This is a genomic window from Pseudomonas sp. NPDC086251 (assembly GCF_044746405.1).
In the GTDB taxonomy this organism is placed as follows: Bacteria; Pseudomonadota; Gammaproteobacteria; order Pseudomonadales; family Pseudomonadaceae; genus Aquipseudomonas.
Genome location: NZ_JBIVBY010000002.1, coordinates 187,348 through 245,018, shown reverse-complemented (window position 1 = coordinate 245,018; position 57,671 = coordinate 187,348). Strand labels below are relative to the sequence as shown.

Sequence of the window (57,671 nt, the reverse complement as noted above, 5' to 3'; positions counted from 1 at the left end):
GCGATCCCGTAGAAAATCCCGCACCAGACCGCCGCCGTGTAGCGCTTGTTGCGATCCTCATGGGCATGCGGCCCGGTGCAAATTGCTGCGCTGATGGCCGCCAGGTTGATCCCGTGGGAACCGAACGGCGCCAGCAGCAGCGAGGCGATGCCGGTGGTGGTGATCAGCGGCGAGGCCGGCACCGTGTAGCCGTCGGCGCGCAGCACGGCGATGCCCGGCATGTTCTGCGACGTCATCGCCACCACGAACAGCGGGATGCCAATGCTGATGGTCGCGGCCAGTGAAAAGTGCGGCGTGGTCCAGACCGGCGTCGCCACTTCGAGGTGGAAACCGCTGAAATCCAGCAACCCCATGAACCCGGACAGCGCCGTGCCGATCAACAGCGCAGCCAGCACCGCGTAACGCGGAGACAGGCGCTTGACCACCAGGTAAGTGAAAAACATCCCCAGCACCAGTGCGGTGCGATGCTGCGCGGCGACGAAAATCTCGCTGCCGATCTTGAACAGAATCCCCGCCAGCAACGCGGCGGCCAATGAGGCCGGGATCTTTTTCACCAGGCGTTCGAAGCTGCCAGTCAGCCCACAAATCGTCACCAGCACCGCGCACGTGATGTAGGCGCCGATGGCTTCGCCGTAAGACACGCCGCCCAGGCTGGTGATCAGCAGTGCCGCGCCGGGCGTCGACCAGGCAATCGTGATCGGGGTGCGATAGCGCAGGGACAGGCCGATCGAGCACACCGCCATGCCAATCGAGATCGCCCAGATCCACGACGAAATCTGCCCACTGGTCAGGCCCGCCGCTTGCCCGGCCTGGAACATCAGCACCAGGGAGCTGGTGTAGCCGGTCATCATGGCGATGAACCCGGCGACGATGGCCGAAGGTGACGTGTCGGCCAGAGGGCGGAGCTGCGTGTGCGTGGCGTCGTTCATGACAGCGGTGTTCCTTATTACGTATGAAGATGTCCCGTAGGAGCTGTCGAGTGAAACGAGGCTGCGATCTTTATTCAAGATCAAAAGATCGCAGCCTCGTTTCACTCGACAGCTCCTACGGGATTCTGTGATCAAGCCTAAACTCAAACGTAAGGGATCGTTGCGATACAGCAGAAGCGACAAACAGCCGTACAGTCGTGTTGCCACCGTCCATTGTGTACAATCGCAGTGTTTTTTACGCGATACTTGCCAGCGACCCACTGTGCCGTATTACAGTCACGGTCTATTCGCCGCAGTTCTCCCGACTCGAGTGCCCATGAACGAACAGTTGCAACCCCTAAAAAAACAGCCGCGAGCAGGCAAAGCCGGCCGCAGCGGTACCCAGGACGATATTGTCTACGCGCATATCTTCGAGGCCATCCTCGAACAGCGTCTGGCGCCCGGCACCAAGTTGAGCGAAGAAGCGCTGGGGGAAATTTTCGGGGTCAGCCGCACCATCATTCGCCGCGCGCTGTCTCGCCTGGCCCATGAAGGCGTGGTGTTGCTGCGACCCAACCGTGGCGCCGTCGTCGCCAGCCCGAGTGTCGAAGAGGCCCGCCAGGTGTTCCTCGCGCGGCGTCTGGTGGAGCGGGCGATCACAGAATTGGCGGTGCAGCACGCCACCGCCGAGCAGATTGCCGAGTTGCGGCAGATGGTCAACGACGAACGCGACAGCTTCTCCCGTGGCGATCGCGGTGCCGGTATCCGCCTGTCGGGCGAGTTCCACCTGAAACTGGCCGAAGCGGCGAAGAATGCGCCGCTGATCAGCTTCCAGCGCAGCCTGGTGTCCCAGACTTCGTTGATCATCGCGCAGTACGAAAGCGGCAACCGTTCCCATTGTTCCTATGACGAACACACCCAACTGATCGATGCGATCGAAGCGCGTAACGGTGAGCTGGCGGTGGACCTGATGATGCACCACATGGATCACATCGACAGCAAACTCAACCTCGACGAAGAAAGCGCGTCGGATGATTTGCATGCGGTGTTCTCGCATTTGTTGCAGACCAAAAAGCCAGGGCGCTCGACCGCCAAGCTTTGACGGCAAAAGATCGCAGCCTCGTTGCACTCGACAGCTCCTACAGGATACGAATTCCACTGTAGGAGCTGTGTAGGAGCTGTCGAGTGCAACGAGGCTGCGATCTTTTGATCTTTCTCCAAGGCCCAAAAAAAATCCCCCGAGCCGAAAAGCCACGGGGGATTTTTTATGCCCGAAACCTTACCGCTGATGCACCTGATTCCCCGCCGCATACGTCTGCAGAACAGTCCGGTCATCCCCCAGCGTCATCAACACAAACAGCGTCTCGGCAATGTTCAAGGCCTGCTTCAAGCGATAACCGAGCAGCGGCGTCGCGTTGTAATCCAGCACCAAAAAGTCCGCGTCAGTGCCTGGATGCAAGGTGCCGATCTTGTCCTCCAGTCGCAACGCACGCGCACCCCCCAGCGTGGCCAGGTACAGCGACTTGAACGGGCTCAAACGCGCACCTTGCAGCTGCATGACCTTGTACGCTTCGTTCAACGTTTGCAGGAGCGAGAAACTGGTGCCGCCCCCCACATCGGTGCCGAGGCCGACATTCAGTTTGTGCTTCTCGGCCATCGGCAGATTGAACAAGCCGCTGCCGAGGAAGAAGTTCGAGGTCGGGCAGAAGGCGATCGCCGAACCGGTTTCCGCCAGCCGCGCGCACTCGTCGTCGCACAGGTGCACGCCGTGGGCGAACACCGAGCGTTCGCCCAGCAGTTGGTAATGATCGTAGACGTCGAGGTAACCCTTGCGCTCCGGGAACAGTTCCTTGACCCACTCGACTTCCTTGAGGTTTTCGCTGATGTGGGTCTGCATGTACAGGTCGGGATATTCACTCAACAACTGGCCGGCGAGGGTCAGTTGCTCCGGGGTGCTGGTCGGGGCAAATCGCGGGGTGACCGCGTAGTGCAAGCGGCCCTTGCCGTGCCAGCGCTCGATCAGCGCCTTGCTTTCGACGTAGCTGGATTCGGCGGTGTCGGTCAGGTAATCCGGCGCGTTGCGGTCCATCATCACCTTGCCGGCGATCATCCGCAGGTCGAGCTGCTCGGCGGCTTCGAAGAATGAGTTCACCGATTGCGGATGGACACTGCCGAACACCAGTGCGGTGGTGGTGCCGTTGCGCAGCAGTTCCTTGATGAAGATGTCCGCGACTTCGTCGGCGTGATCCTTGTCGGCAAATTGGCTTTCGCACGGGAAGGTGTAGGTGTTGAGCCAGTCCAGCAGTTGCTCGCCGTAAGCGCCGACCATGCCGGTTTGCGGCAGGTGGATGTGGGTGTCGATGAAGCCTGGAGTGATCAGCGCATTTTGATAATGAGTGATCTCGATGTCGGCCGGCAGGGTCGGCAGCAGTTCGCTGGCGTGGCCGAGGGCGCTGATCTTGCCGTTATCGACCACCAGCAGGCCGTCCTCGAAATACTCGTACGAGGCTTCGATGCCCACTTCGGCGGGGTCGGCGATGCTGTGGAGGATGGCGGCGCGGTAGGCTTTGCGTGTCAGAGGCATGTGAGTTCTCAATGAGTCGCTTGGCTGCGGCGAGAAGCAGGCAGCAGTTTGGCGATCGATGATCCGGCGCTGGCAGTTTGCTGGCCGAAATTCGCGTTATAGGTGGCGATGATTTCGCCGGCGATGGAGATGGCGATTTCCACAGGCAACTTGCCTTTGACTTCGCCGATGCCCATCGGGCAGCGCATGCGTTGCAGCACGGCGCTGTCGAAACCACGATCACGCAGGCGATGTTCGAACTTCACCCGTTTGGTCTTCGAACCGATCAGGCCAAAGTAGGTGAAGTCGTTGCGCTTGAGGATCGCGGCGCTGAGTTCGAGGTCGAGCTGGTGGTTGTGGGTCATGACGATGCAGTAGCTGCCGGCGGGCAGGTCGTCGATTTCGTCCACCGGTTCTTCGCTGACGATCTTGCGCACGCCATGGGGGATCTGTTCCGGGAACTCCGCGTCCCGTGAGTCGATCCAGCGCACCCGGCAGGGCAGGCTGGCGAGCAGCGGCACCAACGCGCGACCGACATGGCCGGCGCCGAACACGGCGATTTGCGCCTGGAGCTGGCCCATCGGTTCGAACAGCAGCACGGTCACGCCACCGCAGCATTGGCCCAGGCTGGCGCCGAGGCTGAAGCGCTCCAGATGGGTGCTCTGTTTGCCGCTGGCGAGCATTTCGCGACCGATCTGCATGGCTTTGTATTCCAGATGCCCGCCACCGATGGTGTCGAAGGTCTGGGTGGCGCTGATGACCATTTTCGAACCGGCGTTGCGCGGCGTCGAGCCGAGCTCTTCGATGATGGTCACCAACACGCAGGGTTCACCCTGGGATTGCAGGTCGGCGAGGGCGTCGATCCAGTTGTACATAATTTCACCTCGACAGCTTTGTTGTCTGTTCGGGCCCCATCGCTAGCAGGCTAGCTCCCACCGTGTTTTGTGGTGTCCACAGAATCCGCATTCAACACAAATCCTGTGGGAGCTAGCCTGCTAGCGATTGGCCGCGCCTCGGTCCTTAAAGCGAAGCCAACTCCGGCTCTGCCTCGACAGCTTTCGCCACCTTCAACTGGCGCATCTGCTCACACCCCCACAACACCCGCTCCGGCGTCGCCGGTGCGTCGATGTTCGGTTGATGCCGGTAGTCGCCCAAACTCGCCACGGCGTCCTTGATCGCACACCACGCCGCAATACCGAGCATGAACGGCGGTTCGCCCACGGCTTTGGAATGGAACACCGTGTCTTCAGGGTTCTTGCGGTTTTCCACCAGCTTTACCCGCAGGTCCAGCGGCATGTCCGCCACCGCCGGGATCTTGTAGCTGGCCGGGCCGTTGGTCATCAGCTTGCCCTTGTTGTTCCACACCAGTTCTTCCATGGTCAGCCAGCCCATGCCCTGGATGAAACCGCCCTCGACCTGACCGATGTCGATGGCCGGGTTCAGCGAGGCGCCGACGTCATGCAGGATGTCGGTACGGAGCATTTTGTACTCGCCGGTCAAGGTGTCGATGATCACCTCGCAGCAGGCCGCACCGAAGGCGTAGTAGTAGAACGGCCGACCCCGCGCCTGGCTGCGGTCGTAGAAGATTTTCGGGGTCTTGTAGAACCCGGTGCTCGACAGCGACACCTGGGCGAAATACGCCTGTTGGATCAGCGTTTCGAAGGTCAGGATGTGGTCACGAACCCGCACGTGGCCGTTGTGGAATTCGACGTCTTCTTCGCTGACTTTGTATTGCCGCGCCGCGAATTCCACCAGGCGTTTCTTGATGATTTCCGCGGCGTTCTGCGCGGCTTTACCATTGAGGTCGGCGCCACTGGACGCGGCCGTCGGCGAGGTGTTCGGGACCTTGTCGGTGTTGGTCGCGGTGATCTGCACGCGGTCCATTTCCACCTGGAACACTTCGGCCACGACCTGCGCGACTTTGGTGTTCAAGCCCTGGCCCATTTCGGTACCGCCGTGGTTCAGGTGGATGCTGCCGTCGGTGTAGACATGCACCAGCGCACCGGCCTGGTTGAGGAAGCTGGCGGTGAAGGAAATACCGAATTTCACCGGCGTCAGCGCCAGGCCTTTTTTCAGGACCGGGCTGTTGGCGTTGTAGCGGCGGATCGCTTCGCGACGCTCGGCGTACTGGCTGCTTTCTTCCAGTTCGGCGGTCATTTCCTCGAGCATGTTGTGCTCGACGGTCTGGTAGTAATGGGTGACGTTGCGCTCGGTCTTGCCGTAGTAGTTGGCCTTGCGCACCGCCAGCGGATCGAGGGCCAGATGGCGGGCGATGGCGTCCATCACTTCTTCGATGGCGACCATCCCTTGCGGGCCGCCGAAGCCACGGTAAGCGGTGTTCGAGGCGGTGTTGGTCTTGCAGCGATGACCGTTAATGGTCGCGTCGCCCAGGTAGTAGGAGTTGTCGGCGTGGAACATCGCACGGTCGACAATCGATGCCGACAAGTCCGGCGAGCAACCGCAGTTACCGGCCAGATCCAGAGCGATGCCGTGCAGGCGGCCAGTGCTGTCGAAGCCGACGTCGTACTCGACGTAGAACGGGTGACGCTTGCCGGTCATCAGCATGTCTTCGACGCGCGGCAGGCGCATTTTGGTCGGTTGGCCGGTGAGGTGCGCGATCACTGCGCACAGGCACGCCGGGCTCGCGGCCTGGGTTTCCTTGCCGCCGAAACCACCGCCCATGCGGCGCATGTCGACGACGATTTTGTTCATCGATACATCCAGAACCTCAGCGACCAATTTCTGCACTTCAGTCGGGTTCTGCGTAGAGCAGTAAACGATCATCCCGCCGTCTTCGGTCGGCATCACCGAAGAGATCTGGGTTTCCAGATAGAAGTGTTCCTGGCCACCGATGTGCAGCGTGCCTTGAATGCGATGTTCAGCGGTGGCCAGAGCACCGGCCGAATCGCCGCGCTGATGCGTATGACTGTCGAGCACAAAGTGGCGTTTGCGCAGGGCTTCAACCACGTCCAGAACCGGTTCGAGATCTTCGTATTCGATGATCGCGGCCATCGCCGCTTTACGCGCGGTTTCCAGGTCTTTTGCGGCGACCGCGAGCACCACTTGACCGACGAATTGCACATCATTGATGGCCAGCAGCGGATCACCCGGCAGCAACGGGCCGATGTCTTTCAGGCCCGGCACGTCTTTGTGCGTGATGGCGATGCGTACGCCTTCGAAAGCGTAGCAAGGCTGGGTGTCGATGCTGATGATTTTCGCGTGGGCGCGGTCTGACAGGCGTGCATAAACATGCAGCTGATTGGGGAATTCCAGCCGATCATCGATGTACTGCGCTTCACCGGACACGTGCTTGGCGGCGCTGTCGTGCTTGACGCTGCGACCGACACCGGTGGTCAGGTCCTTGGCAAACAGTTCAGCCAGTTCGGCCTGGGTCTTCTCTACGGCGTGATGATTAGACATAAGCGGTCACCCGAGTCTCGATGTGCGGTGTTTGCAGTTCGATGAAGTATTTGCGCAGCAGGTTCTGCGCGCTGAGCAGGCGATATTCCTTGCTGGCGCGGAAGTCCGAGAGCGGCGTGAAATCTTCGGCCAGTGCGGCGCAGGCGCGTTCGACGGTGGCGTGGTTGAACGGCGCGCCGAGCAGGGCGGTTTCGCAGTTTTTTGCGCGTTTCGGGATGGCCGCCATGCCGCCGAAGGCGACCCGGGCGTCGGCGATCGCACCGTTGTCGATGCGCAGGTTGAACGCGGCGCAGACCGCGGAAATGTCATCGTCCAGACGCTTGGACACCTTATAGGCGCGGAACAATTGTTCGGCGCTGGCACGCGGTACGATGATCTTCTCGATGAACTCGCTTACCTGGCGCGCGGTGACCCGGTAATCGATGAAGTAATCTTCGAGGGCCAGGGTGCGGCGGGTCTCGCCTTTGCACAGGACAATCTGCGCGCCCAGGGCAATCAGCAGCGGTGGCGAGTCACCAATCGGCGAGGCGTTGCCGATGTTGCCGCCGAGGGTGCCCTGGTTGCGGATCTGCAAGGACGCAAAGCGTTGCAGCAATTCGCCGAAGTCCGGGTATTCGCTTTTCAGTGCTTCGTAGCAATCGGAGAGGGCGGTCGCGGCGCCGATTTCCAAGCGATCGTCGAAACGCTCGATGCGCTTCATCTCAGCGACGTTGCCGACGTAAATCATCACCGGCAGGGTGCGGTGGAACTGCGTGACTTCCAGCGCCAGATCGGTACCGCCGGCCAGCAGCCGCGCCTGTGGATAAGCGTCGTAGAGGTCAGCCAGATCGGCCACGGTCAGCGGCACCAGGCAGCGCTTGTCGCCACTGTTGAGTTCGCCGATATCGGTAGGGGCGATGGCTTTCAGGCGGGCGATGGTGTCGGCTTCACGGGCATCGAACTGGTCCGGTTGCTTGCCGCAGCAGGACTGCTCGGCGGCTTCCAGGATCGGCCGATAGCCGGTGCAACGGCAGAGGTTGCCGGCCAGCGCTTCGTGGGCTTTGTGCGAGTCCGGTTGATCGCTGTTCTTTTGCAGGGCAAACAGCGACATGACGAAGCCCGGTGTGCAGAAGCCGCATTGCGAGCCGTGGCACTCGACCATGGCTTTTTGCACGCTGTGCAGTTGGCCCTGATGCTTGAGGTCTTCGACGCTGATCAATTGTTTGCCGTGCAGCGACGAAACGAACGTCAGGCACGAGTTGAGGCTGCGATAGCGAATGTGTTCGCGGCCATCGTCATCCGTTTGCAGCTCGCCGACCACCACGGTGCAGGCACCACAGTCACCGCTGGCGCAGCCTTCTTTGGTGCCGGGTTTGCCCACATGGTCGCGCAGGTAATTGAGCACGGTCAGGTTTGGGTCCAGGGCGTGCTCGCTACGGAGTTCCTGGTTAAGTAAAAACTGGATCACGGAAGGCCTCGCAGACTCATTATTGTTGTTAACCGACTTGAACCGAATTTATCAGGTCTGACTTTCCGGTCAATGATTTTCTGACTTAAAGGTCAGGAAATAGCATTTTGTCGATCAACGACTCGTTCCTTCATTATTGACCCTCTCGGGATAGCCTGCTTTTTGCTTGAATCGTGCCAAAAACCGCCGAGTGGGCACTCCGCCCTGGCGTATCAATTGCGCTACACTGCGCCGCTTGTGCAGATCGAAGAGTTTGAAGGACAACCATGACGTTCAAGGCGCCGGACAGCCTCGCCGAGCAAATCGCTCACCACCTCGCCGAACGTATCATTCGCGGCGAAATGAAGCCGGGAGAGCGCATCCAGGAACAGAAGGTCACGCTGGCCCTCAATGTCAGCCGCGGTTCGGTCCGCGAGGCCTTGCTGATTCTCGAGCGCCGCCACCTGATCGCTATCCTGCCGCGACGGGGCGCCCACGTGACCGAACTCACCGCGCACAAGGTGCAGAGCCTGTGCACGTTGATGAGCGAGCTCTATATCTTGCTCGGCAACGCCGTGGCCACGGGCTGGCAAGTCCAGGCCGACCTGGCGCCGTTCGTGCAGATTCAGCAGCGCCTCACCGCCAGCTATGAGCGCCAGGACATCCGTACGTTTGTCGACGACAGCTTCAGTGTGATGCGCGCCGCGTACCCGTTCGCCAACAATCCGTACTTGCAGGAAACCGTCGAGAACCTGCAACCGGCCATGAGCCGCGCGTATTTCCTCGCCCTGGAACAGCGCAAGGCCTCGATGAGCGAGTTCCTGGAGTTGTTCGAACGCCTGCTCGCCGCCGTGATCGCCCGTGACTTTCCGCAGATCCGCGAGGTGCTGACGGCGTATGCCCAGCGCAGTAGCGATCTGGTGGTTTCCGCCCTGACGGACGCTTAAGCGTGCGGCTCAAGTGCATCAAGCTCGCGGGGTTCAAATCCTTCGTCGACCCGACCACGGTGAACTTCCCCAGTAACATGGCGGCCGTGGTCGGGCCCAACGGCTGCGGCAAGTCGAACATTATCGACGCCGTACGCTGGGTGATGGGCGAGAGTTCGGCGAAGAACTTGCGTGGCGAGTCGATGACCGACGTCATCTTCAACGGCTCGACCAGTCGTAAACCGGTGAGCCAGGCGAGCATCGAGCTGGTGTTCGATAACTCCGACGGCACGCTGGTCGGCGAATACGCCGCGTATGCGGAAATTTCCATTCGCCGCAAAGTGACCCGCGACAGCCAGAACAGCTACTTCCTCAACGGCACCAAATGCCGCCGTCGAGACATCACCGACATCTTCCTCGGCACAGGCCTCGGCCCGCGCAGCTACTCGATCATCGAGCAGGGGATGATCTCCAAGCTGATCGAAGCCAAGCCCGAAGATTTGCGCAACTTCATCGAAGAAGCGGCCGGCATCTCCAAGTACAAGGAGCGCCGGCGCGAGACCGAAAACCGCATTCGCCGCACCCACGAAAACCTCGCCCGCCTGACCGACCTGCGCGAAGAGCTGGAGCGTCAGCTCGAACGCTTGCACCGCCAGGCCGAAGCCGCGAAAAAGTACCAGGAATACAAGGGCGAAGAGCGCCAGCTCAAGGCTCAACTGTCGGCCCTGCGCTGGCAGGCGTTGAACGAACAGGTCGGCCAGCGCGAAGCGATCATCGGCAACCAGGAAATCACCTTTGAAGCGCTAGTGGCCGAGCAACGCAATGCCGACGCGAGCATCGAACGCTTTCGTGACGGGCACCACGACCTGTCCGAGCGCTTCAATCTGGTGCAGGCGCGCTTCTATTCGGTCGGCGGCGACATCGCCCGGGTCGAGCAGAGCATCCAGCACGGTCAGCAGCGTTTGCGTCAGTTGCAGGATGATTTGAAGGAAGCCGAGCGCGCGCGCCTGGAAACCGAGTCGCACCTGGGCCACGACCGCACGTTGCTGCTGACCCTCGGCGAAGAGCTGGACATGCTCACGCCGGAACAGGAAGTCACCAGCGCCGCCGCCGAAGAAGCGGCCGCCGCGTTGGAAGAATCCGAAACCACCATGCATGCCTGGCAGGAGCAGTGGGACACGTTCAACCTGACCGCCGCCGAGCCGCGTCGCCAATCCGAGGTGCAGCAATCGCGGATACAGCAGCTGGAAACCAGCATGGAACGTTTGGCTGATCGGCAGAAGCGTCTTGGTGAAGAACGCGCGCTGCTGTCGGCGGACCCGGAAGACGCGGCGATCATGGAGCTCAACGAGCAACTGGCCGCGTCCGAGGCCACCCTCGAAGATTTGCAGGCCAGCGAAGAAGCGCAGGTCGAGCGCCTTGAGCAACTGCGTCAGGAATTGCAGCAAGCGCTGCAAAACCAGCAGCAGGCGCAGGGCGATTTGCAGCGGCTCAACGGGCGACTGGCGTCGTTGGAAGCCTTGCAGCAAGCGGCGCTCGATCCCGGCACCGGCACCGCCGAATGGCTGCGTGAGCAAAACCTGGCCGACCGCCCGCGTCTGGCCGAAGGCCTGAAGGTAGAGGCCGGTTGGGAGTTGGCGGTGGAAACCGTGCTCGGCGCCGACCTGCAAGCGGTATTGGTGGACGACTTCGGCGAGTTCGATCTGGCCGGGTTTGCCCAGGGCGATCTGCGCCTGCTCAGCCCGGCCAGCGATGGCGTGCGCATGCCCGGCAGCTTGCTCGACAAGGTCGAGGCGCAGATTGATCTGTCGCCGTGGCTGGGCCAGGTCAAGCCGGTGGAAAGTCTCGAACAGGCCTTGGCGCTACGTGCTCAGTTGAGCGTCGGCCAAAGCCTGATCAGCCGCGACGGTTACTGGGTCGGTCGACACTTTCTGCGCGTGCGCCGGGCCAGCGAAGCGGAAAGCGGTGTGCTCGCCCGGGGTCAGGAAATCCAGCGTCTGGGCCAGGAACGCGAAGAGCGCGAAGCCACCGTCGAAACCCTGGAAACCAAACTTCAAACGCTGAGGGCGCAGCAGCGTCAGCAGGAAAACGGTCGCGAACATTTGCGCCGTCTGCTGCAAGACGAAGCGCGTCAGCAAGGTGAACTGAAAGCCCAGTTGTCCGCCGGCAAAGCCAAGGCTGAGCAACTGACCTTGCGGCGTACCCGGCTGGACGAAGAGCTCGCCGAGTTGGCTGAGCAGCGTGCGCTGGAGCACGAAAACATTGGTGAGGCGCGCCTGCAATTGCAGGAAGCCCTCGACAGCATGGCGCTCGACACCGAGCAGCGCGAGTTGCTGCTGGCCCAGCGCGACAGCCTGCGCGAGCGACTTGATCGCGTGCGTCAGGAAGCTCGTCAGCACAAGGATCACGCTCATCAGTTGGCGGTTCGCCTGGGTTCGCTCAAGGCGCAACATGACTCGACGCGTCAGGCGCTGGAACGTCTGGAGATGCAGTCCGAGCGCCTGACCGAGAAGCGCGAACAGCTCAGCCTCAATCTGGAGGAGGGCGAGGCACCGCTGGAAGAGCTGCGCCTCAAACTTGAAGAATTGCTCGACAAACGCATGAGCGTCGACGAAGAACTCAGGACCGCGCAGATCGCCCTGGAAGACGCTGACCGCGAACTGCGCGAGGCTGAAAAACGTCGCAGCCAGGCCGAGCAGCAATCGCAATTGATTCGTGGCCAGCTCGAAACCCAGCGCATGGAATGGCAAGCCCTCAACGTGCGGCGCAAGACCTTGCAGGATCAGTTGCTCGAGGACGGCTACGACCTCCACGGCGTGCTGGCAACCCTGACCACCGAGGCCAACGAGAAAGAGGCCGAGGAAGAACTCGAACGCATCGCGGCGCGTATCCAGCGTCTCGGTGCGATCAACCTGGCGGCCATCGACGAATACCAGCAACAATCCGAGCGTAAACGTTATCTGGATGCGCAGAACGACGATTTGGTCGAAGCGCTGGACACCCTTGAGAACGTGATTCGCAAGATCGACAAGGAAACCCGAAACCGCTTCAAAGATACCTTTGATCAGATCAATGCCGGAATTCAGGCACTTTTCCCAAAAGTTTTCGGTGGAGGCAGCGCGTATTTGGAACTGACGGGCGAAGATCTACTCGATACAGGGGTAACGATCATGGCGCGACCGCCAGGAAAGAAGAACAGCACCATCCATTTGCTCTCCGGTGGCGAAAAAGCCCTGACCGCATTGGCCTTGGTTTTTGCCATCTTCAAGTTGAATCCGGCGCCGTTCTGCATGCTCGATGAAGTTGATGCACCTTTGGATGACGCTAACGTTGGACGCTACGCACGGCTGGTAAAAGAGATGTCGCAGACGGTGCAGTTCATCTACATCACCCACAACAAGATCGCCATGGAAATGGCCGATCAGCTGATGGGGGTGACGATGCATGAACCGGGTTGCTCGCGACTGGTAGCCGTAGATGTCGAGGAGGCGATGGCGATGGTGGACGCCTGAGTCCTGGCCTTGTAGGACAATGTGCGAGAGGTATTGGTGAGCAGTCAGGCGAATTATCGGCCGCTACTTGCTGGCCAATCGACATAATCGCTCAAGCCATTGTGACAGACGGTGTAAAGTTACCTTTGGTCGTGCTAGTTTAATGTCAATTTTTCGTATACGTGGGCAAAACGCCTGTCAGAACATAGAGTTGGCGCCACGTTTTAAAGCGGTTTGCGAGTTGTAAACCCCTTATTTTTCAGCATTTTTTATAGAGGCACGGGATTACATGGAAATCGGTCTGCGCGAGTGGCTGATCGTCATCGGCATTATTGTCATTGCCGGTATTCTTTTCGATGGCTGGCGTCGCATGCGCGGCGGCAAGGGAAAACTTAAATTCCGTCTTGACCGAAGTTTGTCCAATTTGCCGGACGAGGACACCAGCGCCGAGCTGTTGGGCCCGCCCCGCGTCCTGGACACTCATAAAGAACCGCAACTGGACGAGCACGATCTGCCGTCGGTGAGCATGCCTGCCCGTGAACCCCGTGAGTCGGGTTCCAAGCGCGGCAAGCGTGGCAACAGCGAACCTTCCCAGGGCGACATGAACCTCAGCCTGGACCTGGACGGCGGCCCGAGCTTCAGCAGCCGTGACGACGATTTCCCGGATGACACCAAGGCCGCACCTTCAGTCAGCGACAAGGAACAGCCGCAAGCCGAAGAAGTGCTGGTAATCAGCGTGATCTGTCGCGACGCCGCCGGCTTCAAAGGCCCGGCGCTGTTGCAAAATATTCTGGAAAGCGGTCTGCGCTTTGGCGAGATGGACATCTTCCACCGTCACGAAAGCATGGCCGGCAATGGCGAAGTCCTGTTCTCCATGGCCAATGCGGTCAAGCCGGGCGTCTTCGATCTGGACGACATCGACCACTTCAGCACGCCGGCGGTGAGTTTCTTCCTCGGCCTGCCAGGCCCACGTCATCCGAAGCAAGCCTTCGACGTGATGGTGGCTGCGGCGCGTAAATTGTCCCAGGAACTGAACGGCGAACTGAAAGACGACCAGCGCAGCGTGCTGACCGCCCAGACCATTGAGCATTACCGTCAGCGCATCGTTGAATTCGAACGCCGCGCCCTGACCCAGAAGCGCTAAAGTCAAAAGATCGCAGCCTCGTTTCACTCGACAGCTCCTACAGAAAATCCCGATCCCTGTAGGAGCTGTCGAGTGAAACGAGGCTGCGATCTCTTGATCTTGTCGAGATGAGATAGGAGCAGCCTCGGCTGCTCTTTTGCTTTATGAGAGAACACCCATGACCGCCGCCAAAAATCGCATTCTAGAGCTGCGCGCTGAGCTGGATCAGCACAACTATCGCTACCACGTGCTGGACGAGCCGAGCATTCCGGACGCCGAATACGATCGGTTGTTCCACGAACTCAAGGCCCTTGAAGCGGCCAACCCCGAACTGATCACCAGTGACTCGCCGACCCAGCGCGTCGGCAGCGCGGCGCTGTCGGCGTTCACCCAGGTGCGCCACGAAGTACCGATGCTCAGCCTCGGCAACGCCTTCGAAGAAACCGACATGCGCGAATTCGATCGTCGGGTGACGGAAGGTCTGGACCTGCCGGCTGGCGATCTGTTTGGCGGCGGCGCGGCGGTGGAATACAGCTGTGAACCGAAACTCGATGGCCTGGCGGTCAGCCTGCTGTACCAGGACGGCGTATTGGTCCGCGGCGCGACGCGCGGCGACGGTACTACCGGCGAAGACATCAGCGTCAACGTGCGCACTGTGCGCAACATTCCGCTCAAGCTGCACGGCACCGGTTGGCCGGCGACGCTTGAAGTGCGCGGTGAAGTGTTCATGTCCAAGGCCGGTTTCGAACGGCTGAACGCCACGCAACTGGAAGTCGGCGGCAAGACGTTTGCCAACCCGCGTAACGCGGCGGCGGGCAGCTTGCGCCAGCTCGATTCGAAGATCACTGCCAACCGTCCACTGGAATTCTGCTGCTACGGCATCGGCCAGATTTCGGCGGACATTGCCGACACGCACATCGGCAATCTCAAGCAGTTGCAAGGTTGGGGCATGCCGATCAGCCACGAGCTGAAGCTGGCCCATGGCATTGATGAATGCCTGGATTACTACCGCGACATCGGTGAGCGCCGCAATGCGCTGTCCTATGAAATCGACGGCGTGGTGTTCAAGGTCAACAGCATCGCGTCCCAGCGTGAACTGGGCTTCCGCGCGCGCGAACCGCGCTGGGCCATCGCGCACAAATTCCCGGCCATGGAAGAACTCACCGAATTGCTCGACGTGGAATTCCAGGTCGGTCGCACCGGTGCCGTGACGCCAGTGGCACGCTTGAAACCGGTCAAGGTGGCCGGCGTCACCGTGGCCAACGCGACGTTGCACAACATGGACGAAGTGGCGCGCCTGGGCTTGATGATCGGCGACACCGTGATCATCCGCCGCGCTGGCGACGTGATTCCGCAAGTGGTGCAAGTGGTCACCGAGCGCCGTCCGGATAACGCGCGGCCGGTGCAGATTCCGGAAAAGTGCCCGGTCTGTGGCTCGCATGTCGAGCGCACGCAACTGGTCAAGCGCAGCAAGGGGCGCGAGACCGTCAGCGAAGGCGCGGTGTATCGCTGCGTCGGCCGACTGGCCTGTGGTGCGCAACTCAAGCAGGCGATCATTCACTTCGTCTCGCGCCGCGCCATGGATATCGAAGGGCTGGGCGACAAGAGCGTCGAGCAGCTGGTCGACGAAGGCCTGGTGAGTTCGCCGGCCGATCTGTATGCCCTGAAGTTCGAGGACATTGTCGATCTGGAAGGTTTTGCCGAGCTGTCGAGCAAGAAATTGCTCAGCGCCATTGAAGACAGCAAGAAGCCGAGCCTCGCGCGGTTCATCTACGCCCTCGGGATTCCCGATGTCGGCGAAGAGACGGCCAAGGTGCTGGCACGCTCCCTCGGCTCGCTGGAGCGGGTTCAGCAGGCGTTGCCGCAAGTGCTCACGTACTTGCCGGACGTCGGCCTGGAAGTGGCTCACGAGATTCACAGTTTCTTTGAAGATGCGCATAACCGGCAGGTGATTGCCGATCTGCTCAGGCACGGCCTGCAGATTCAGGATCAAGCTGGATTGGGCGCCGAGTTTGCCGCCAGCACCACACTGGGCGGTTTCCTCGACAAGTTGCACATTCCGTCGGTCGGGCCGGGCGGGGCGCAGAAGCTGGCTGACAAGTTCGGTTCGCTGGAAGGGGTTTTCAGTGCGGACTGGCTGGACATGCGTCAAGCGTTGCCAGAGAAGCAGGCCACCTCGGTTCGCGAGTTTTTTGCGGTCGCCGAGAATCGCCAGATTGCCGAAGCCGCGGAAAAGCAGTTGCGTGATTTCGGCATGCATTGGCAGAGCGAGAAGAAAGTCGTCGAAGGCTTGCCGCTGGCCGGGCAGACCTGGGTGCTGACCGGTTCGCTGGAATTGATGAGTCGCGACGTGGCCAAGGACAAGCTCGAAAGCCTCGGCGCCAAGGTGGCGGGTTCGGTCTCGGCCAAGACCCACTGCGTGGTCGCAGGGCCGGGTGCTGGCTCCAAGTTGACCAAGGCCAATGAGCTGGGACTGAAGGTTCTGGATGAAGAGGCGTTTGTCGGGTTTTTGAGTCAGCACGGTATTACCGTCTGATGCCATTCGCGAGCAAGCCCGCTCCCACATTTGACCGCATTCGTTCATGAGAACTGGATCAAATGTGGGAGCGGGCTTGCTCGCGAAGGCGATAGTCGCCATCACGCAAAAAGCGGGAACGATCACGGCACAGGAATGATCTAGTCTTGGCAAGCCCCAAGGAGAGATCGCCATGTACCGCTTCTTCGAACAGCTCAGCTCGCGCATCGCCGCGCCCTTCATGGGCGAGCGTTCGCGCAACAGCAAGGTCTGGCATTGCCGCTGCGGACAGTCGCTGTTCTTTCGCAACAGCCAGTGCCTGGCCTGTTCGGCGGCGCTGGGCTATCAGCCTGAACAGAGTCGCTTGTCTTCGCTGCAGCCGGGGCCGCAGACGGACACCTGGTTGCTTGACGCCGATCCCGAAGCTGGCGTATTCCGCCGCTGCGCCAACCTCGATTCGCCGGCAGCCTGCAATTGGTTGCTGCCCGCCAATGACCACGATGCGCTGTGCATCGCCTGTAGCCTGAATCGCACCATTCCCGACCTGTCGATAGCGGAAAACCCTGAACGCTGGCGCAAGGTCGAAACCGCCAAGCGGCGCCTGGTTGCACAGTTGGTCAGCCTGGGTTTGCAGGTGATCCCCAAAACCGTGGATGAAGAGACGGGCCTGGCGTTCGATGTCATCGGCGTCGACCTCGAAGGCAAGCCGCCGACCACCGGGCACGCCAACGGCCTGATCACCCTCGACATCAAAGAAGCCGACGATGCCCATCGCGAACAGGTCCGGGTGCAAATGCACGAGCCTTATCGCACGCTGCTCGGACACTTTCGGCACGAAGTCGGGCATTACTATTGGGACCGGCTGATCGCCAACAGCCATTGGCTCGAACCGTTTCGCGGCCTGTTCGGCGACGAGCGCGCCAGCTACGCCGATGCCCTTGAACGGCATTATCAGCAAGGTGCGCCGCTCGACTGGCAGCAGGATTACGTCAGCGCCTACGCGACCATGCACCCGTGGGAGGATTGGGCCGAAACCTGGGCTCATTACCTGCACATGATGGACGCGGTGGACACGGCGTTGGGGTTTGGCATGAGTGCCCGGGACATGGACTTCGACTACCAGCCTTTCCCGTCCAGCACCCTTTACGACCCGCAGCATCCCGGCGGCGCGGCGTTTCTGTCGTTCGTCAATGCGTGGATCGAGTTGGCCGGCATGCTCAATGAACTGTCGCACAGCATGGGCCAACCGGATTTCTACCCGTTCGTCCTGCCGCCCGCGGTGATCGCCAAATTGCACTTCATCCACCTGGTGATCCAGCAAGAGGGCGGCAAGGCCGATGACGTGGTGCAAGACCTGTAGCAGCTGCCGAAGGCTGCGTTCGGCCCTGTAGGAGCGAGCTCGCTCGCGAAAAACCTGAAGCCAACGCGTTAACCCAGACAGCAAGCGTTATCGTTAACGTCCATCGCGAGCGAGCTCGCTCCTACAGGGCGCTCATTTCCAGCGCAATGCATGTCCTTGAAGCAGCTCATGTTTTTTAATCTGCCCGAACGGTTGTAACTTCGTCTCAGATAGGTACAATGGCGCGGCTCGCCGTCAGGTGAGCGTCGTTATGGTGACCCCATCGGTCCCCCCGCAACGATTACCCGTGAACCTGGTCAGATCCGGAAGGAAGCAGCCACAGCGGGAACATTGTGTGCCGGGGTGTGGCTGGTGGGGTTGCCTCCATAACGCACCGCGAGGCACGCTCGCGTTATCTGCCAAATTCACATTCTTGTTGCTCTGCCAAGGGTCTTGCCCAAGGCGGTGTTTTGTCGTTTCCGATTTTTAAAACGGTACGTAAAGCGCAGGCTTCAGATGTTCGGTTGAGACGGATCAACCGAAGCCGTCAACTTTGCGGTAGCATCCGCGCGTTGGATCCAAGTTTTAAATGTTCATCGGTACCACCGCTAGTGACAGCGAGCTTTGACTCATGGATGAGAAATACCGCAGGGCTGTGGATGCCGCAGCGATTTTTTCCGAGACCGACCTGACGGGTCGGATCACCTACGTCAACGATCAATTCTGCGCCGTGTCCGGTTACCACCGTGACGAACTGCTCGGGCAGAACCATCGTCTCCTCAATTCCGGCTGCACTCGGCTGATTTCTTCGCCGACATGTGGCGCTCTATCGCCCTGGGTAACATCTGGAAGGGCGAAATCTGTAATCGCGCCAAGGATGGCAGCCTGTATTGGGTCGACAGCACCATGGTGCCGGTGCTTGATGAGGCCACCGGACAGGTCGACCGTTACCTGTCGATTCGTTTTGATGTCAGCGAAAAACGCCAGTTGCTGCATTCCCTGCAATGGCGGGTTGGGCATGACGTGCTGACCGGCTTGCCGAATCGCGCGTTCCTCTCGGATCTGCTGGATCAGGCCCTGGAGTTTTCCCGGCAGGAAAAAATCCCGATGGCGGTGTGCATGCTCGACCTCGACGGTTTCAAGGCCGTGAACGATGGTTATGGGCATGCCAGCGGTGATCTGTTGCTGGTAGAAGTGGCCAAGCGCTTGCGCGACATATTGCGCGGCGAAGATGTGGTGGCCCGGCTGGCCGGTGATGAGTTCGTGCTGGTCCTGCGTTACGTGCATGACCTGTCGGAATTGCGCGCAGCATTGAACCGGGTGCTCGGCGCAATCTCGGCGCCGTACTCGCTGCACGGCAAGCCCATCAATGTGTTTGCCAGTATCGGCGTGACGTTATTCCCTGATGATAACGAAGATGCCGAAATGCTCTTGCGTCACGCGGATCAGGCCATGTACGTGGCCAAGCAGAACGGGCGCAATCGTTTTCATGTGTTCGACGTGACCCGGGATCAGGAGGTCAAGGCCACTCACCAGACGGTTGAGCGAGTGCGTCAGGCGCTGGTCATGGGCGAACTGCGTTTGCATTTCCAGCCCAAGGTGAACATGCGCAGTGGCGAGGTCGTCGGTTTCGAGGCGTTGTTGCGCTGGGAGCATCCGGAAAACGGCATCGTGTCTGCCCGGGAGTTTTTACCGCCGGTCGAAGAGACCGACTTGATCATCGATATCGGCGAATGGGTGATGGATCAGGTCTTGTCGCAGTTGCTCCGTTGGCAACAAGCGGGGAAGCACTGGCCGGTGAGCATCAACATCGCGGCGCGGCATTTTCAGCGCGCGGATTTCGTCGAACGGCTCAGCCAGGTACTCGCCCGGCATACCCAGGTCGCGCCGCAGATGCTTGATCTGGAAATCGTCGAGTCGGTGGCCGTCGAGAACATTCAGCATGTCAGCGTCTGTTTGCAGGCCTGTCAGGCGCTGGGGGTGCAGTTTTCGCTGGGGGACTTTGGCACCGGTTATTCGTCCCTGAGCCACCTCAAGCGATTGCGAACCGAAACCATCAAAATCGATAAGTCCTTTGTCCGCGACATTCTCAATGATCGCGATGACCTGGCCCTGACCACCGCCGTGATTGGCCTGGCTCATGCGTTTGGTCGACAAGTGATCGCCGAAGGGCTGGAAAGTCTCGAACACGGTCAATTGCTGCTGCGCCTGGGGTGCGACGTTGCCCAAGGCTATTTCATCGCCCGGCCAATGCCACCCGCCGAAGTGCCGGGCTGGGTCGAACGGTTTGTCGCGCCAGCGCAATGGCAGGTGTTCGATCAAACCGGCTGAGCCTCGTTTGTCAGGCATATGAAGAACAAATGTGGGAGCGGGCTTGCTCGCGAATGCGGTGTATCAGTCAACACCACCGTTGCCTGACACACTGCATTCGCGAGCAAGCCCGCTCCCACAGGATTATGGGCTGGCTACCGGTTCACCACCCACATACAGCCGGATAATGTCATCGATCTCGCCGGACATTTTCATTCGCAGCAAGGTGCGCAAGATGCGCTGCACCGGCACCTTGGGATCGTTGCGCACGTAGCAACCGACATTTTGGGTCTGCAACACGGCCACGCCTTGCAGTTGTCGGTCGGGCAACAGACGCTGGTTGAACCACTCCAGGGTCCATTGGTTGCTCACGGCATAGTGATAGCGACCGGCCAGGAGTTTTTCCAGCACCTGCTCCTGATTGCGCGCGTCTTCGCGACGTAGCCGGTCGGCGTCGAACAGCGGTTGCAGCGTCGGGTAGTTGTAGCCAAGCACTGTGCCGATCGATTGTGGCGGCAGGTTGGCCGCAATCACCGCAGTCAACGGGGATTTGCGGCTGATCAATACATCGGGTTGAGTCCACAGGGGAATACTCCAGATGTAGTCGCCAGACTGATTCGGCAGCCAGGATTGTGCGGCATAGCAGCGGATATCGACCTCGCCGTGTTCCATGGCGTTTTGCACCCGTGCCCGGGGCAGTACGTGAAATTCGGCCGGGACGCCGACCTGGGTCGCCAGGCTGACCATTACGTCGTACAGGATGCCCTGGATCGGCTTGCCACGTTCCAGCTGCACCATCGGCATCGCCCAACTGTCAGGCACCACGAAGCGCAACGGCGCTCCAGCGGCCGTGACGTTCAGGCTGATCAACAGCAATGCCCCCAAGGCCAGCCGCATAAATGCTCCGGTACTGATAAACCCCGAGCCGATAAAAGCCCCCCAACGACCATCTTAGCCAGATTAGACGAGCGCACCGGATGCAATTTTGGCGGTGCTCCGATAGCATTAGCCGCTTCTGTTCCTTAGTTGCGACGGTTTTCGATGAGTTATCAGGTTCTTGCACGTAAATGGCGTCCGCGCTCGTTCCGCGAAATGGTCGGCCAGACCCATGTGCTCAAGGCTCTGATCAATGCCTTGGACAGCCAGCGGCTGCACCACGCCTATCTGTTTACCGGCACTCGCGGGGTCGGCAAGACCACCATCGCGCGGATTATCGCCAAATGCCTGAACTGTGAAACAGGTATCACTTCGACGCCATGCGGCGAGTGCTCGGTGTGCCGTGAAATCGATGAAGGCCGCTTCGTCGACCTGATCGAGATCGACGCCGCGAGCCGGACCAAGGTCGAAGACACCCGCGAGCTGCTCGACAACGTGCAGTACGCCCCGAGCCGCGGGCGCTTCAAGGTCTACCTGATCGACGAAGTGCACATGCTCTCCAGCCATTCCTTCAATGCGCTGCTGAAAACCCTCGAAGAGCCGCCGCCCTACGTCAAGTTCATCCTGGCCACGACTGATCCGCAGAAACTTCCTGCGACGATTCTTTCGCGCTGCCTGCAGTTCTCCCTGAAGAACATGACCCCGGAGCGCGTGGTCGAGCATTTGACCCACGTGCTCAGTGTCGAGAACGTACCGTTCGAAGACGACGCCCTGTGGTTGCTGGGCCGCGCCGCCGATGGTTCGATGCGCGACGCCATGAGCCTGACCGACCAGGCGATCGCCTTTGGTGAAGGCAAGGTCATGGCCGCCGACGTACGGGCGATGCTCGGGACGCTGGATCACGGTCAGGTCTACGACGTTCTGCATGCGCTGATCGAAGGCGATGCCAAGGCATTGCTCGAAGCTGTGCGGCATCTGTCGGAGCAAGGCCCGGACTGGAATGGCGTGCTCTCGGAAATTCTCAACGTGCTGCACCGCGTTGCCATCGCCCAGGCCTTGCCTGAAGGCGTCGACAACGGCCATGGCGACCGTGATCGGGTGCTGGCACTGGCCCAGGCCTTGCCGGCCGAAGATGTGCAGTTCTATTACCAGATGGGCCTGATCGGGCGTCGCGACTTGCCGCTGGCACCGGATCCCCGTGGTGGCTTCGAAATGGTTCTGCTGCGCATGCTCGCGTTCAGGCCGGCGGATACGGCGGATGCCCCGAGTCAGCCGCTAAAGACAGTGGGGATCAGCCAGGCCACAGTTGATTCCGCAAACTCCGTGGCTGCCGAGCGCGTTGTCGCGCCGGTAGTCGCTGCGGCAGTGGCACCCGTTGCTCCCGTTGTCGCCGCGCCGGTGGTGGCTCCAGTGCCTGAGCCGGTTGCGGCCGTCGTCGAGCCTGAGCCCGTCGTTGAGCCCGTAGCGGTCGCAGCCGTTGTCGATTTGCCCTGGAATGACCCGGTAGAACCCGACGTCATCCAGCAGCCCGCCGTCGAGCCGGTTTTGGAAACGGCCGGCGAGCAACCCGATTTGCCGTCGATGCCGTTGCCGACACCTGACAGCGTGGTCCCGGACGCACCGGAGTGGGCCGCCGCGCCGATTCCGGAACCCTCCGTGGCCGACGTCGATGCCGCCACGCCGGGCATAGAGCCGGACGACGAGCCGCCGCTGGACGAGGACTATATCGAACCGGACATGGATTCGGCCTACAGTTACCTTGACGAACTGGCGAGCGAGCACACCGCGGAGCCTGCGGCTGAACCCGAGCCTGAACCGGCGGCCATGCCGGCCACCGGTCTGGCCCTGCAATGGCTGGAACTGTTCCCGAAACTGCCGATCTCCGGCATGACCGGCAGCATCGCCGCCAACTGCACGCTGATCGCCGTCGATGGCGACAACTGGCTGTTGCACCTGGACCCGGCGCACAGCGCCTTGTTCAACGCGACCCAGCAACGTCGCCTCAACGATGCGCTGAACCAGTATCACGGGCGTACGTTGAGCCTGAGCATAGAGTTGATCAAGCCCGAGCAGGAAACCCCGGCCCAGGCCGCTTCCCGCCGGCGTGTCGACCGTCAGCGCGAGGCCGAGGAATCGATCCACGGTGATCCGTTCATCCAGCAAATGATGCAGCAGTTCGGTGCGGTGATCCGTAACGATACTATTGAACCTGTCGACGCTCTGGTCAGTCAGGGCTAATAACTGAAGGCGTTCGGCCGACAGGGCCGGGCGCTGTTTTTATCCAAGTACTTTTGAGGTGATTACCATGATGAAAGGTGGCATGGCCGGCCTGATGAAGCAGGCGCAGCAGATGCAGGAAAAAATGGCCAAGATGCAGGAAGAACTGGCCAACGCCGAAGTCACCGGTAAGGCCGGTGGCGATATGGTCACCGTGGTGATGACCGGTCGTCACGACGTCAAGCGCGTGACCATCGACCCAAGCCTGGTAGAAGGCCTGAGCGAAGACGACAAAGAGATGCTGGAAGCGGTCTTCGCCGCCGCCGTCAACGATGCCGTGCGCAAAATCGAAGCCAACAGCCAGGACAAAATGTCCGGCATGACCGCTGGCATGCAATTGCCACCGGGCATGAAACTGCCATTCTGATTCGCTAAAGCGCGTCGGATGGGCTACAAAAAAATGCCAGGCATCGCGCCTGGCATTTTTGTATCCGCCTGTTGGATAGGTGGTGCCTGTCAGGCCGCCTTCGCGAGCAAGCCCGCTCCCACATTGGAACTCGGTCGAATGTGGGAGCGGGCTTGCTCGCGAAGAAGTCGACGCGGTCTCGGACAGAAACATCGAACGCGAAACCTGCACAACGGTCTGCTCCCCTATACCGCCCCATTCATCGATCAAAAGGAGACGCTCACATGCCACAAGCATTGACCCTCAACCAACGTATCGTCCTGGTGTCCCGCCCGGTAGGCGCGCCGACCCCGGAGAATTTTCGCCTGGAGCGGATCGCGCTGCCGGACCTGGCCGACGGTGAGGTGTTGCTCAAGACCCTTTACCTGTCGCTGGATCCCTACATGCGCGGGCGCATGAGTGACGCGCCGTCCTACGCCGCGCCGGTAGCAATCGGCGAGGTCATGACCGGCGGGGCGGTCAGCCGGGTCGAGCGTTCGCTGAATCCGAAATTCCACGAAGGCGATCTGGTGGTCGGTGCCACCGGTTGGCAAAGCCACAGTGTCAGTGACGGTCGCGCGCTCATTCCGATCCCGTCGGGGTTGCCGAGCCCTTCGATGGCGCTCGGCGTGCTGGGTATGCCGGGCATGACCGCCTACATGGGCCTGATGGACATCGGCCAGCCGAAACCCGGCGAAACCCTGGTGGTTGCCGCCGCGTCCGGCGCAGTGGGTTCTGTGGTTGGCCAAGTGGCGAAGATCAAGGGACTGCGCGTGGTCGGTGTCGCCGGTGGCGCCGACAAGTGCCGTTATGTGGTCGAAGAGCTGGGCTTCGATGCCTGTATCGACCACAAAAGCCCTAATTTCGCCGATGAACTGGCGCAGGCGTGCTCCCAGGGCATCGATATCTATTACGAAAACGTCGGCGGCAAGGTCTTTGACGCGGTGCTGCCGTTGCTCAATCCCAAGGCGCGGATTCCGCTCTGTGGCCTGATTGCTTCGTACAATGCCAGCGAAGCACCGACCGGGCCGGATCGCCTGCCGCAATTGCAGCGCACGTTGCTGACCAAACGCGTACGCATCCAGGGTTTCATCGTGTTCGACGATTATGGTGACCGTCAGCCGGAATTCATCAGCGCGATGGCGCCGTGGGTGCGCGATGGCAAGGTGAAATTCCGCGAAGACGTGGTCGATGGCCTGGAAAATGCGCCCGAGGCGTTCATCGGTCTGCTGGAAGGACGCAACTTCGGCAAACTGGTGGTGCGGGTCGCTCAGGACTGAGTAATTAACGCTGCAATTTGACGCTAAACAGAGGCGCGGGTATAAACCGCGTCTCGTTGTTTTGTCGGACTTTTCCCCATGAGCTTCAGCCCTTTGATTCGCCAACTGATCGACGCCCTGCGAATTTTGCCAGGTGTGGGTCAGAAAACTGCTCAACGCATGGCGTTGCAGTTGCTCGAACGTGATCGCAGCGGCGGCTCGCGCCTGGCACTGGCGCTGAGCCAGGCCATGGAAGGGGTCGGCCACTGCCGCTTGTGCCGCACGCTGACCGAAGACGATCTGTGCCCGCAATGCGCCGACACCCGTCGCGACGACACCTTGCTGTGCGTGGTGGAAGGCCCGATGGACGTTTACGCGGTGGAGCAGACCGGTTTCCGTGGTCGCTACTTTGTGCTCAAGGGCCATCTGTCGCCGCTCGACGGCCTCGGGCCGGAAGCTATCGGCATTCCGCAGCTGCTGGCGCGGATCGAAGAGGCGGGCACGTTCACTGAAGTCATCCTGGCTACCAACCCGACCGTGGAAGGTGAGGCGACGGCGCACTACATCGCGCAGTTGCTTAGCAATAAAGGCTTGATCGCCTCGCGTATCGCCCATGGCGTGCCGTTGGGCGGTGAGCTGGAATTGGTGGATGGCGGGACGTTGGCGCATTCGTTTGCCGGGCGTAAACCGATCGCTTTGTAGTGACTGCACCGACGCCTTCGCGGGCAAGCCTCGCTCCTACAGGTTTTGCGGTGTCCCTGTAGGAGCGAGGCTTGCCCGCGAAGGACGCGCCTCGGTTTACCTGATTCACACAATCCTGTTGAAAACCAAGCAAGCGCTCGGTTAACTTCGCTGAACCTTCAGTGGAGTTCGCCGATGCCTGCCTTTCAGGAATACTTCGACCCCAGCCACCAATTGGTCCGCGACAGCGTCAGACGTTTCGTCGAGCGTGAGATCCTCCCGGACATCGACCAGTGGGAAGAAGCCGAAAGCTTCCCCCGTGAGCTCTACCTCAAGGCCGGTGCGGCGGGGATTCTCGGGATCGGCTATCCCGAAGCCCTGGGCGGCAGTCACGAAGGCGACCTGTTCGCCAAAATAGCCGCCAGCGAAGAGCTGATGCGCTGTGGCTCAGGCGGGCTGGTGGCAGGGCTCGGTTCGTTGGATATCGGTTTGCCGCCGATCGTCAAGTGGGCTCGGCCGGAAGTCCGTGATCGCGTAGTGCCGCAGGTCCTGGCCGGCGAGAAGATCAGCGCACTGGCCGTGACTGAACCGAGCGGTGGCTCGGACGTCGCCAACCTGCAAACCCGCGCCGTGCGTGACGGCGATGTCTACCGGGTCAACGGCAGCAAAACTTTTATCACCAGCGGCGTCCGCGCGGATTTCTACACCGTCGCGGTGCGCACCGGTGCGCCGGGTTTTGGCGGCATCAGCCTGCTGCTGATCGAGAAAGGCACCCCCGGTTTCACCGTGGGCCGACAGCTGAAGAAAATGGGCTGGTGGGCGTCGGACACGGCCGAACTGTTCTTCGACGATTGCCAGGTGCCTGTAGGAAACCTGATCGGCGCCGAGAACATGGGCTTCGCCTGCATCATGGGCAATTTCCAAAGCGAACGTCTGGCCCTGGCGCTGATGGCCAACATGACCGCACAGCTTGCGCTGGAGGAGAGCCTGAAATGGGTGCGCCAGCGTGAAGCCTTTGGCAAGCCCATCGGCAAGTTCCAGGTGCTCAAGCATCGCCTCGCCGAGATGGCCACGGCGCTGGAGGTGTCACGGGAATTCACCTATCGCCAGGCGGCGAAAATGGCGGCGGGGCAGAGCGTGATCAAGGAGATTTCCATGGCCAAGAATTTTGCGACCGACACGGCGGACCGGATTACCACGGATGCGGTGCAGATTTTGGGCGGGTTGGGTTACATGCGTGAAAGCCTGGTGGAGCGGCTGTACCGGGATAACCGGATTCTGTCGATCGGCGGGGGAACGCGGGAAGTGATGAACGAGATCATCAGTAAGCAGATGGGGCTTTGAGTTTTTGTGGTGTGGCGGCTGACGCTTTCGCGGGCAAGCCTCGCTCCTACAGGTTTTGCGCTGTCCTTGTAGGAGCGAGGCTTGCCCGCGAAGGCGTCCTTGCAGACGCCGCCTTACTGCTCGCTCAACGCAAACTGCGTCAGGCAAAACGTCGGAATCCCCAGCGCTTCCAGCCGCTGCGACCCACCCAATTCCGGCAGATCAATGATCGCCGCCGCTTCATGAACCCGCGCACCCATCCGACGAATCAGGTTCGCCGCCGCAATCAACGTCCCGCCCGTGGCGATCAGATCATCGAACATCACCACCGAATCGCCCTCGCACAGGCTGTCGGCATGCACTTCGAGGAAGGCTTCGCCGTACTCGGTCGCGTAACCCTCGGCCAACACGTCAGCCGGCAGTTTGCCTTGCTTGCGGAACAGCACCAGCGGCTTGTTCAACTGATAAGCCAGCACCGAACCGATCAGGAATCCCCGAGCGTCCATCGCACCGATGTGCGTGAAGTCGGCCTCGACGTAACGGTGGGCAAAACTGTCCATCACCACGCGCAGGGCCGTAGGCGACTGGAACAGCGGGGTGATGTCGCGAAAGATCACGCCCGACTTGGGGAAGTCGATCACGGGGCGGATCAGGGATTTGATGTCGAAGGATTCGATGAGCATCGTCGAGATGTCCTGGGAGGCTGCAAACGTCGCAGTATACCGGCGGCTGAACCGTTTCGCTCAGCCGCAGGTGCCGCCATCAGCCTTCGAGCGAACCGCCGGCCAGGGCGCAGAGCTGGATCGGGTCGAGGATGTGGATTTCCTTGCCTTCGGCGGCGATCAGTTCGTTTTGCTGGAAGCGCGTGAACACCCGGGACACGGTTTCCACCGCCAGCCCGAGGTAATTGCCGATTTCGTTGCGCGACATGCTCAGGCGGAACTGGTTGGCCGAGAACCCCCGGGCGCGGAAACGGGCCGACAGGTTGACCAGGAACGTGGCGATGCGTTCGTCGGCGGTTTTCTTCGACAGCAGCAGCATCATCTGTTGATCGTCGCGAATCTCGCGGCTCATCACCCGCATCAACTGACGGCGCAGTTGCGGCAGTTGCAGGGCCAGTTCGTCAAGGCGATCGAAAGGAATTTCGCACACCGACGTGGTTTCCAGGGCTTGCGCCGAGACCGGGTGTTTTTCGGTGTCCATGCCCGACAGGCCGACCAGTTCACTCGGCAGGTGAAAACCGGTGAGCTGTTCTTCGCCGCCATCGCTGAGACTAAAGGTCTTCAGGGCACCAGAGCGTACTGCGTAAACGGAATCGAACGTATCGCCCTGACGGAACAGGAACTCGCCTTTTTTCAACGGGCGGCCACGTTTAACGATTTCGTCCAGCGCCTCCATGTCTTCCAGATTCAGAGAAAGTGGCAAGCAGAGGGGGGCCAGGCTGCAATCCTTGCAATGGGCCTGGCTATGAGCGCGCAGTTTTACTGGCTCGGACATTTCTTCAATCCTTGTGGGAAAACACACATAAGCCGTAAGGGTAACCCACGGGAGGACATTCAGGCACGCGGCTATTTTGCCGCAGGGTGGTAAAGCCAGCTTTTCGCCAAGCGGCCAGTGAGGTGATGGCTAGATCACCCGAGAAAACCGCTGGCGATTCTGCTGTTCAAGGTACGCATCGAACACCATGCACACCGAACGCACCAACAAGCGGCCGGCGGGCAGCACGGTGATCCGTTCATTATCGAGCGCGATCAAGCCATCGTCGGCCATGCTCTGCAACGCGGGCCAGAGATCGCCGAAGTAACCCTGAAAGTCGATGTTGAAGGCGTGTTCGATCTGGGCGAATTCCAGGCTGAAATTGCAAATTAGTTGCTGAATGACCGCGCGTCGCAGGCGATCATCGGCGTTGCAGACCAACCCGCGGCTGGTGGCCAATTGGGCCGAGGCCAGGGTGTTTTGATATTGATTCAGATCGCTGTTGTTCTGGCAGTACAAATCACCGATCTGGCTGATGGCCGACACGCCGAGGCCGATCAAGTCGCAATGACCGTGGGTGGTGTAGCCCTGGAAGTTGCGTTGCAGGGTCGATTCTTCCTGGGCAATCGCCAGCTCGTCGTCGGGCAGCGCGAAGTGGTCCATGCCGATGTAGCGGTAACCGGCGGCGGTCAGCTGCTCGATGGTGCCCTGTAGCATGTCCAGTTTTTGCGCCGGCGTCGGCAGTTCTTCGCTGTTGATCCGCCGTTGCGGCATGAAACGTTCCGGCAGGTGCGCGTAGTTGAACACCGACAGCCGGTCCGGTTGCAGGTTGATGACTTCATCGATGGTGCGGGCGAAGTTCTCCGGTGTCTGCCTCGGCAAGCCGTAGATCAGATCGATGTTGATCGAGCGAAATTGCAGGGTCCGCGCGGCCTCGATCACCGCACGGGTTTCTTCCAGGCTTTGCAGGCGATTGACCGCCCGTTGCACTGCCGGGTCGAGGTCTTGCAGGCCGATGCTGACCCGGTTGAAGCCCAGTTCGCGGAGCAGGCCCATGGTCGACCAGTCGGCTTCGCGAGGGTCGATTTCGATGCCGTAGTCGCCGGAATCGTCGTCGAGCAAATTGAAGTGTTTGCGCAGGGTCGCCATCAACTGGCGCAGTTCATCGTGGCTGAGAAAGGTCGGCGTGCCGCCACCGAAGTGCAGCTGCTCGACTTTCTGCGCCGGGTCGAGGTGGCAGGCGATCAGCTGGATTTCCTGCTCCAGACGCTGCAAGTAGGGCAGGGCCCGGCCGCGGTCCTTGGTGATGACTTTGTTGCAGGCGCAGTAGTAGCAAATGTTCGCGCAGAACGGCACGTGCACATACAGCGACAACGGACGCAGGGCCTTGCGGCTTTCGCGCAGCGCATGGAACAGGTCGAAGGTGCCGACATGCCCGTCGAATTGCACGGCGGTCGGATACGAGGTGTAGCGCGGGCCCGCCAGATCGTAACGGCGGATCAGATCGGTGTCCCAACGAATGGCGTCGAGCATCATGCGGGCATTCCCCCGGATAGGCTGGCAGTGTCAGCGAGTCTAGGGGGAGTGGGATTGCGGCATCTTGATTTGCATCAACGGTCGATCTGGGTTGGCAGTGATGGCCTCATCGCGAGCAGGCTCGCTCCCACAGGGGTATGCATTCCAATGTGGGAGTGAGCCTGCTCGCGATGCGAGCGCCGCCGATTTAGTGCCCCATCAACCAATGCTGATGCGGACCCGGCAAAGTCCAGAGGCCGAAGAGCATCACCAGCAAGCCACCGGTCATGCGCACGCTGCGTTTGCGCAACAACGCCGTGACCCGTTCAGCGGCCAGGCCCGTGGCGAGCAATACCGGCCAGGTGCCCAGCCCGAACGCGAGCATCAGCAACGCGCTGTCCAGCGCATTGCCCTGACTGGCCGACCACAGCAGCGTGCTGTAAACCAACCCGCACGGCAGCCAGCCCCAGAGCCCGCCCAACAGCAACGCGCGTGGGACGCTCGACACCGGCAGCAGTTTGTTGGCGACCGGCTGGATATGCCGCCACAGACCGCGACCGAGGCTTTCGATGCGAGTCAGGCCGCTCCACCATCCCGCCAGGTACAGGCCCATGGCGATCAGCAGCAGTCCGGCGAGGATGCGCATGAACATCGCCGCCGGGCTGTTGGCCACCGCCCAGCCCGCCAGGCCGATCAGCAGGCCGGCCGTCGCATAGCTGAGAATTCGCCCCAGGTTGTAAGCCAGCAACAGGCGAAAGCGTCGGCTGCGTTGTTCCTTGGGAATCGCCAGGGTCAGCGCGCCCATCAAGCCGCCACACATGCCCAGGCAATGACCGCCACCGAGCAGGCCGAGGATCACCGCAGACACCAACAGGGGCGCCAGTTCAAGCATGGGGTGGGGCCTTGTCGTCCGGTTTGGCCGGATGGCCGCTGGCCTCGTCGACCGCTGCCGTGTGGTTCGGGTCCTGATCGTCGAAGAGGATGCTGTGGGCCGGGCCGTCGAGGTCGTCGTACTGACCGCTGTCGACCGCCCAGAAGAAAATGTAGATAGCGATGGCCACGATCAGCAGCGCGGCCGGGATCATCACGTAGAGAGCTGGCATCTGGACTCCATGCCCGCGCGGCTCAGGCCGGCAGCGGGCGGGTTTCTGGCGTGGCATTGACGACAGGCGCGCTCGGCATCCGAGTCAGGCGCAGGGCGTTCAGCACCACGGTCAACGAACTGATGGACATGCCGACCGCGGCCCATACCGGCGTGATCCAGCCAAGGGCGGCGAACGGCAACATGAGGCCATTGTACAACCCGGCCCACAGCAGGTTCTCGATGATTACCCGACGGGTGCGCCGCGCCAGACTGAAGGCCTGCACCAGCGCATCGAGACGGTTCGACAGCAACACCGCGTCGGCACTGGTTTTCGCCAGGTCGGTGGCCGAGCCCATGGCGACGCTGATGTCGGCCGCGGCCAGCACCGGCACATCGTTGACCCCGTCACCCAGCATCAACACCTTGCGGCCTTCCTTGTGCAGCTGTTGCAGGACCTGCAATTTATCGTCCGGACGCAAACCGCCATGGGCTTCGTCGATGCCCAGTTCGGCGGCTACGCTGGCGACCATCGGCGAGGTGTCGCCGGACAGCAGCAGTGTGCGCCAGCCGCGAGCCTTGCACGCCGCCAGCAGGGCAGGCGCATCAGCGCGCAAACGGTCATCGAGGACAAACCATGCCAAGGGACCCACATTGTCGCCGAGCAGCAGCCATTGGCCGGCTTCGTCCGGCATCAACGGCACGACAGCGCCGCTGAGCGCGCAGACAAAACCCGGTTGGCCGATGCGCAAACGTTGCGCGCCGACCACGCCTTCAAGCCCAAGCCCCGGCGTGCTGTGGACGTCTTCGGCGGCCAGCGGCGCACGGCCGAAGGCGCGGGCGATCGGGTGTTCGGAACGGTTTTCCAGCGCGGCGGCGAGGCTCAGGCATTGATCGCTGTCGAGGGTGCCGAGCGGACGGATCGAGCGCAGCGCCAGCCGACCTTCGGTGAGGGTGCCGGTCTTGTCGAAAATCACCGTGTCGATCTGGTTCAGGCCTTCCAGCACATGGCCGCGAGTCAACAAAAGACCCAGCTTGTGCAGTGTGCCAGTCGCGGCGGTGAGAGCGGTCGGCGTGGCCAGTGACAAGGCGCACGGGCAGGTCGCAACGAGCATCGCCAGCATGATCCAAAAGGCCCGCGACGAATCCAGTTCCCACCAGATCAGGCCGATGACGGCGGCGGCGATCAGCGACAGCAGCAGGAACCATTGCGCGGCTCGGTCGGCGATTTCCGCCAGGCGCGGTTTTTCCGCTTGGGCGCGGTCCAGCAGGCGGACGATGGCAGACAGCCGGGTGTCCTGGCCGAGGGCGAGGACTTCCACGGTCAATGCGCCTTCGACGTTCAGGGTGCCGGCGGTGACGGCATCGCCGAGGGTTCGTGGCTGCGGCAGGTATTCGCCGGTCAGCAGCGATTCGTCGATGCTCGACTGGCCGTCGAGGATCTTGCCGTCGGCCGGCAGGATCGCGCCGGGATGCACCAATACCTGATCGCCGATGCGCAGTTCGCTGAGCAGGATTCGCTCGCTCTGGCCGTCGGCGCTGAGTCGCAAACACGAGGCAGGCAGCAGATTGACGAGTTGTGCGGTGGCGGCGGCGGTGCGCTCCCGGGCACGACGTTCCAGATAACGCCCGGCCAGCAGGAACAGCGCGAACATGCCGACCGCATCGAAATACAATTCACCGACACCAGTGATCGAAGTCCAAATGCCGGCGACGTAAGCACTGCCGATGGCCAGCGATACCGACACGTCCATGGTCAGATGGCGGGTCCGCAGGTCGCGCATTGCACCTTTGAAGAACGGTGCGCAGCTGTAGAACACGATCGGTGTGGTGAGGAACAGCGCAACCCAGCGCAGGATGGTGTGCAGCTCGGGGCTGAGGTCGATGTTGAATTCCGGCCAGGTGGCCATGGTCGCCATCATCGCCTGGAACCACAGCAACCCGGCCACGCCAAGTTGGCGCAAGGCCAGGCGGTTTTCGCTGGCCAGTTGTTCGCTGGCGCGGTCGGCTTGATAAGGGTGGGCGGCGTAACCGATGTGGCGCAATTCGCTGAGCACTTGGCTCAACGGCAATTGCGCGTCGGCCCAGCGCACGTGCAAGCGATGGTTGGACAGGTTCAGTCGTGCTTCGGCCACTGCCGGCAAGCCGCGCAGGTGTTTCTCTATCAGCCAGCCGCAGGCGGCGCAACTGATGCCTTCCATCAACAGGGTGGTTTCGGCGAGGTCGCCTTCGTGGCGAACGAACGGCGCCTGCACGTCGGCGCGATCGTACAACGCCAGTTCATCCACCAACTGCACTGGCAAGGCTTCGGGGTTGGCCGATGACTCGCTGCGATGCTGGTAATAGCTTTCCAGCCCACCGGCGACAATCGCCTCGGCGACGGCCTGACAACCCGGGCAGCAGAACTCGCGGGTTTCCCCGAGGACGGCAGCGGTGAAGCGGCTGCCGGCCGGGACGGGCAGGGCGCAGTGGTAGCAGGAAAGTTGAGTGGTCATGAGTAGAATCTATATCGTCCGAGAGGGCCTTATCGCTGTAAAACCTGTAATGCCCGTATAACCCGTACACCCCGTAGGAGCTGTCGAGTGCAACGAGGCTGCGATCTTTTGATTCTGTTTTTTAAAAAGCAAGATCAAAAGATCGCAGCCTCGTTGCACTCGACAGCTCCTACAGGTCCTACAGGGCCTACGGGTCCTACAGGGCTACGGCTTTTTCAGGTCTTCCGCGCCTTGCAGCGGTTCATCACCGAGCAGCAAATCCTTGTCGTGGTTGACCGTTTCCTCTTCGAACATGCGCCAGGTCTTGTCGTCCTGCACGCCCAGCAATTCGACAAAACGACGACCGTCGACCTTGTCGCTCAATTGGCCAATGTAACGGCCTTCTTCGGTTTCGCTGCGGGCCAGGGTGATCTTGCGATCCTTCTCCGGCTGCGTTGGCGAGATCAGGTTCAGCTCCAGGGTTTTAGGCTGGCTGTTGCCGCTCAGGCGCAGGTCGACTTCGCCGGTCACGTCATCCAGATGCACGCTGGCGCGCAGCAGCAGGGTTTGCGCCAGCAGTTCACGGTCGAGGGAGCGGTTGATGCCTTTGCCGGCCTCGTAATAATTGTCGTTGACCAGGTTGTCCGGGTTGTTCACCGCGATGGTCACCATGGACAGGGTCAAGGTCACCGAGCAGGCCAGGATGGCAATGATGATCCACGGCCAAAGGTGCTTGTACCAGGGACTTGCGGCGTTTGCTGCGGGCATGATCACTTCTCTCAACGAATTTGTGGGCCGATGAATCGGCTCTTGGCTTCAACGTGGATGCTGGCGTCATCGGCATCCTTGAGGATGAATTTCACCTCGTTGGTGCTCGATGGCAGTTGTTCCGGTGCACTGGACAACTCGACCGGCTGGCTGAAAATCTCCCCGGCGGCGACTTTGATTTCGCGCTTGCCTTGCAGCTTGAGGTCCGGCAGGCCAGTGGCTTCCAGCACATAGGTGTGGTCGCGCTGATCCTTGTTCATGATCTTCAGGCTGTAGACGTTTTCGATCCGGCCTTCGGCGTTTTCGCGGTACAGCACGCGGTCCTTGCTGACGTCGAAACCGACCAGCGAACGCATGAAGAACGCGGTCACCAGCAACGCGATCATCGCCAGCAGCACCGTGGCATAGCCAATCAGGCGCGGGCGCAGTTTATTGGTTTTTTGCCCGGACAGGTTGTGCTCGGTGGTGTAGCTGATCAGGCCGCGCGGATAGTCCATCTTGTCCATGATGCTGTCGCAGGCATCGATGCACGCGGCGCAACCGATGCACTCGACTTGCAGGCCGTCACGGATATCGATACCGGTCGGGCACACCTGGACGCACATGGTGCAGTCGATGCAATCGCCCAGGCCCAGAGCCTTGTAGTCGACGCCTTTTTTACGCGGCCCGCGGGACTCGCCACGACGCGGGTCGTAGGAAACGATCAGGGTGTCTTTGTCGAACATCACGCTCTGGAACCGCGCGTACGGGCACATGTAAATGCACACTTGCTCACGCAACCAGCCGGCATTGCCGTAGGTGGCAAGGGTGAAGAAACCGACCCAGAAATACGACCAGCCATCCGCTTCGCCGGTGAAGAAATCGAGGGTCAATTCGCGGATCGGCGAGAAGTAACCGACGAAGGTCATGCCGGTGACGAAGCCGATCAACAGCCACATCGCATGCTTGCTGAACTTGCGCAGGAATTTGTTGGCGCTCATCGGCGCCTTGTCGAGCTTGATGCGCTGGTTGCGGTCGCCTTCGGTGACCTTCTCGCACCACATGAAAATCCAGGTCCAGACACTTTGCGGGCAGGTATAGCCGCACCAGACCCGACCGGCGTACACCGTAATGAAGAACAGGCCGAAGGCGCTGACGATCAGGATGCCCGACAGCAGGATGAAGTCCTGAGGCCAGAAGGTCGCGCCAAAGATAAAGAATTTACGCTCCGGCAGGTTCCACCAGACGGCCTGGTGACCGCCCCAGTTCAGCCACACCGTACCGAAATACAGCAGGAACAGCCCGGCGCCGCCCATCATCCGCAGGTTGCGGAACAGGCCGGTGAAGGCACGGGTGTAGATCTTTTCTCGAGAGGCGTAGAGGTCGACGCTGTTGTTCGCGTTCTTGGCGGGCGGGGTAACGTCGTGTACCGGAATCTGATTGCTCATCATTGCATCCCACGGCAGTGGAAAAATGCCTCGGTCAGTACATGCCGACCGCGGTCAAAAAGAGGTGTTGCAGTGGCCCAATGATACGCCTGTAGCTCTAGCTCAAGGGTGCGACCTTTGGTCACGTTGGTGGAAATCAACTGACGGTGTAATGACTTGAATCAATTGACTTGTGAATTATGGATGGTTTTGCGGGGGGGGGCGAACTCACTCGTCCCATGGATTGATCAAGGCAACACCACTGGATTGAAAATCGCTGACGTTACGGGTGACCACTGTGAGCCCATGAACCAGCGCGGTCGCAGCGATCAGTGCGTCACCTTCATTGGCACGGTCCGGAACATGCAAACTGGCACAGCGTAGGGCCACGGCGGCATCTATCGGCAGGATTCTGCCATCGAAGGCCGGCATGACATGTCGCTTCAGCCAGGTACGCAAGACCTTTCCTTGTGCGGGGTCACGACGTTCCATGCGCAGAACATTCATTTCCAGTTCCTGCAAGGTAATGGCAGAAATAAACATGCGAGGCGCGATGATGCCTTTTGCCCAGGCGACGACGTTCGCGTCAGCCTGAGGTTTGCGCAGTTCAGAAATCACGTTGGTATCGAGTAGAAACATTCAGGACAGATCCACGGGGCGATGAATAATGACGGCGCGCTCGGTTTCAAACTCGATGTCTGCCGCTTCTGGCATTACCAAAAGTTCGACGATGTCGGCATTGATACCGGTCAGTTTTTGGTAGTCCTCTATGCTTAGCAGCACATGGGCCGGCTTGCCTCGGTCGGTGATGAAAACCGGCCCTTGACGCGTGGCTTTTTTGGCACCACTTGTGTCCTGATTGAATTCTCGACTGGAAATGGTGGTGATGGCCATCATCGTCGGCCCTCCTGTATCAACAATGTAGAAACGTTACTACCAGGTTGTGCGTCTCGCAACCTCCAGGTGCAAGAGTTCGACCACCGGTCGTTGTTGGTATTCGGTAACGTTGTGGAAACAACAACTATCAATATAGAACTTCCAAGCCTTTGTTTTGTTTTGCCGATGGCATAAGTTGGAAGCGCACTTGTTTTGTGTGGAATATTTTTGAACTTCAATAGAAAAGGATTTCTATGTTTCTTGATAAAAAGATCAAGATGCTTTCAGGCGTCTTGTTGTGTATTGCAATGGGTAATGCTTATTCGGCACAAGATGATTACCTTCCACGGCATTTGATATTTACTTCGGACCCACAATACCCATGGACTGAAAGTTCCGATCACGGCTGGAATGAGTCAACGTCGGAAAAAGAAAAGCGTTCGCAATGGCTGATTGAAACCCAGTATTCCGATGTGGCGAATTTCAGGAATAACGTCAGCGTTGATCCTGCAAGGGTTCCGGTCATGATCAATGGCGATATGACCGCCTTCGGGCATGGCGGCCAGCGCTCGATGGTCAATAACTTGCTGAAAAACGCATTGGGTGACCACTACGATTACGGACTGGGCAATCATGACTACGAAAACAATGTGGATGATTGCAGCTTTCCAGAAAACAACTGCGCCGCCGACAGCATTATGGCGTTGAAGGATAAGTATTGGGGCAACGTTGACAGTATGGATCTGGCTGCGCGAAGCGAGGAGGGAGCCAAGGTTTATTATGGCAGCCTTGCCTACTCCAAGGCGGTGGGCGATGTTCATCTGATTCAACTAAACAATGAACCCACTTACACCGTTAACTTTTCTTCGGGGTTCCCGTTGAACAGGGTCATGTTCGAGATTTCAGCTGCACTGGATTGGTTGGAACGCGATCTGCAACGTGCGCGCAGTCAAGACAAGATCATTATTCTCAACCTGCACAAGCCGGATCAATGGAAGGGCAGCAGCGAGCAGGTTGCCCGTTTCAAAACCATGATCGAACGGTACAAGGTGAGCGCCGTGTTCGCTGGGCATCTGCACACGGAGCCAGGCCTCTACACCGGCTGGAACCGCCGAGACTACTTCGGTGAAGTGCCGGTGTTTCTCAGCGGCGGTGCGACCAACCAGACCTACCTGATCGCCGATATTGCCGCGGATCGCCAGACGCTGAAGGTGCACCAGGTCAATGGCAACAACTGGCCGAGTCGTCAGCTGATCGCCACCTTGGCCGTTCGATAACCGCCGTTTCCCGATCAAAAAAAAGCCCCGTCAGATGACAGGGCATTTTTTATTGCAGCAAGCGTTTGCCTTACTGGGCGTCTTCCGCCGGAGCCTTCTCACCGTGAGACAGGCTGTAGACGTAAGCGGCCAGCAGGTGAACCTTGTCGTTGCCTTGCAGCTGTTCTTGCGCAGGCATCTGGCCCTGACGGCCGTAACGGATGGTCTGCTGCAGTTGAGCGAAGCTCGAACCGTAGATGAACGCTGCCGGGTGGGTCAGGTTAGGTGCGCCCATGGCTGGCGTCCCTTTGCCTTCCGGACCGTGGCACACCGCGCAGTTGGCGGCGAACAGTTTCTGGCCGGCAACCGGGTCAGCCTTGGTGCCTTCCGGCAGCTTGCGGCCATCGAGGTTGGTCAGCACGAACGAGGCCACATCAGCAACGCCTTGCTCGCCGATCACTTCAGCCCAGGCCGGCATCACAGCGTGACGACCGCCCATGATGGTGGTCTTGATGGTTTCTGCCTCACCGCCCCAGCGCCAGTCGGCGTCGGTCAGGTTCGGGAAGCCATAAGCGCCCTTGGCGTCGGAACCGTGGCAAACCGAGCAGTTGGAGGCGAACAGGCGGCCACCCATTTTCAGGGCTTGCGGGTCCTTGGCCACTTCTTCGATGGGCATGGAGGCGAATTTGGCGAAGATCGGGCCGAACTTGGCGTCCGACTTGGCCATTTCCTTTTCCCACTCGTGAACGCCGGTCCAGCCGCTCTGGCCGTTGGCGAACGCGGTCTGCTTCTCGTTATCCAGGTAGTTGTAACCTGGCAGCAGGCCTTTCCAGTTGCCCAGGCCCGGGTACAACACCAGGTAGCCCAGGGCGAAGATGATGGTGCCCACGAACAGCATGAACCACCATTTCGGCAGTGGGTTGTCGTACTCCTCGATCCCGTCGAAGGAGTGGCCAACCGTCTCTTCGGTGGCTTCGCTGCGCTGGCCCTTGCGGGTGGACAGCAGCAGCCAGGTCAGGGCGAAGATGGTGCCGAGACTGAGGACTGTGACGTACAGACTCCAGAACGTAGTCATTCTTTGTTACTCCTAGAAGCTTGCTCGACGTGCTTGATGGCTTCGGGATCATCCGCGAAAGGCAGCAAGGTCGCGTCTTCAAACTCCGACTTGCGCTTGGGGCTGAATACCCACAACGCCAGACCGATGAAGGCCACCATCACAACAACGGTGCCCAGGCCACGAATCATCCCGATATCCATCTAAATCACCGTTTGCTTTTGATGATGGTGCCCAGGCCTTGCAGATAGGCCACCAGCGCGTCCATTTCGGTTTTGCCCTTCACTGCATCCTTGGCGCCGGCGATGTCTTCGTCGGTGTAAGGGACGCCGAGCGTGCGCAAGACTTCCATTTTCTTGGCGGTGTCTTTGCCGTCGAGCTTGTTTTCCACGAGGAACGGGTAGGCCGGCATTTTCGACTCAGGCACCACGTTGCGCGGGTTGTACAAGTGCGCACGCTGCCAGTCATCGGAGTAACGACCGCCGACACGGGCCAGGTCCGGACCGGTACGCTTGGAACCCCACAGGAACGGGTGGTCCCAGACGCTTTCACCGGCGACCGAGTAGTGGCCGTAGCGTTCGGTTTCAGCACGGAACGGGCGGATCATCTGCGAGTGGCAGCTGACGCAACCGTTGGCGATGAAAATGTCACGGCCTTCAAGTTCCAGCGCCGGGCGCGGCTTCATGCCCTCGACCGGCTTGTTGGTGACGTCCTGGAAAAACAGCGGAACGATCTGGGTCAGGCCGCCGACGCTGACGGCGATAACCATGAAGAAGGCCAGCAGGCCAATGTTCTTCTCGACTGCTTCATGCTTCATCAGTGAGCTCCAACTACAGCAATCTGAGCGGCGGCTTCGGCTTCAGCCGGGTTCGAGGCACGTACGGTACGCCATACGTTGTAGGCCATGAACAGCATGCCGCTGGCAAAGAACGCACCGCCCAGGGCGCGAACGATGAAACCAGGGTGGCTGGCTTGCAGCGCTTCGACGAACGAGTAGGTGAGGGTGCCGTCGTCGTTGATTGCACGCCACATCAGGCCCTGGGTGATGCCGTTGACCCACATCGAAGCGATGTACAGAACGGTACCGATGGTCGCGAGCCAGAAGTGCGCGTTGATCAGGCCGATGCTGTGCATCTGCGCACGACCGAACAGTTTCGGAATCATGTGGTAGATCGCGCCGATCGAGATCATCGCCACCCAGCCCAAGGCACCGGCGTGTACGTGGCCAATGGTCCAGTCGGTGTAGTGCGACAGCGAGTTGACGGTCTTGATGGCCATCATCGGGCCTTCGAAGGTCGACATGCCGTAGAACGCCAAAGACACGACCAGGAAACGCAGGATCGGGTCGGTGCGCAGCTTATGCCAGGCGCCCGACAGGGTCATCATGCCGTTGATCATGCCGCCCCAGCTTGGCGCGAGCAGGATGATCGACATCGCCATGCCCAACGACTGAGCCCAGTCCGGCAAAGCGGTGTAGTGCAAGTGGTGCGGACCGGCCCAGATGTACAGGGTGATCAGCGCCCAGAAGTGCACGATCGACAGGCGATAGGAGTAGATCGGACGCTCGGCCTGCTTCGGCACGAAGTAGTACATCATTCCCAGGAAGCCGGTGGTCAGGAAGAAACCCACCGCGTTGTGGCCGTACCACCACTGGATCATCGCGTCAGTCGCACCGGCGTACGCCGAATAGGACTTGAAGAAACTGACCGGCAGCGAGGCGTGGTTGACGATGTGCAGCATCGCCGTCACGACGATGAAGGCACCGTAGAACCAGTTACCCACATAGATGTGTTTGGTCTTGCGCTTGGTGATGGTGCCGAAGAACACCAGACCGTAGGTCACCCAGACGATGGCCAGCAGAATAGCCAGGGGCCATTCCAGTTCCGCGTATTCCTTGGTCGTGGTGTAACCCAACGGCAAGGTAATGATCGCGCCGACGATCACCGCTTGCCATCCCCAGAAGGTGAAGGCAGCGAGGCTGTCGGAAATCAGTCGCGTTTGGCAGGTTCGCTGCACGACGTAATAAGAAGTGGCAAACAGTGCACAACCACCGAAGGCGAAAATCACCAGGTTGGTGTGCAACGGGCGTAAGCGTCCAAAAGTCGTCCACGGCAGACCGAAGTTCAATTCCGGCCATACGAGCTGTGAGGCGATGAAGACACCAAGCCCCATGCCAAGGATCCCCCAGACCACCGTCATGATGGCGAACTGGCGGACTACCTTATAGTTATAAGCAGTCGGACTGATTGCTGTGCTCATTCTAAGGTTCCACGGTTTGGGTGTTTTATTAGGAGTAAAAATCGGCCGCAAGTATGGAGAAAGCGGGGGGTCATTGCAACGCGCCATGACCTGGGTCAATGCTTTCAAAAGCTGATTCTGCGGCCTTTCCATGCGCTGCGTAAGGTCAAAATTGCCCATGGGCAAAATGTCGCAGTGGACGAAAAAGGTGAGGGGGTCAGGTCAGTTGTAACGGGGTATGTTCAAACGCAACGATCGGCTGACCGATGGCAATTGGCACGACAGCCGGTATCTACCAGCCTTTGCGGCCTGTCATCGAGCAGATTCGTTGAACACATCGCGTCGGGTTGACCTGGAACCGGCTCATGCCAGTCCGCATCGGAGCAAGCTTAGACCCGAATCCGGGGAACCGAAAGGCGGACTAACGGAGGGTGCGACAATGGGTCGCAAAGGGGCAGGGAACTGCCGCATTCCGCAGAATGCGGCAGCAGAGCGGTCGAGATTTATTTACTTTTTGCCTTCCGCCTGCAAACGCTCTGTATTCAGGCCAAGTGACAGGCTGTACACATAAGCGGCCAGCAATTGCACTTTATCGTTGCCGAGCAATTCGTTTTGCGCCGGCATATGGCCCTGGCGGCCATGTCGAATCGTCTGTTGCAGTTGCGCCAGGCTTGTCCCGTAAATGAAACCGGCCGGGTGCGTCAGGTTCGGCGCGCCCATGACTTCAGTGCCCTGGCCGTTTGCCCCATGACAGGCTACGCAGGTGGTGCTGAACAGTTGCTGTCCGGCTTTCAGGTCGGCGCTGTTGTCGTCCGGCAGCGGCAGGCCGGCGAGGTCATGACGCACATACGCGGCGACGTTTTTCACGCCCGCGTCGCCGAGGATTTCACCCCAGGCCGGCATCGCGGCCATCCGACCGCCCATGATCGTGGTCTTGATCATCTCGGCATCACCGCCCCAGCGCCAGTCAGCGTCGGCAAGATTGGGGAAGCCAAAAGCGCCCTTGGCGTCAGAGCCGTGGCAGACCGAGCAGTTGGACGCAAACAGGCGACCGCCCATTTTCAGCGCTTGCGGGTCCTTGGCCACTTCTTCCAGGGGCATGGCGGCGAATTTGGCGAAGATCGGTCCGAACCTGGCGTCTGCCTTGTTCATCTCCTTTTCCCACTCGTGCACGCCGGTCCAGCCGTCCTCATAGCCCGGCAACACACCTTTCCAGTTACCCAGGCCGGGGTAAAGCACCAGATAACCCACGGCAAACACCAGCGTGCCGGCGAACAGCATGAACCACCACTGCGGCAGCGGGTTGTCGTACTCCTCGATGCCGTCGAAGCTGTGGCCCATGGTCTGGTCGACGCTGCCCTTGGTTTCGCCCTTGCGGGTGCCGATCAGCAGCCAGGTCAGGCCGATCAGGCTGCCGATGGTCAGTACGCAGATCCACGTACTCCAGAAGGTGGTCATGGCCGGGTACTCCTTGTTGTTGCTGGTTCTTGGGTGATGGCGTTGTCGGGTTGCGGCTCATCGGCGAACGGCAGCAAGCGCGCTTCGGCGAATGCCGGGCTGCGCTTGCTGCTGAACACCCACAGCGCGAGGCCGACGAAGGCCACGAACACCACGACCGTGCCCAGGCCGCGGATCATTCCACTGCTCATTTCAACGACCATGGCTCACCTCTTGCTCTTGATGGCAGTGCCGAGCACTTGCAGGTAGGCGACCAGTGCGTCCATTTCGGTCTTGCCCTTGAGCGAGGCGACTGCGCCGGTGATGTCGTCGTCGGTGTACGGCACGCCGAGGGTGCGCATGGCCTTGATCTTGGTTTCGGTGTGGCTGCTGTCGAGCTGGTTGGCCACCAGCCATGGGTAGCCGGGCATTTTCGACTCCGGCACCACGTTGCGCGGGTTGTACAAGTGCGCGCGGTGCCAGTCTTCGGAGTAGCGACCACCAACCCGGGCCAGGTCCGGGCCGGTGCGTTTCGAGCCCCACAGGAACGGGTGATCCCAGACGCTTTCACCGGCCACCGAGTAGTGGCCGTAGCGTTCGGTCTCGGCGCGGAACGGCCGGATCATCTGCGAGTGGCAGCCGACACAGCCTTCGCGGATGTAAATGTCGCGACCTTCCAGTTGCAGCGCGGTGTAGGGCTTCATGCCTTCCACCGGTTTGTTGGTCACGTCCTGGAAGAACAGCGGGACGATCTGAGTCAGGCCGCCGATGCTCACGGCCAGGACCATCAACAGCATCAACAGGCCGACGTTTTTCTCGATTGTTTCGTGTTTCATGGCGGCCTCCTCAGGCGATCTGCGCAGCAGCGGCGACTTCGGCAGGCTGCGAGGCCCGCACGGTGCGCCAGGTGTTGTAGGCCATCAGCAACATGCCGCTGAAGAAGATCGCACCGCCGACCAACCGCACGACGAAGCCTGGGTGGCTGGCCACCAGGGTTTCGACAAAGGAGTAGGTCAGCGTGCCGTCGTCGTTGATCGCGCGCCACATGAGGCCCTGGGCGATGCCGTTGACCCACATCGACGCGATGTAGAGCACGGTGCCGATGGTCGCGAGCCAGAAGTGCGCGTTGATCAGGCCGAGGCTGTGCATCTGCGTGCGGCCGAAGATTTTCGGGATCATGTGGTACAGCGCGCCGATGGAGATCATCGCCACCCAACCGAGGGCGCCGGCGTGCACGTGGCCGATGGTCCAGTCGGTGTAGTGGGAGAGGGCGTTGACCGTCTTGATCGCCATCATCGGTCCTTCGAAGGTCGACATGCCGTAGAACGCCAGCGAGACCACGAGGAAGCGCAGGATCGGGTCGCTGCGCAACTTATGCCAGGCACCCGAGAGCGTCATCATCCCGTTGATCATCCCGCCCCAGCTCGGCGCCAGCAGGATCAGCGACATCACCATGCCCAGCGACTGTGCCCAGTCCGGCAGTGCGGTGTAGTGCAAGTGGTGCGGACCGGCCCAGATGTACAGGGTGATCAGCGCCCAGAAGTGCACGATCGACAGGCGATAGGAATACACCGGGCGTTCGGCCTGTTTCGGCACGAAGTAATACATCATCCCGAGGAAGCCGGCGGTGAGGAAAAAGCCGACGGCGTTATGGCCGTACCACCACTGGACCATGGCATCGGTCGCACCGGCGTACACCGAGTAGGACTTGGTGAAACTCACCGGCAACTCAAGGTTGTTGACGATGTGCAGGATCGCCACGGTGATGATGAACGCACCGAAGAACCAGTTGCCGACGTAGATGTGCTTGGTCTTGCGCTGCATGATCGTGCCGAAGAACACGACGGCGTAGGCGACCCAGACGATGGTGATCAGGATGTCGATCGGCCATTCCAGCTCGGCGTATTCCTTGGAACTGGTGTAGCCCAGCGGCAGGCTGATGGCCGCCAGCAGGATCACCACTTGCCAGCCCCAGAAGCAGAACGCGGCGATTTTTGGCGCGAACAGTTGGGTCTGGCAGGTGCGTTGCACCGAATAGAACGAACTGGCGAACAGGGCGCAACCGCCGAAGGCGAAGATCACCGCGTTGGTGTGCAGCGGGCGCAACCGGCCGAAACTGGTCCACGGCAAATCGAAGTTGAGTTCAGGCCAGACCAATTGGGCCGCGAGAAAAACCCCGAGCCCCATGCCAACGATGCCCCACACCACCGTCATAATGGCGAATTGGCGGACCACCTTGTAGTTGTAGGCGGTACTGATAGAAGTGTTCATGGTTCCCCATCCACGGTTCAGCCGAAGTGAAGGCCTGTCTTTGCGAGTAAGCCGCAAGGCAATGACGCTTCCTTCGCCTGGAGTTATAGGCAGACTAAAAGCGAGGCAAGCATGGACAAAGAGCACAAGGCCAGTATTGACGGGGATCAATGGGCGCGGTGTGTGCAGGAACAGGGATGGTTGTGGAATGCCGCCTCTGGGCCGGCATCGGCAACGCTGATTCTCGCTCACGGTGCCGGTGCGCCGATGGACAGCGCCTGGATGACCGACATGGCTGAACGCCTCGCCGCACAGGGCATCAACGTGCTGCGCTTCGAATTTCCCTACATGGCACAACGGCGCATCGATGGGGGCAAACGTCCACCGAACCCGGCGCCGAAACTGCTGGAATGCTGGCGTGAGGTGTATGCCGTGGTGCGACGCCATGTCGCTGGGCGCCTGGCGATTGGTGGCAAGTCCATGGGCGGGCGGATGGCCAGTCTTTTGGCCGATGAACTGCAAGCCGATGCGTTGGTGTGCCTCGGGTATCCGTTTTATGCCGTGGGGAAACCGGAGAAGCCTCGGGTCGAGCATTTGGCCGGGTTGAAGACGCGGACGTTGATTGTGCAGGGCGAGCGGGATGCGCTGGGCAATCGTGAGGCCGTTGAAGGCTATGCCTTGTCACCGAGCATCGAGGTGTTCTGGCTCGTGGCGGGGGATCATGATTTGAAGCCGTTGAAGGCTTCCGGGTTTACGCATGAGCAGCATTTGGCTTCGGCGGCGAGCAAGGTTGCTGCATTTCTTCAGTGAGATTTACAGTGCCGATCAGGGCCTCTTCGCGGGCAAGCCTCGCTCCTACAGGTTATCGGCGTGCGCATAACCTGTAGGAGCGAGGCTTGCCCGCGAAGGCGGTCTGCCAGGCAATAAAAAACCCGGAAGCTTTCACTGTCCGGGTTTTCACTTTGACCAACGGGTATCAGCGGTTAAACCGCTCCACCAACGAATACTGAGTATTCGCCGTCTTGGTCAGTTCTTCACTCAACAGCGCCGAGTGTTGTGCCTGTTCCGAGGTCTGGTCAGCCAGTTGCGAAATATTGCTGATGTTGCGGCTGATTTCTTCGGCCACGGCGCTTTGCTCTTCGGTCGCCGCAGCGATCTGGGTGGTCATGTCGGTGATGTTGGCCACCGCTTCGCTGATCCCCACCAGTGCCTGGTCCGCTTCCAGTACCCGCGCCACACCTTCTTCGGCCTGGCGATGCCCGGCTTCCATGGTTTGCACCGCGGTGCTGGCGGTTTGCTGGAGCTTGGCGATCAGCGCGTGAATCTGCCCGGTGGATTCGCTGGTGCGTTGCGCCAGTTGCCGGACTTCGTCAGCCACCACTGCAAAGCCACGACCCATTTCACCGGCACGAGCCGCTTCGATGGCCGCGTTCAACGCCAGCAGGTTGGTCTGGTCGGCGATGCCTTTGATCACATCGACCACGCCGCCGATTTCGTCGCTGTCCTTGGCCAGTTGCGTCACAGTCAGACCGGTTTCACCGACCACCACCGACAAGCGCTGGATGGCTTCGCGGGTTTCCCCGGCAATGTCGCGGCCGCGACCGGTCAGGCGATTGGCTTCCTGAGTGGCGTCGGCGGTGCGCTGCACGTGGCTGGCGACTTCCTGGGTGGTGGCGGCCATTTGATTGACGGCGGTGGCCACTTGTTCAGTCTCGACGCGCTGACGTTCCAGGCCGCTGGAGCTCTTGTGGGTCAGGGTGTCGGATTGTTTCGCCTGGTCGCTCAGGTGCTCGGCAGTGTCTTGCAGCCGGGTCAGGCAGGTTTTCAGGCGCGCTTCCTGGCTGAGAATCGACATCTCCAGGCGCGCCTGAGCGCCACGGCTGTCGGTGTACATCTGCGCGATCAGCGGGTCGGAGGTGGTTTGCCCAGCCAGCACCAGCAAGCGCTTGAGGCCGCGCTGTTGCCAGCTCAAACCCATCAGGCCCAACGGCACCGAGAGCCCGGCCGCCAAAGCGAAGCCCCATTGGGATGTCAGCGTGGCACCGATCATGAAGCTCAGTTGGCTGACCAGAATGAACGGCAGCCAATCCTGCAGCACCGGCAGCCATTTGTCTGATGAAGGAATCGCCGACTTGCCCTGATTGATGCGTTGGTAAAGCGCTTCGGCACGGCGGATCTGCTCGGCAGTGGGTTTGACCCGCACCGATTCGTAGCCGATGACCTGATTGCCATCGAAAACCGGCGTGACGTAGGCGTTGACCCAATAGTGGTCACCGCTCTTGCAGCGATTCTTGACGATACCCATCCACGGCAAGCCTTGCTTCAGCGTGCCCCACATGTGCGCGAACACAGCCGCCGGGACGTCAGGGTGACGGACCAGGTTATGCGGCGCACGGATCAGTTCCTCTCGCGAGTAGCCACTGATTTCGACGAACGCGTCGTTGCAGTAGGTGATCACGCCCTTGGCATCGGTGGTGGAAATCAACCGTTGCTGAGCCGGGAAGGTCCGTTCGCGTTGTGTGATGGGCTGGTTATTACGCATGGCTTGTTCATTCCGCAAGGCTTTGACTGGTTGTCGGCGGTGTCAGCCATTTATTGAGATTATTTTTTCGAAAATCAGCGGCGCGTCGCAAAACGACCCTTGCGTCAGCTCGCGAGCATCGGATAAGTGAACAGGCCGAAGTGCAGCAGGTTCAAGCCTAAATGCGTGGCGATGGCCGCGCTGATGAAAAACCAGAGCGAATACCAGCCAAATTTAAGGCTGCAGGGTTCCCCTGCAACATAGAATCTCCCACAGTTGATTGGTGGTGTTCAGGGAATTGCTGTCCGACACATAACCTGTGGGAGCGGGCTTGCTCGCGAAGGGGCAATCACATCCAACATTGATGCTGAATGTGCCGACGTCTTCGCGGGCAAGCCTCGCTCCTACAGTGGCTTTGTGGTGTGCAGGGTGTTTTTGTTCGTTGCAGGGCACAAACAAAAACACCGCCCGAAGGCGGTGTCTGTGTCAGCCAGCGATTTATGAAGCAATCAACTGTCGCAACACGTAGTGCAAAATCCCTCCCGACTTGAAGTACTCGACCTCATTGAGCGTATCGATCCGGCACAGCACCTCGACTTTCTCGCGGCTGCCATCGGCGCGGGTGATGACCAGTGTCAGGTTCATCCGCGGCGTCAGTTCGACGCCGGTCAGGCCGAGGATGTCGAGGGTTTCCTTGCCGGTCAGGTTCAGGCTCTTGCGGTTCTGATCCAGTTTGAACTGCAACGGCAACACGCCCATGCCCACCAGATTGGAGCGGTGAATGCGCTCGAAGCTTTCGGCGATGACGGCTTTGACGCCGAGCAGATTGGTGCCTTTGGCCGCCCAGTCGCGGCTCGATCCGGTGCCGTATTCTTGCCCGGCAATCACCACCAATGGCGTGCCCGACGCTTGATAACGCATCGCCGCGTCATAGATCGGCAGCTTCTCGCCGGTCGGGATGTAGATCGTATTGCCACCTTCTTCGCCGCCGAGCATCTCGTTGCGAATGCGGATGTTGGCGAACGTGCCGCGCATCATCACTTCGTGGTTGCCGCGACGCGAGCCATAAGAGTTGAAGTCGCGCGGCTCCACGCCTTTCTCGCGCAGGTAATGACCGGCCGGGCTGTCAGCCTTGATGTTGCCGGCCGGGGAGATGTGGTCGGTGGTCACCGAGTCGCCCAGCAGCGCGAGGACTCGGGCGCCCGCGACATCCTTGACCACCGGTGGCGGCCCGCCAATGTCGTCGAAGAACGGCGGATGCTGGATGTAAGTCGAATCGTCCTGCCAGACATACGTCGCCGCTTGCGGCACTTCAATCGCCTGCCATTGCTCGTCGCCGGCAAACACCTCGGCGTATTCCTTGTGGAACATCGCGGTGTTGACCTGGTTGACCGCATCGGCAATTTCCTTGGTGCTCGGCCAGATGTCCCGCAGATACACCAGGTTGCCCTCCTTGTCGGTGCCCAACGGCTCGCTGCTGATGTCGATGCGCACCGTGCCGGCCAACGCGTAAGCGACGACCAGCGGCGGGGACGCCAGCCAGTTGGTTTTCACCAGCGGGTGCACGCGACCTTCGAAGTTGCGGTTGCCCGACAGCACCGAGGCGACGGTCAGGTCGGCCGCGACAATGGCTTTTTCGATGGGCTCCGGCAGTGGCCCGGAGTTGCCGATGCACGTGGTGCAGCCGTAGCCGACCAGGGCAAAACCCAGCTGATCGAGGTACTGGGTCAGGCCCGCAGCCTTGTAGTAGTCGGTGACCACCTTGGAACCTGGGGCCAGCGAACTCTTGACCCACGGCTTGCGCTTGAGGCCTTTCTCCACGGCTTTCTTCGCCACCAGACCCGCCGCCATCATCACGCTCGGGTTGGAGGTGTTGGTGCAGGAAGTGATCGCGGCAATCACCACCGCGCCGTTTTTCAGCCGATAGGTCTCGCCTTCGTATTCGTAGTCGGCTTCGCCGGCCAGATCGGCATTGCCCACCGCGACGCCACCGCCGCCTTCACTTTCGAGGCGACCTTCTTCCTTACTGGTGGGTTTGAATTGCAGGTCGATGAAGTCGCTGAACGCTTGCGCGACATTCGGCAGTGAAACCCGGTCCTGCGGGCGTTTCGGCCCGGCAAGGCTGGCCTCGACGCTGCCCATGTCCAGCGCCAGGCTGTCGGTGAATACCGGTTCCTGACCGGGCAGGCGCCACAGGCCCTGGACTTTGCTGTACGCCTCGACCAGTTTCACGGTGGCGCTGGTGCGACCGGATAAACGCAGGTATTCCAGGGTGATGTCGTCCACCGGGAAGAAGCCGCAGGTCGCGCCGTATTCCGGCGCCATGTTGGCGATGGTCGCACGGTCGGCCAGCGGCAGGTCGGCAAGGCCATCGCCGTAGAACTCGACGAATTTGCCGACCACGCCTTTCTTGCGCAGCATCTGCGTGACGGTCAGCACCAGGTCGGTGGCGGTGATGCCTTCCTTGAGCTTGCCGGTGAGTTTGAAGCCGATCACTTCCGGAATCAGCATCGACACCGGTTGCCCAAGCATCGCCGCTTCCGCTTCGATACCGCCGACGCCCCAGCCGAGCACGCCGAGGCCGTTGATCATGGTGGTGTGGGAGTCGGTGCCGACCAGCGTATCCGGGAAGGCGTAGGTGCGGCCGTCCTCGTCCTTGGTCCAGACGGTGCGACCGAGGTATTCCAGATTCACCTGGTGACAGATGCCGGTGCCGGGCGGGACCACGCTGAAGTTGTCGAAGGCGCTCTGGCCCCAGCGCAGGAACGCGTAACGCTCACCGTTGCGCTGCATTTCAATGTCGACGTTCTGTTCAAAGGCGCTGCTGCTGGCGAACTTGTCGACCATCACCGAGTGGTCGATCACCAGGTCCACCGGAGACAGTGGGTTGATGCGCTGCGGGTCGCCGCCGGCCTTGGCCATGGCGGCGCGCATCGCGGCCAGGTCGACCACGGCGGGAACGCCGGTAAAATCCTGCATCAGTACGCGCGCCGGGCGGTACTGGATTTCACGGTCGGAGCGACGCTCCTTGAGCCAGGCGGCGATCGCCTTGAGGTCGGCGCCGGTGACAGTTTTTTCATCTTCCCAGCGCAGCAGGTTTTCCAGCAGCACTTTCAACGACATCGGCAGCTTGTCCAGGTCGCCCAGGCTTTTGGCGGCATCCGGCAAGCTGAAATAGTGATAGGTCTTGTCGTCGACTTGTAATGTTTTGAGGGTTTTCAGGCTATCGAGGGACGGCATTGAAATGACTCCTTTGGGTCCGCACGGCTACGGACTGAGGGAACGAACAGAGGTTTAAACCTAGTCCTGTTTGGTGTTTAAGGCTAATAACTGGACTCTATGGCCAAGTCCAAGGTTCCGAACTCGGCTATCATGCGCCGGTTTTCGTGACAGGCTTTGCTTCAACGCAAGTCTGGGCATCGCGCAGTGGTTGAATTTCTCGCCATCTGCCCAGGAGTAAGAATGAACACCCTCTTTATGCATTGCCGGCCGGGCTTCGAAGGCGAAGTCTGTTCCGAGATTTCCGAACACGCCGCACGGCTGAACGTGGCCGGTTATGCCAAGGCCAAGACCGCCAGCGCCTGCGCCGAATTTATCTGCACCGAAGAAGACGGCGCCGAGCGCCTGATGCGTGGCCAGCGTTTTGCCGAGCTGATCTTCCCGCGCCAATGGGCTCGCGGGATTTTCATCGACCTGCCGGAAACCGACCGCATCAGTGTGATCCTCGCCCACATGGCGGAATTCCCGCTGTGCGGCAGCCTGTGGCTGGAAATGGTCGACACCAACGACGGCAAAGAGCTGTCAAACTTCTGCAAGAAATTCGAAGGCCACTTGCGCAAGGCGCTGATGGCCGCCGGCAAGCTGGTGGAAGATGCGCACAAGCCGCGCCTGCTGCTGACCTTCAAAAGTGGTCGTGAAGTGTTCATGGGCCTGGCCGAATCCAACAACTCGGCGATGTGGCCAATGGGCATTCCGCGCCTGAAGTTTCCGCGTGAGGCGCCCAGCCGTTCAACGCTGAAGCTGGAAGAGGCCTGGCACCATTTCATCCCGCGCGACCAGTGGGACGAGCGTCTGCACAGCGACATGACCGGCGTCGACCTCGGCGCCGCACCGGGTGGCTGGACCTGGCAATTGGTCAATCGCGGCATGCTGGTGACCGCCATCGACAACGGCCCGATGGCCGAAAGCCTGATGGACACCGGTCTGGTGCAGCACCTGATGGCCGACGGTTTCACCTTCAAGCCCAAGCAGCCGGTGGACTGGATGGTCTGCGACATCGTCGAGAAACCGGCGCGCAACGCGGCGATGCTGGAAGAATGGATTGGCGAGGGGCATTGCCGTGAAGCTGTGGTCAACCTCAAGCTGCCGATGAAACAGCGTTACGCCGAAGTGAAGCGCTTGCTGGAACGCATTGCCGACGGGTTCAAGGAACGCGGGATTCGGGTCGAGATCGGCTGCAAGCAGCTGTACCACGACCGCGAAGAAGTGACGTGCCACCTGCGCCGCCTTGACGTGAAAAAACCGAAATCCCGCTGAGTCACCCACACCCCCAGTAGGAGCGAGGCTTGCCCGCGAAGGCCACACCTCGGTCCTGCAGATACACCGCAGCGCGGCTTTCGCGGGCAAGCCTCGCTCCTACAGGATCCAGGCGATAGACGACAGATGACCGAACACCCGGCAATGCGCGACAATGCCGGCACGTTTCAGGAGTGAATCATGAGTGAAATGATTGATACGCCGGTAGACGGCACCCTCGACGCCACCGGCCTCAATTGCCCGGAGCCGGTGATGATGCTGCATCAGCACATCCGTGACCTGGTGCCCGGCGGCCTGTTGAAGGTGATCGCCACCGACCCGTCGACCCGTCGCGACATTCCCAAGTTCTGCGTGTTTCTCGACCACGAACTGATCGGGCAGCACGAAGAGGCCGGCACCTACCTCTACTGGATTCGCAAAAAGTCCGATTAACGAACTGACCCCCTGTAGGAGCGAGCTCGCTCGCGATGGACGTTAACGATAACGCGGGTTTGCTGGATAAACACGGCGCCTTCAAGTCCATCGCGAGCGAGCTCGCTCCTACAGGTACAGGTCTGGATCAGCCCAGCGACTTGCTGATGCGAATCCGCTTGCGTGCACTGCGCGTCAGGCGGATCGACAGCATCAGCGCCGCGCAACTCAGGCCCACGATCAAACCCTGCCACAGCCCGCTAGGGCCGCTCGGCGCGCCGAACCAATCGGTCAGTCCCAACGCGTAACCCACCGGCAAACCAATCCCCCAATACGCGAACAGCGTCAGGATCATCGTCACCCGCGTGTCTTGATACCCGCGCAACGCACCGGCCGCCGTGACCTGGATCGCGTCGGAAAACTGGAACAGCGCCGAATACACAATCAGCATCGCCGCGACATGAATCACCGTCGGATCAGCCGTGTAAATGGTCGCAATGTGCTCGCGCAACAACAGCATCATGCTCGCGGAAATACACGCATAGGCCAACGCCGTGCCCATGCCGACACCGGCGGCGAAGCGTGCTTCACGCGGCTCTTGACGACCGAGTGCCTGGCCGACCCGCACGGTCACGGCCATGCCGAGGGAGTAGGGAATCATGAACACCAGTGAGCTGAAATTCAGCGCGATCTGATGCCCGGCCACGACCGTGGCGCCGAGGCTGCCGATCAACAGCGCAATCACCGCGAAGATGCTCGACTCGGCGAACACCGCGATGCCGATGGGCAGGCCGATGCCCAGCAGGCGCTTGATCACCGACCATTGCGGCCAGTCGAAACGGCTGAACAACTGGCTCGACTGATAGGCCGGCGCCCAGCGCTCCCAGCCGGCCATGCCCAGCGCCATCACCCACATCACAATCGCCGTGGCCCAGCCGCAACCGACGCCGCCCATGGCCGGCACACCGAAGTGGCCATAGATGAAGACGTAGTTCAGCGGAATGTTCAGCGCCAGCCCGCACAACCCCAGCACCATCGCCGGACGCGTCCGGCCCAGGCCGTCACTGAAACAACGGAGTACGTGGTAGAGAGCGACGGCAGGCAAGCCGCTGGCAATGCCGTGCAGGTATTGCATGCACGGGCCGATCAGCTCGGGATCGACCTTCATGAGGTGCAGGATCGGTTCGGCGCTGAACAGCATTCCGGTCGCCATCAGGCCCACCACCAACGCCAGCCACAACGCCTGGCGCACGATCGGGCCGATTTCACTGTGGGTGCCGGCGCCGAAGCGCTGGGCGACTTTCGGTGTGGTGGCCAGCAGGGTGCCGGTCATCAACAGAAACACCGGGACCCAGATCGAGTTGCCCAGCGCCACCGCCGCCAGGTCCCGCGGCCCGACGCGGCCAGCCATCACCGCGTCGACGAAGCCCATGGCCGTGGTCGCCAGCTGCGCGATCATGATCGGCAGCGCCAGGCTGAGCAGGTTTTTCAGCTCCAGGCGAACCCGGGCCGGGCGGGTGAGGGAAATAGCGGCGGGGCGGTCAGTCACGGAATTCAAGGGCGAAACGTCCAAAAGAGTTTGATGCGCGAGGCGGGGCATTCTACGCGTTGACACAGTGGTCAGGAAAAGTCCTGTGTTACCGATTTGTAATCGCAAGCTCAAGTCCACGATCTCCTTTGTAGCAGCTGGCGAAGCCTGCGTTCGGCTGCGCAGCAGTCGTAAAACCTCAACACGCGGTCTTCCTGTTACACCCCTTCAGCCGATCTCACGACTGCTGCGCAGCCGAACGCAGGCTTCGCCAGCTGCTACAGACGGCGCAATGGCCGCTGGCCCAGTACGGCCATCTCCGCCTACACTGCCGATCCGCCAAAGGAGCCTGCCATGCTGATTGTTGCCGACGAAAATATCCCGCTACTCGATGAATTCTTCCAAGGTTTCGGTGAAATCCGCCGGGTCCCGGGGCGTTCCATCGACCGTGCCACCGTCGAACAGGCCGACGTCTTGCTGGTGCGCTCGGTGACCAACGTCAACCGCGCACTGCTGGAAGGCAGCAAGGTACGCTTTGTCGGCACCTGCACCATCGGCACCGATCACCTGGACCTGGATTACTTCAAACAGGCTGACATTGCCTGGTCGAGCGCGCCTGGCTGCAATGCCCGTGGCGTGGTCGACTACGTACTCGGCAGCCTGCTGACCCTGGCCGAAATCGAAGGCGCCGACCTGACTCGACGCACTTACGGCGTAGTCGGTGCCGGTGAAGTGGGCGGACGCCTGGTCAAGGTTCTGCAAGGCCTGGGCTGGAACGTACTGGTCTGCGATCCGCCACGGCAAGCCGTTGAAGGTGGCGATTTCGTCAGCCTCGAACAGATCATTGAACAGTGCGATGTCATCAGTCTGCACACGCCGTTGAAGAAGCACGGCGCTCAGACCACCTGGCACCTGTTCGATAAAAACCGCTTGAACCAACTCAAACAGGGCACCTGGCTGATCAACGCCAGTCGTGGCCCGGTGGTGGACAACGCCGCCCTGCGCCAAGTCTTGCTGCAGCGTGAAGACCTGCAAGCGGTGCTGGACGTCTGGGAAGGTGAACCGGAGGTCGATGTCGCCCTGGCCGAACTCTGTGTGCTGGCGACGCCGCACATTGCCGGCTACAGCCTCGATGGCAAACAGCGGGGGACGGCGCAGATCTATCAGGCGTATTGCCAGTTCCTCGGGCAACCGGAGCAGGTCAGCTTGAATGATCTGCTGCCGGCGCCGTGGTTGTCGCACGTGACCTTGAACGCTGACAGCGATCCGGCCTGGGCGCTGGCGATGGTGTGCCGCGGCGTGTACGACCCGCGCCGCGACGATGCAGATTTCCGCCGCAGCCTTGTCGGCAGTGTCAACGAACAGCGTGCGGCGTTTGACGCGTTGCGCAAGCATTATCCGTTGCGGCGGGAGATTGATGGCTTGAAGGTGCGGATCGAAGGGGATTCGCCGGCCTTGCAGAAAATCGTGGCGGCGTTGGGTTCAACGGCAGTCTAGGGACCGAGTTGGCCCCTTCGCGGGCAAGCCTCGCTCCTACAGGTTTTGAATCGCTCGCTGTCCTGTAGGAGCGAGGCTTGCCCGCGAAGGCCACACCACAATTGCCAGATCAGCCCCCATAAAAAACCCGGCCATCAGGGCCGGGTCAAAGAAGACGGTGGCTATATCAATCTTGTTTGGCAGGCTTGACCAATCGCTGTTCCAGTTCACGGCAGGCGTCCTGGATCATGTCTTCAGTGATCGGTACTTCGCGCCCATCCTTATCGATAATTGAGCAACCCAGAGACTGATCTGGCTGTGTGCGGATCACTTGAATCTTGTCATCGCTGCTGTTTTGCAAGGACATGGCCTGTCTCCTCATCAGGTTGTGTGCTTACTGTAGAACCGCCAGGTGACCGGGCTATGACAACTCCCTGCGATCTTTCCAGGGCGGCAACTCCAGTCCACCAGAAATACCGCGACCTTGCCACCCGGACTTTAGACCAATAGCGTCTAGAGCCTAGTCTTTGCGGACATAATTAAAGTGACTCATTGTGATTTGCATCGTTCACCTTATTGAGCGTGTAGGCTGGTCAAACCCACTGTTTTGTAGCGTAACTGGATGATCCCGATGCTCTCTGCCCGTCACCGCCGTGCGATTCGCCTGACCAGTCGTTTTCTCGCGCCGTATCGCTGGCCGGCGTTCGGTGCCTTGCTCGCGTTGATCGCCACCGCGGGCATTACCTTGTCCATGGGGCAGGGCATTCGCCTGCTGGTGGATCAGGGTTTCATGACCCAGTCGCCGCATTTGCTCAACCAGTCCATTGGCGTGTTCATGTTGTTGGTGGTCGGGCTGGCGATCGGCACGTTTGCGCGATTTTACCTGGTGTCGTGGATCGGCGAGCGGGTTGTCGCGGACATCCGCAGCCAGGTGTTCAACCATTTGATCTACCTGCATCCGGGGTTCTACGAAGACAACCGCAGCTCCGAAATCCAGTCGCGGCTGACCGCAGACACCACGTTGCTGCAATCGGTGATCGGCTCTTCGCTGTCGCTGTTTTTGCGCAATCTGCTGATGGTGATCGGTGGGATCGTGTTGCTGTTTATCACCAACCCCAAGCTCACCAGTATTGTGGTGGTCGCCTTGCCCTTGGTGATCGCGCCGATCCTGATTTTCGGTCGCCGGGTACGTAACTTGTCGCGCCTGAGTCAGGACCGGATTGCCGACATCGGCAGCTATGTTTCCGAAACCCTGGGCCAGATCAAAACCGTGCAGGCCTATAACCATCAGGTTCAGGACGAGCAGCGTTTTGCTGTCACCGTAGAAGAGGCCTTTAACACCGCCCGTAAACGCATCTTCCAGCGCGCCTGGCTGATTACCCTGGTGATCGTGCTGGTGTTGGGCGCGGTCGGTGTGATGCTTTGGGTGGGCGGCATGGACGTGATCGCCGGGCGAATTTCGGCAGGCGAACTGGCGGCGTTCGTGTTTTACAGCCTGATCGTCGGCAGCGCCTTTGGCACGCTGAGCGAAGTCATCGGCGAACTGCAGCGCGCAGCGGGCGCAGCCGAGCGGATTGCCGAGTTACTCCGTTCGGAAAACATCATCCAGCCACCGACCACGGGCCTGGTGACCTTGCCTGAGCGGGTAAAAGGCGATCTTCAGTTGCAGGACGTGCGTTTTTCCTACCCCTCGCGTCCCGAAAACTATGCCGTCGATGGCTTGAGCCTGACCATCAATGCTGGCGAAACCCTCGCGCTTGTAGGGCCGTCCGGTGCCGGCAAGTCGACGGTGTATGACTTGTTGCTGCGTTTTTACGATCCCGCCGAAGGACGCATCCTGCTCGACGGCGTACCGCTGACTCAACTCGATCCACTGGACCTGCGCCGCTGTTTCGCCCTGGTCTCACAAAACCCGGCGCTGTTTTTCGGCAGCATCGAAGAGAACCTCCGCTACGGCAACCCGACGGCAACCCTGGCCCAGGTTCAGGAAGCGGCCAAAATCGCTTATGCCCATGACTTCATCGAGGCCATGCCCAACGGCTACCAGACGCACCTCGGCGACGGCGGTCTCGGATTGTCCGGCGGCCAGCGCCAACGCCTGGCCATCGCCCGCGCATTGCTGGTGGACGCGCCTATCCTGCTGCTCGACGAAGCCACCAGCGCCCTCGATGCCCAGAGCGAACACCTGATCCAGCAAGCCCTGCCCAGCCTGATGAAAAACCGCACCACACTGGTCATCGCCCATCGGCTGGCCACGGTGAAAAACGCCGACCGGATCGCCGTGATGGATCAAGGGAAAGTGGTAGCGGTGGGGACACATCAAGCGTTGATCGCGAGCAATGCGCTGTATGCGCGGTTGGCGGCGTTGCAGTTCAGTGATGGCAAAGCCGAGCTCGATCTTCACCTGTAGACGCTGTCTAGGAGCTGTGTAGGCGCTGTGTAGGAGCTGTGTAGGAGCTGTGGGGGGGGGGGGGGGGGGGGGGGGTTTTTTTTTTTTTTTTTTTTTTGGGGGAAAGTTAGTAAGAATGCTAGGAGGGGTGGGATCG

Annotated in this window: 46 protein-coding genes, 1 other RNA gene and 1 pseudogene (1 of these 48 running past the window's edge); 19 read left to right on the top strand and 29 right to left on the bottom strand. The window is 60.5% G+C overall.

Translation table 11 applies throughout. The annotated features are described in order from the left end of the window. On the bottom strand, positions 1 to 929 hold the 5' portion of the coding sequence (locus tag ACIPL2_RS05540; protein WP_401353745.1) for a benzoate/H(+) symporter BenE family transporter. 262 nt of this gene lie to the left of the window's left edge; 929 of the gene's 1,191 nt are visible here — the first part of the coding sequence; it begins with the start codon at positions 927 to 929; the stop codon falls past the left edge of the window. A 316-nt stretch (positions 930 to 1,245) separates the two neighbouring features. Between ACIPL2_RS05540 and ACIPL2_RS05535 the strand changes: the two genes are divergently transcribed. Continuing rightward, positions 1,246 to 2,010 (top strand): GntR family transcriptional regulator, encoded by a 765-nt coding sequence (locus tag ACIPL2_RS05535; protein WP_054054029.1) that lies wholly within the window; start codon positions 1,246 to 1,248, stop codon positions 2,008 to 2,010. 177 nt (positions 2,011 to 2,187) lie between these two features. Here the strand turns inward: ACIPL2_RS05535 and guaD are convergent, their stop codons facing one another. The 4 genes from guaD to xdhA all read right to left on the bottom strand — a co-directional run bounded on the left by guaD (position 2,188) and on the right by xdhA (position 8,338). Continuing rightward, positions 2,188 to 3,492 (bottom strand): guanine deaminase, encoded by a 1,305-nt coding sequence (gene guaD / locus ACIPL2_RS05530; RefSeq protein ID WP_401353743.1) that lies wholly within the window; start codon positions 3,490 to 3,492, stop codon positions 2,188 to 2,190. Between the two features lie 8 nt (positions 3,493 to 3,500). After that, on the bottom strand, positions 3,501 to 4,346 hold the full coding sequence (gene xdhC, locus ACIPL2_RS05525; RefSeq protein WP_401353741.1) for a xanthine dehydrogenase accessory protein XdhC: 846 nt from the start codon (positions 4,344 to 4,346) through the stop codon (positions 3,501 to 3,503). Positions 4,347 to 4,491: 145 nt separating this feature from the next. After that, positions 4,492 to 6,891 carry a xanthine dehydrogenase molybdopterin binding subunit gene (gene xdhB / locus ACIPL2_RS05520; protein WP_401353739.1) on the bottom strand — a complete coding sequence of 800 codons (2,400 nt, stop codon included), beginning with the start codon at positions 6,889 to 6,891 and terminating at the stop codon, positions 4,492 to 4,494. Then, on the bottom strand, positions 6,884 to 8,338 hold the full coding sequence (gene xdhA, locus ACIPL2_RS05515; protein WP_401353737.1) for a xanthine dehydrogenase small subunit: 1,455 nt from the start codon (positions 8,336 to 8,338) through the stop codon (positions 6,884 to 6,886). The genes xdhB and xdhA overlap by 8 nt, the downstream gene beginning before the upstream one ends. A 266-nt stretch (positions 8,339 to 8,604) precedes the next feature. Here xdhA and ACIPL2_RS05510 point away from each other — a divergent pair, with 266 nt between their 5' ends. The 6 genes from ACIPL2_RS05510 to ffs all read left to right on the top strand — a co-directional run bounded on the left by ACIPL2_RS05510 (position 8,605) and on the right by ffs (position 18,089). Then, positions 8,605 to 9,264, top strand: coding sequence for a GntR family transcriptional regulator (locus tag ACIPL2_RS05510; protein ID WP_401353735.1), 660 nt, complete (start codon positions 8,605 to 8,607; stop codon positions 9,262 to 9,264). Positions 9,265 to 9,266: 2 nt separating this feature from the next. After that, entirely contained in the window at positions 9,267 to 12,755 is a 3,489-nt protein-coding gene (gene smc, locus ACIPL2_RS05505; protein ID WP_401353733.1) for a chromosome segregation protein SMC, read from the top strand. A 268-nt stretch (positions 12,756 to 13,023) separates the two neighbouring features. Further along, positions 13,024 to 13,878, top strand: coding sequence for a cell division protein ZipA (gene zipA / locus ACIPL2_RS05500; protein WP_401353731.1), 855 nt, complete (start codon positions 13,024 to 13,026; stop codon positions 13,876 to 13,878). A 157-nt stretch (positions 13,879 to 14,035) separates the two neighbouring features. Further along, a complete protein-coding gene (gene ligA, locus ACIPL2_RS05495) occupies positions 14,036 to 16,393 on the top strand; it encodes an NAD-dependent DNA ligase LigA (RefSeq protein ID WP_401353729.1) in 2,358 nt (785 codons plus the stop codon). A 172-nt stretch (positions 16,394 to 16,565) separates the two neighbouring features. After that, the gene (locus ACIPL2_RS05490) at positions 16,566 to 17,732 is read left to right on the top strand and encodes a putative zinc-binding metallopeptidase (protein WP_401353727.1); all 1,167 of its coding nucleotides are present in this window, start codon (positions 16,566 to 16,568) and stop codon (positions 17,730 to 17,732) included. A gap of 260 nt (positions 17,733 to 17,992) precedes the next feature. Further along, positions 17,993 to 18,089, top strand: an RNA gene (gene ffs / locus ACIPL2_RS05485) — signal recognition particle sRNA small type. Between the two features lie 169 nt (positions 18,090 to 18,258). Here the strand turns inward: ffs and ACIPL2_RS05480 are convergent. Continuing rightward, entirely contained in the window at positions 18,259 to 18,483 is a 225-nt protein-coding gene (locus tag ACIPL2_RS05480) for a hypothetical protein (RefSeq protein WP_401353828.1), read from the bottom strand. Here ACIPL2_RS05480 and ACIPL2_RS05475 point away from each other — a divergent pair. After that, positions 18,382 to 20,042, top strand: a pseudogene (locus ACIPL2_RS05475) (putative bifunctional diguanylate cyclase/phosphodiesterase). The gene ACIPL2_RS05480 and the pseudogene ACIPL2_RS05475 overlap by 102 nt on opposite strands. Before the next feature lie 123 nt (positions 20,043 to 20,165). Here the strand turns inward: ACIPL2_RS05475 and ACIPL2_RS05470 are convergent. Next, the gene (locus tag ACIPL2_RS05470) at positions 20,166 to 20,918 is read right to left on the bottom strand and encodes a substrate-binding periplasmic protein (RefSeq protein WP_401353725.1); all 753 of its coding nucleotides are present in this window, start codon (positions 20,916 to 20,918) and stop codon (positions 20,166 to 20,168) included. Between the two features lie 144 nt (positions 20,919 to 21,062). Here ACIPL2_RS05470 and dnaX point away from each other — a divergent pair, with 144 nt between their 5' ends. From dnaX to ACIPL2_RS05445, 5 genes are all read left to right on the top strand, one after another. After that, positions 21,063 to 23,135: a DNA polymerase III subunit gamma/tau gene (dnaX, locus tag ACIPL2_RS05465; RefSeq protein ID WP_401353723.1), complete on the top strand. Its 2,073-nt coding sequence runs from the start codon at positions 21,063 to 21,065 to the stop codon at positions 23,133 to 23,135. A gap of 67 nt (positions 23,136 to 23,202) precedes the next feature. Next, on the top strand, positions 23,203 to 23,541 hold the full coding sequence (locus tag ACIPL2_RS05460) for a YbaB/EbfC family nucleoid-associated protein (RefSeq protein ID WP_008028561.1): 339 nt from the start codon (positions 23,203 to 23,205) through the stop codon (positions 23,539 to 23,541). 263 nt (positions 23,542 to 23,804) lie between these two features. Continuing rightward, complete coding sequence (locus tag ACIPL2_RS05455; RefSeq protein WP_401353721.1) at positions 23,805 to 24,839, top strand: NADP-dependent oxidoreductase; 1,035 nt, start codon at positions 23,805 to 23,807, stop codon at positions 24,837 to 24,839. Between the two features lie 78 nt (positions 24,840 to 24,917). Continuing rightward, positions 24,918 to 25,520, top strand: coding sequence for a recombination mediator RecR (gene recR / locus ACIPL2_RS05450; RefSeq protein WP_033055661.1), 603 nt, complete (start codon positions 24,918 to 24,920; stop codon positions 25,518 to 25,520). Between the two features lie 174 nt (positions 25,521 to 25,694). Beyond that, positions 25,695 to 26,843 carry an acyl-CoA dehydrogenase family protein gene (locus ACIPL2_RS05445; RefSeq protein ID WP_401353719.1) on the top strand — a complete coding sequence of 383 codons (1,149 nt, stop codon included), beginning with the start codon at positions 25,695 to 25,697 and terminating at the stop codon, positions 26,841 to 26,843. A gap of 113 nt (positions 26,844 to 26,956) precedes the next feature. On the opposite strand, the gene ACIPL2_RS05440 is transcribed toward ACIPL2_RS05445, so the two are convergent. From ACIPL2_RS05440 to ACIPL2_RS05395, 10 genes are all read right to left on the bottom strand, one after another. After that, entirely contained in the window at positions 26,957 to 27,505 is a 549-nt protein-coding gene (locus ACIPL2_RS05440) for an adenine phosphoribosyltransferase (RefSeq protein ID WP_401353717.1), read from the bottom strand. 79 nt (positions 27,506 to 27,584) lie between these two features. Beyond that, entirely contained in the window at positions 27,585 to 28,319 is a 735-nt protein-coding gene (gene fnr / locus ACIPL2_RS05435) for a fumarate/nitrate reduction transcriptional regulator Fnr (RefSeq protein WP_401353715.1), read from the bottom strand. Between the two features lie 129 nt (positions 28,320 to 28,448). Beyond that, complete coding sequence (gene hemN / locus ACIPL2_RS05430) at positions 28,449 to 29,831, bottom strand: oxygen-independent coproporphyrinogen III oxidase (protein ID WP_401353826.1); 1,383 nt, start codon at positions 29,829 to 29,831, stop codon at positions 28,449 to 28,451. A 190-nt stretch (positions 29,832 to 30,021) separates the two neighbouring features. Further along, positions 30,022 to 30,705, bottom strand: a complete 684-nt coding sequence (locus ACIPL2_RS05425) for a sulfite exporter TauE/SafE family protein (RefSeq protein ID WP_401353713.1) — start codon at positions 30,703 to 30,705, stop codon at positions 30,022 to 30,024. Then, a complete protein-coding gene (ccoS, locus tag ACIPL2_RS05420; RefSeq protein WP_059404569.1) occupies positions 30,698 to 30,916 on the bottom strand; it encodes a cbb3-type cytochrome oxidase assembly protein CcoS in 219 nt (72 codons plus the stop codon). Before ccoS ends, ACIPL2_RS05425 begins: the two co-directional genes overlap by 8 nt. 22 nt (positions 30,917 to 30,938) lie before the next feature. After that, positions 30,939 to 33,389: a heavy metal translocating P-type ATPase gene (locus ACIPL2_RS05415; RefSeq protein ID WP_401353711.1), complete on the bottom strand. Its 2,451-nt coding sequence runs from the start codon at positions 33,387 to 33,389 to the stop codon at positions 30,939 to 30,941. Between the two features lie 204 nt (positions 33,390 to 33,593). Next, on the bottom strand, positions 33,594 to 34,136 hold the full coding sequence (locus tag ACIPL2_RS05410) for a FixH family protein (RefSeq protein WP_401353709.1): 543 nt from the start codon (positions 34,134 to 34,136) through the stop codon (positions 33,594 to 33,596). Between the two features lie 11 nt (positions 34,137 to 34,147). Next, a complete protein-coding gene (gene ccoG, locus ACIPL2_RS05405; protein WP_401353707.1) occupies positions 34,148 to 35,563 on the bottom strand; it encodes a cytochrome c oxidase accessory protein CcoG in 1,416 nt (471 codons plus the stop codon). Positions 35,564 to 35,770: 207 nt separating this feature from the next. Then, complete coding sequence (locus ACIPL2_RS05400; RefSeq protein WP_401353705.1) at positions 35,771 to 36,181, bottom strand: type II toxin-antitoxin system VapC family toxin; 411 nt, start codon at positions 36,179 to 36,181, stop codon at positions 35,771 to 35,773. Beyond that, positions 36,182 to 36,436 (bottom strand): type II toxin-antitoxin system Phd/YefM family antitoxin, encoded by a 255-nt coding sequence (locus tag ACIPL2_RS05395; RefSeq protein ID WP_401353824.1) that lies wholly within the window; start codon positions 36,434 to 36,436, stop codon positions 36,182 to 36,184. It abuts the gene before it with no gap. Between the two features lie 236 nt (positions 36,437 to 36,672). Between ACIPL2_RS05395 and ACIPL2_RS05390 the strand changes: the two genes are divergently transcribed. Continuing rightward, entirely contained in the window at positions 36,673 to 37,695 is a 1,023-nt protein-coding gene (locus tag ACIPL2_RS05390; RefSeq protein WP_401353703.1) for a metallophosphoesterase family protein, read from the top strand. Positions 37,696 to 37,765: 70 nt separating this feature from the next. Here ACIPL2_RS05390 and ccoP (ACIPL2_RS05385) read toward each other — a convergent pair whose 3' ends face one another. The 8 genes from ccoP (ACIPL2_RS05385) to ccoN (ACIPL2_RS05350) form a co-directional block, all read right to left on the bottom strand. After that, complete coding sequence (ccoP, locus tag ACIPL2_RS05385; protein ID WP_401353701.1) at positions 37,766 to 38,749, bottom strand: cytochrome-c oxidase, cbb3-type subunit III; 984 nt, start codon at positions 38,747 to 38,749, stop codon at positions 37,766 to 37,768. Then, positions 38,746 to 38,931, bottom strand: coding sequence for a CcoQ/FixQ family Cbb3-type cytochrome c oxidase assembly chaperone (locus ACIPL2_RS05380; protein WP_003175465.1), 186 nt, complete (start codon positions 38,929 to 38,931; stop codon positions 38,746 to 38,748). Before ACIPL2_RS05380 ends, ccoP (ACIPL2_RS05385) begins: the two co-directional genes overlap by 4 nt. A 5-nt stretch (positions 38,932 to 38,936) precedes the next feature. Next, on the bottom strand, positions 38,937 to 39,545 hold the full coding sequence (gene ccoO, locus ACIPL2_RS05375) for a cytochrome-c oxidase, cbb3-type subunit II (protein ID WP_401353699.1): 609 nt from the start codon (positions 39,543 to 39,545) through the stop codon (positions 38,937 to 38,939). Beyond that, positions 39,545 to 40,987 (bottom strand): cytochrome-c oxidase, cbb3-type subunit I, encoded by a 1,443-nt coding sequence (ccoN, locus tag ACIPL2_RS05370; protein WP_401353697.1) that lies wholly within the window; start codon positions 40,985 to 40,987, stop codon positions 39,545 to 39,547. Before ccoN (ACIPL2_RS05370) ends, ccoO (ACIPL2_RS05375) begins: the two co-directional genes overlap by 1 nt. A 486-nt stretch (positions 40,988 to 41,473) precedes the next feature. Further along, the gene (gene ccoP, locus ACIPL2_RS05365; RefSeq protein WP_401353695.1) at positions 41,474 to 42,424 is read right to left on the bottom strand and encodes a cytochrome-c oxidase, cbb3-type subunit III; all 951 of its coding nucleotides are present in this window, start codon (positions 42,422 to 42,424) and stop codon (positions 41,474 to 41,476) included. Next, complete coding sequence (locus tag ACIPL2_RS05360; protein WP_401353693.1) at positions 42,421 to 42,627, bottom strand: cbb3-type cytochrome oxidase subunit 3; 207 nt, start codon at positions 42,625 to 42,627, stop codon at positions 42,421 to 42,423. The genes ccoP (ACIPL2_RS05365) and ACIPL2_RS05360 overlap by 4 nt, the downstream gene beginning before the upstream one ends. A gap of 3 nt (positions 42,628 to 42,630) precedes the next feature. Next, a complete protein-coding gene (gene ccoO / locus ACIPL2_RS05355) occupies positions 42,631 to 43,239 on the bottom strand; it encodes a cytochrome-c oxidase, cbb3-type subunit II (RefSeq protein WP_059404558.1) in 609 nt (202 codons plus the stop codon). Between the two features lie 10 nt (positions 43,240 to 43,249). After that, positions 43,250 to 44,674, bottom strand: coding sequence for a cytochrome-c oxidase, cbb3-type subunit I (gene ccoN / locus ACIPL2_RS05350; RefSeq protein WP_401353690.1), 1,425 nt, complete (start codon positions 44,672 to 44,674; stop codon positions 43,250 to 43,252). 111 nt (positions 44,675 to 44,785) lie between these two features. On the opposite strand from ccoN (ACIPL2_RS05350), the gene ACIPL2_RS05345 reads away from it, so the two are divergent. Next, positions 44,786 to 45,463 (top strand): alpha/beta family hydrolase, encoded by a 678-nt coding sequence (locus ACIPL2_RS05345; RefSeq protein WP_401353688.1) that lies wholly within the window; start codon positions 44,786 to 44,788, stop codon positions 45,461 to 45,463. A 166-nt stretch (positions 45,464 to 45,629) separates the two neighbouring features. Here the strand turns inward: ACIPL2_RS05345 and ACIPL2_RS05340 are convergent, their stop codons facing one another. Beyond that, the gene (locus ACIPL2_RS05340) at positions 45,630 to 47,195 is read right to left on the bottom strand and encodes a methyl-accepting chemotaxis protein (RefSeq protein ID WP_401353686.1); all 1,566 of its coding nucleotides are present in this window, start codon (positions 47,193 to 47,195) and stop codon (positions 45,630 to 45,632) included. A 477-nt stretch (positions 47,196 to 47,672) separates the two neighbouring features. Then, entirely contained in the window at positions 47,673 to 50,414 is a 2,742-nt protein-coding gene (gene acnA, locus ACIPL2_RS05335) for an aconitate hydratase AcnA (RefSeq protein ID WP_401353684.1), read from the bottom strand. A 222-nt stretch (positions 50,415 to 50,636) separates the two neighbouring features. Here acnA and rlmM point away from each other — a divergent pair, with 222 nt between their 5' ends. Further along, complete coding sequence (gene rlmM / locus ACIPL2_RS05330) at positions 50,637 to 51,710, top strand: 23S rRNA (cytidine(2498)-2'-O)-methyltransferase RlmM (RefSeq protein WP_401353682.1); 1,074 nt, start codon at positions 50,637 to 50,639, stop codon at positions 51,708 to 51,710. Positions 51,711 to 51,890: 180 nt separating this feature from the next. Further along, a complete protein-coding gene (tusA, locus tag ACIPL2_RS05325; protein ID WP_401353680.1) occupies positions 51,891 to 52,142 on the top strand; it encodes a sulfurtransferase TusA in 252 nt (83 codons plus the stop codon). 127 nt (positions 52,143 to 52,269) lie between these two features. Here the strand turns inward: tusA and ACIPL2_RS05320 are convergent, their stop codons facing one another. Then, positions 52,270 to 53,679: an MATE family efflux transporter gene (locus ACIPL2_RS05320; protein WP_401353678.1), complete on the bottom strand. Its 1,410-nt coding sequence runs from the start codon at positions 53,677 to 53,679 to the stop codon at positions 52,270 to 52,272. A gap of 324 nt (positions 53,680 to 54,003) precedes the next feature. On the opposite strand from ACIPL2_RS05320, the gene pdxB reads away from it, so the two are divergent. Next, positions 54,004 to 55,146 (top strand): 4-phosphoerythronate dehydrogenase PdxB, encoded by a 1,143-nt coding sequence (gene pdxB, locus ACIPL2_RS05315; protein ID WP_401353676.1) that lies wholly within the window; start codon positions 54,004 to 54,006, stop codon positions 55,144 to 55,146. Between the two features lie 166 nt (positions 55,147 to 55,312). Here pdxB and ACIPL2_RS05310 read toward each other — a convergent pair whose 3' ends face one another. Further along, positions 55,313 to 55,492, bottom strand: coding sequence for a PA1571 family protein (locus ACIPL2_RS05310; protein ID WP_401353674.1), 180 nt, complete (start codon positions 55,490 to 55,492; stop codon positions 55,313 to 55,315). 255 nt (positions 55,493 to 55,747) lie between these two features. Between ACIPL2_RS05310 and ACIPL2_RS05305 the strand changes: the two genes are divergently transcribed. Beyond that, positions 55,748 to 57,535: an ABC transporter transmembrane domain-containing protein gene (locus ACIPL2_RS05305; protein WP_401353673.1), complete on the top strand. Its 1,788-nt coding sequence runs from the start codon at positions 55,748 to 55,750 to the stop codon at positions 57,533 to 57,535. The last annotated feature ends 136 nt before the right edge of the window (positions 57,536 to 57,671 follow it).

Coding starts and splice junctions, on each gene's coding strand:
- ACIPL2_RS05535 (WP_054054029.1), top strand. CDS start 1,246: ATGAACGAACAGTTGCAACCCCTAAAAAAACAGCCGCGAGCAGGCAAA.
- guaD (WP_401353743.1), bottom strand. CDS start 3,492: ATGCCTCTGACACGCAAAGCCTACCGCGCCGCCATCCTCCACAGCATC.
- xdhC (WP_401353741.1), bottom strand. CDS start 4,346: ATGTACAACTGGATCGACGCCCTCGCCGACCTGCAATCCCAGGGTGAA.
- xdhB (WP_401353739.1), bottom strand. CDS start 6,891: ATGTCTAATCATCACGCCGTAGAGAAGACCCAGGCCGAACTGGCTGAA.
- ACIPL2_RS05510 (WP_401353735.1), top strand. CDS start 8,605: ATGACGTTCAAGGCGCCGGACAGCCTCGCCGAGCAAATCGCTCACCAC.
- zipA (WP_401353731.1), top strand. CDS start 13,024: ATGGAAATCGGTCTGCGCGAGTGGCTGATCGTCATCGGCATTATTGTC.
- ligA (WP_401353729.1), top strand. CDS start 14,036: ATGACCGCCGCCAAAAATCGCATTCTAGAGCTGCGCGCTGAGCTGGAT.
- ACIPL2_RS05490 (WP_401353727.1), top strand. CDS start 16,566: ATGTACCGCTTCTTCGAACAGCTCAGCTCGCGCATCGCCGCGCCCTTC.
- ACIPL2_RS05480 (WP_401353828.1), bottom strand. CDS start 18,483: ATGGTTCTGCCCGAGCAGTTCGTCACGGTGGTAACCGGACACGGCGCA.
- ACIPL2_RS05470 (WP_401353725.1), bottom strand. CDS start 20,918: ATGCGGCTGGCCTTGGGGGCATTGCTGTTGATCAGCCTGAACGTCACG.
- dnaX (WP_401353723.1), top strand. CDS start 21,063: ATGAGTTATCAGGTTCTTGCACGTAAATGGCGTCCGCGCTCGTTCCGC.
- ACIPL2_RS05460 (WP_008028561.1), top strand. CDS start 23,203: ATGATGAAAGGTGGCATGGCCGGCCTGATGAAGCAGGCGCAGCAGATG.
- ACIPL2_RS05455 (WP_401353721.1), top strand. CDS start 23,805: ATGCCACAAGCATTGACCCTCAACCAACGTATCGTCCTGGTGTCCCGC.
- recR (WP_033055661.1), top strand. CDS start 24,918: ATGAGCTTCAGCCCTTTGATTCGCCAACTGATCGACGCCCTGCGAATT.
- ACIPL2_RS05445 (WP_401353719.1), top strand. CDS start 25,695: ATGCCTGCCTTTCAGGAATACTTCGACCCCAGCCACCAATTGGTCCGC.
- ACIPL2_RS05440 (WP_401353717.1), bottom strand. CDS start 27,505: ATGCTCATCGAATCCTTCGACATCAAATCCCTGATCCGCCCCGTGATC.
- fnr (WP_401353715.1), bottom strand. CDS start 28,319: ATGTCCGAGCCAGTAAAACTGCGCGCTCATAGCCAGGCCCATTGCAAG.
- hemN (WP_401353826.1), bottom strand. CDS start 29,831: ATGCTCGACGCCATTCGTTGGGACACCGATCTGATCCGCCGTTACGAT.
- ACIPL2_RS05425 (WP_401353713.1), bottom strand. CDS start 30,705: ATGCTTGAACTGGCGCCCCTGTTGGTGTCTGCGGTGATCCTCGGCCTG.
- ccoS (WP_059404569.1), bottom strand. CDS start 30,916: ATGCCAGCTCTCTACGTGATGATCCCGGCCGCGCTGCTGATCGTGGCC.
- ACIPL2_RS05415 (WP_401353711.1), bottom strand. CDS start 33,389: ATGACCACTCAACTTTCCTGCTACCACTGCGCCCTGCCCGTCCCGGCC.
- ACIPL2_RS05410 (WP_401353709.1), bottom strand. CDS start 34,136: ATGCCCGCAGCAAACGCCGCAAGTCCCTGGTACAAGCACCTTTGGCCG.
- ccoG (WP_401353707.1), bottom strand. CDS start 35,563: ATGAGCAATCAGATTCCGGTACACGACGTTACCCCGCCCGCCAAGAAC.
- ACIPL2_RS05400 (WP_401353705.1), bottom strand. CDS start 36,181: ATGTTTCTACTCGATACCAACGTGATTTCTGAACTGCGCAAACCTCAG.
- ACIPL2_RS05395 (WP_401353824.1), bottom strand. CDS start 36,436: ATGGCCATCACCACCATTTCCAGTCGAGAATTCAATCAGGACACAAGT.
- ACIPL2_RS05390 (WP_401353703.1), top strand. CDS start 36,673: ATGTTTCTTGATAAAAAGATCAAGATGCTTTCAGGCGTCTTGTTGTGT.
- ccoP (WP_401353701.1), bottom strand. CDS start 38,749: ATGACTACGTTCTGGAGTCTGTACGTCACAGTCCTCAGTCTCGGCACC.
- ACIPL2_RS05380 (WP_003175465.1), bottom strand. CDS start 38,931: ATGGATATCGGGATGATTCGTGGCCTGGGCACCGTTGTTGTGATGGTG.
- ccoO (WP_401353699.1), bottom strand. CDS start 39,545: ATGAAGCATGAAGCAGTCGAGAAGAACATTGGCCTGCTGGCCTTCTTC.
- ccoN (WP_401353697.1), bottom strand. CDS start 40,987: ATGAGCACAGCAATCAGTCCGACTGCTTATAACTATAAGGTAGTCCGC.
- ccoP (WP_401353695.1), bottom strand. CDS start 42,424: ATGACCACCTTCTGGAGTACGTGGATCTGCGTACTGACCATCGGCAGC.
- ACIPL2_RS05360 (WP_401353693.1), bottom strand. CDS start 42,627: ATGGTCGTTGAAATGAGCAGTGGAATGATCCGCGGCCTGGGCACGGTC.
- ccoO (WP_059404558.1), bottom strand. CDS start 43,239: ATGAAACACGAAACAATCGAGAAAAACGTCGGCCTGTTGATGCTGTTG.
- ccoN (WP_401353690.1), bottom strand. CDS start 44,674: ATGAACACTTCTATCAGTACCGCCTACAACTACAAGGTGGTCCGCCAA.
- ACIPL2_RS05345 (WP_401353688.1), top strand. CDS start 44,786: ATGGACAAAGAGCACAAGGCCAGTATTGACGGGGATCAATGGGCGCGG.
- ACIPL2_RS05340 (WP_401353686.1), bottom strand. CDS start 47,195: ATGCGTAATAACCAGCCCATCACACAACGCGAACGGACCTTCCCGGCT.
- acnA (WP_401353684.1), bottom strand. CDS start 50,414: ATGCCGTCCCTCGATAGCCTGAAAACCCTCAAAACATTACAAGTCGAC.
- rlmM (WP_401353682.1), top strand. CDS start 50,637: ATGAACACCCTCTTTATGCATTGCCGGCCGGGCTTCGAAGGCGAAGTC.
- tusA (WP_401353680.1), top strand. CDS start 51,891: ATGAGTGAAATGATTGATACGCCGGTAGACGGCACCCTCGACGCCACC.
- pdxB (WP_401353676.1), top strand. CDS start 54,004: ATGCTGATTGTTGCCGACGAAAATATCCCGCTACTCGATGAATTCTTC.
- ACIPL2_RS05310 (WP_401353674.1), bottom strand. CDS start 55,492: ATGTCCTTGCAAAACAGCAGCGATGACAAGATTCAAGTGATCCGCACA.
- ACIPL2_RS05305 (WP_401353673.1), top strand. CDS start 55,748: ATGATCCCGATGCTCTCTGCCCGTCACCGCCGTGCGATTCGCCTGACC.